The organism is Runella sp. SP2 (genome assembly GCF_003711225.1).
Taxonomy (GTDB): Bacteria; Bacteroidota; Bacteroidia; order Cytophagales; family Spirosomataceae; genus Runella.
In genome coordinates, this window is record NZ_CP031030.1 from 2,417,826 (window position 1) to 2,475,496 (window position 57,671).

The 57,671-nt window shown below is 43.7% G+C and carries 51 protein-coding genes and 2 tRNA genes (1 of these 53 only partly in view); 21 read left to right on the top strand and 32 right to left on the bottom strand.

The window, feature by feature from the left end:
* Together DTQ70_RS10225 and DTQ70_RS10230 are read left to right on the top strand one after the other, a co-directional pair.
* Positions 1–667, top strand: partial view of a RimK family alpha-L-glutamate ligase gene (locus DTQ70_RS10225; protein WP_122930714.1) — the 3' portion only. 332 nt of this gene lie to the left of the window's left edge; the window shows 667 of its 999 coding nt (coding positions 333–999); its start codon lies beyond the left edge, outside the window; it ends in the stop codon at positions 665–667.
* A gap of 21 nt (positions 668–688) precedes the next feature.
* A complete protein-coding gene (locus DTQ70_RS10230; RefSeq protein ID WP_122930715.1) occupies positions 689–988 on the top strand; it encodes a hypothetical protein in 300 nt (99 codons plus the stop codon).
* A 125-nt stretch (positions 989–1,113) separates the two neighbouring features.
* On the opposite strand, the gene DTQ70_RS10235 is transcribed toward DTQ70_RS10230, so the two are convergent.
* Positions 1,114–1,187 (bottom strand) — tRNA-Asp (locus DTQ70_RS10235).
* Between the two features lie 32 nt (positions 1,188–1,219).
* Positions 1,220–1,296 (bottom strand) — tRNA-Asp (locus DTQ70_RS10240).
* A gap of 173 nt (positions 1,297–1,469) precedes the next feature.
* Here DTQ70_RS10240 and DTQ70_RS10245 point away from each other — a divergent pair.
* From DTQ70_RS10245 to DTQ70_RS10255, 3 genes are all read left to right on the top strand, one after another.
* Positions 1,470–2,570 (top strand): Nif3-like dinuclear metal center hexameric protein, encoded by a 1,101-nt coding sequence (locus DTQ70_RS10245; protein WP_122930716.1) that lies wholly within the window; start codon positions 1,470–1,472, stop codon positions 2,568–2,570.
* Between the two features lie 68 nt (positions 2,571–2,638).
* Positions 2,639–3,370, top strand: coding sequence for a zinc ribbon domain-containing protein (locus DTQ70_RS10250; protein WP_122930717.1), 732 nt, complete (start codon positions 2,639–2,641; stop codon positions 3,368–3,370).
* A 378-nt stretch (positions 3,371–3,748) separates the two neighbouring features.
* The gene (locus DTQ70_RS10255) at positions 3,749–5,587 is read left to right on the top strand and encodes an alkaline phosphatase (RefSeq protein ID WP_164489960.1); all 1,839 of its coding nucleotides are present in this window, start codon (positions 3,749–3,751) and stop codon (positions 5,585–5,587) included.
* Here the strand turns inward: DTQ70_RS10255 and DTQ70_RS10260 are convergent.
* Entirely contained in the window at positions 5,567–6,697 is a 1,131-nt protein-coding gene (locus tag DTQ70_RS10260) for a glycerate kinase (RefSeq protein ID WP_122930719.1), read from the bottom strand. The two genes, DTQ70_RS10255 and DTQ70_RS10260, sit on opposite strands and share 21 nt — an antisense overlap.
* Positions 6,698–6,703: 6 nt before the next feature.
* Positions 6,704–9,028 carry a penicillin-binding protein 1A gene (locus DTQ70_RS10265; protein ID WP_122930720.1) on the bottom strand — a complete coding sequence of 775 codons (2,325 nt, stop codon included), beginning with the start codon at positions 9,026–9,028 and terminating at the stop codon, positions 6,704–6,706.
* 184 nt (positions 9,029–9,212) lie between these two features.
* Here DTQ70_RS10265 and DTQ70_RS10270 point away from each other — a divergent pair, with 184 nt between their 5' ends.
* On the top strand, positions 9,213–9,848 hold the full coding sequence (locus tag DTQ70_RS10270; protein WP_122930721.1) for a TetR family transcriptional regulator C-terminal domain-containing protein: 636 nt from the start codon (positions 9,213–9,215) through the stop codon (positions 9,846–9,848).
* Positions 9,845–11,176, top strand: coding sequence for an AarF/ABC1/UbiB kinase family protein (locus DTQ70_RS10275; protein ID WP_122930722.1), 1,332 nt, complete (start codon positions 9,845–9,847; stop codon positions 11,174–11,176). Before DTQ70_RS10270 ends, DTQ70_RS10275 begins: the two co-directional genes overlap by 4 nt.
* A 34-nt stretch (positions 11,177–11,210) precedes the next feature.
* On the opposite strand, the gene DTQ70_RS10280 is transcribed toward DTQ70_RS10275, so the two are convergent.
* On the bottom strand, positions 11,211–12,737 hold the full coding sequence (locus DTQ70_RS10280; protein WP_122930723.1) for a hypothetical protein: 1,527 nt from the start codon (positions 12,735–12,737) through the stop codon (positions 11,211–11,213).
* A gap of 216 nt (positions 12,738–12,953) precedes the next feature.
* Between DTQ70_RS10280 and DTQ70_RS30665 the strand changes: the two genes are divergently transcribed.
* Positions 12,954–13,112: a hypothetical protein gene (locus tag DTQ70_RS30665; RefSeq protein WP_164489961.1), complete on the top strand. Its 159-nt coding sequence runs from the start codon at positions 12,954–12,956 to the stop codon at positions 13,110–13,112.
* Between the two features lie 94 nt (positions 13,113–13,206).
* Here DTQ70_RS30665 and pepT read toward each other — a convergent pair whose 3' ends face one another.
* The 3 genes from pepT to DTQ70_RS10295 form a co-directional block, all read right to left on the bottom strand.
* On the bottom strand, positions 13,207–14,445 hold the full coding sequence (pepT, locus tag DTQ70_RS10285) for a peptidase T (RefSeq protein WP_122930724.1): 1,239 nt from the start codon (positions 14,443–14,445) through the stop codon (positions 13,207–13,209).
* A gap of 79 nt (positions 14,446–14,524) precedes the next feature.
* On the bottom strand, positions 14,525–15,049 hold the full coding sequence (locus DTQ70_RS10290; RefSeq protein ID WP_122930725.1) for a hypothetical protein: 525 nt from the start codon (positions 15,047–15,049) through the stop codon (positions 14,525–14,527).
* Between the two features lie 65 nt (positions 15,050–15,114).
* Positions 15,115–15,786, bottom strand: a complete 672-nt coding sequence (locus tag DTQ70_RS10295) for an NUDIX hydrolase (protein WP_122930726.1) — start codon at positions 15,784–15,786, stop codon at positions 15,115–15,117.
* 71 nt (positions 15,787–15,857) lie between these two features.
* Here DTQ70_RS10295 and DTQ70_RS10300 point away from each other — a divergent pair, with 71 nt between their 5' ends.
* From DTQ70_RS10300 to DTQ70_RS10345, 10 genes are all read left to right on the top strand, one after another.
* Positions 15,858–16,295 (top strand): DUF2721 domain-containing protein, encoded by a 438-nt coding sequence (locus DTQ70_RS10300; protein WP_122930727.1) that lies wholly within the window; start codon positions 15,858–15,860, stop codon positions 16,293–16,295.
* Between the two features lie 81 nt (positions 16,296–16,376).
* Positions 16,377–17,156: a pentapeptide repeat-containing protein gene (locus tag DTQ70_RS10305; RefSeq protein WP_122930728.1), complete on the top strand. Its 780-nt coding sequence runs from the start codon at positions 16,377–16,379 to the stop codon at positions 17,154–17,156.
* 120 nt (positions 17,157–17,276) lie between these two features.
* Positions 17,277–19,760, top strand: a complete 2,484-nt coding sequence (locus tag DTQ70_RS10310; protein WP_122930729.1) for a prolyl oligopeptidase family serine peptidase — start codon at positions 17,277–17,279, stop codon at positions 19,758–19,760.
* A gap of 100 nt (positions 19,761–19,860) precedes the next feature.
* Positions 19,861–20,649 (top strand): hypothetical protein, encoded by a 789-nt coding sequence (locus DTQ70_RS10315; protein WP_122930730.1) that lies wholly within the window; start codon positions 19,861–19,863, stop codon positions 20,647–20,649.
* A gap of 92 nt (positions 20,650–20,741) precedes the next feature.
* On the top strand, positions 20,742–21,602 hold the full coding sequence (locus DTQ70_RS10320; RefSeq protein ID WP_122930731.1) for an Rpn family recombination-promoting nuclease/putative transposase: 861 nt from the start codon (positions 20,742–20,744) through the stop codon (positions 21,600–21,602).
* A gap of 7 nt (positions 21,603–21,609) precedes the next feature.
* Positions 21,610–22,008 carry a ketosteroid isomerase-related protein gene (locus tag DTQ70_RS10325; protein WP_122930732.1) on the top strand — a complete coding sequence of 133 codons (399 nt, stop codon included), beginning with the start codon at positions 21,610–21,612 and terminating at the stop codon, positions 22,006–22,008.
* Between the two features lie 179 nt (positions 22,009–22,187).
* Positions 22,188–22,781, top strand: a complete 594-nt coding sequence (locus DTQ70_RS10330) for a GNAT family N-acetyltransferase (RefSeq protein WP_122930733.1) — start codon at positions 22,188–22,190, stop codon at positions 22,779–22,781.
* Between the two features lie 16 nt (positions 22,782–22,797).
* A complete protein-coding gene (locus DTQ70_RS10335) occupies positions 22,798–23,697 on the top strand; it encodes a carbon-nitrogen hydrolase family protein (RefSeq protein ID WP_122930734.1) in 900 nt (299 codons plus the stop codon).
* Between the two features lie 44 nt (positions 23,698–23,741).
* Positions 23,742–24,791, top strand: coding sequence for a winged helix DNA-binding domain-containing protein (locus DTQ70_RS10340; RefSeq protein ID WP_122930735.1), 1,050 nt, complete (start codon positions 23,742–23,744; stop codon positions 24,789–24,791).
* Between the two features lie 227 nt (positions 24,792–25,018).
* On the top strand, positions 25,019–26,245 hold the full coding sequence (locus DTQ70_RS10345; RefSeq protein ID WP_122930736.1) for an MFS transporter: 1,227 nt from the start codon (positions 25,019–25,021) through the stop codon (positions 26,243–26,245).
* Positions 26,246–26,306: 61 nt separating this feature from the next.
* On the opposite strand, the gene DTQ70_RS10350 is transcribed toward DTQ70_RS10345, so the two are convergent.
* The 20 genes from DTQ70_RS10350 to mgrA all read right to left on the bottom strand — a co-directional run bounded on the left by DTQ70_RS10350 (position 26,307) and on the right by mgrA (position 51,709).
* Complete coding sequence (locus tag DTQ70_RS10350) at positions 26,307–26,762, bottom strand: hypothetical protein (RefSeq protein ID WP_122930737.1); 456 nt, start codon at positions 26,760–26,762, stop codon at positions 26,307–26,309.
* Between the two features lie 138 nt (positions 26,763–26,900).
* A complete protein-coding gene (locus DTQ70_RS10355; RefSeq protein WP_122930738.1) occupies positions 26,901–27,827 on the bottom strand; it encodes a nucleoside hydrolase in 927 nt (308 codons plus the stop codon).
* Between the two features lie 73 nt (positions 27,828–27,900).
* Entirely contained in the window at positions 27,901–29,652 is a 1,752-nt protein-coding gene (locus DTQ70_RS10360) for an ABC transporter ATP-binding protein (protein ID WP_122930739.1), read from the bottom strand.
* A 96-nt stretch (positions 29,653–29,748) separates the two neighbouring features.
* Positions 29,749–30,138 carry a Dabb family protein gene (locus DTQ70_RS10365; protein ID WP_164489962.1) on the bottom strand — a complete coding sequence of 130 codons (390 nt, stop codon included), beginning with the start codon at positions 30,136–30,138 and terminating at the stop codon, positions 29,749–29,751.
* Positions 30,139–30,174: 36 nt separating this feature from the next.
* Complete coding sequence (locus DTQ70_RS10370; RefSeq protein ID WP_122934347.1) at positions 30,175–32,421, bottom strand: TonB-dependent receptor; 2,247 nt, start codon at positions 32,419–32,421, stop codon at positions 30,175–30,177.
* A 59-nt stretch (positions 32,422–32,480) separates the two neighbouring features.
* Positions 32,481–33,683 carry a HupE/UreJ family protein gene (locus tag DTQ70_RS10375; RefSeq protein WP_122930741.1) on the bottom strand — a complete coding sequence of 401 codons (1,203 nt, stop codon included), beginning with the start codon at positions 33,681–33,683 and terminating at the stop codon, positions 32,481–32,483.
* Positions 33,684–33,732: 49 nt separating this feature from the next.
* On the bottom strand, positions 33,733–35,127 hold the full coding sequence (locus DTQ70_RS10380) for a DUF3500 domain-containing protein (protein WP_229600108.1): 1,395 nt from the start codon (positions 35,125–35,127) through the stop codon (positions 33,733–33,735).
* A 118-nt stretch (positions 35,128–35,245) separates the two neighbouring features.
* Positions 35,246–36,001 carry a LytTR family DNA-binding domain-containing protein gene (locus DTQ70_RS10385; protein WP_122930743.1) on the bottom strand — a complete coding sequence of 252 codons (756 nt, stop codon included), beginning with the start codon at positions 35,999–36,001 and terminating at the stop codon, positions 35,246–35,248.
* Positions 35,998–36,972 (bottom strand): sensor histidine kinase, encoded by a 975-nt coding sequence (locus tag DTQ70_RS10390; protein ID WP_229600109.1) that lies wholly within the window; start codon positions 36,970–36,972, stop codon positions 35,998–36,000. Before DTQ70_RS10390 ends, DTQ70_RS10385 begins: the two co-directional genes overlap by 4 nt.
* Positions 36,973–37,213: 241 nt before the next feature.
* Positions 37,214–39,511 carry a glycoside hydrolase family 3 N-terminal domain-containing protein gene (locus tag DTQ70_RS10395; protein WP_122930744.1) on the bottom strand — a complete coding sequence of 766 codons (2,298 nt, stop codon included), beginning with the start codon at positions 39,509–39,511 and terminating at the stop codon, positions 37,214–37,216.
* A gap of 469 nt (positions 39,512–39,980) precedes the next feature.
* Complete coding sequence (locus DTQ70_RS10400; RefSeq protein WP_122930745.1) at positions 39,981–40,976, bottom strand: zinc-binding dehydrogenase; 996 nt, start codon at positions 40,974–40,976, stop codon at positions 39,981–39,983.
* Entirely contained in the window at positions 40,976–42,271 is a 1,296-nt protein-coding gene (locus DTQ70_RS10405) for an MFS transporter (RefSeq protein WP_122930746.1), read from the bottom strand. The genes DTQ70_RS10400 and DTQ70_RS10405 overlap by 1 nt, the downstream gene beginning before the upstream one ends.
* A 143-nt stretch (positions 42,272–42,414) precedes the next feature.
* On the bottom strand, positions 42,415–43,554 hold the full coding sequence (locus tag DTQ70_RS10410; protein WP_229600110.1) for an alpha/beta hydrolase: 1,140 nt from the start codon (positions 43,552–43,554) through the stop codon (positions 42,415–42,417).
* Positions 43,555–43,576: 22 nt separating this feature from the next.
* Positions 43,577–44,440 carry an amidohydrolase family protein gene (locus DTQ70_RS10415; RefSeq protein ID WP_206019678.1) on the bottom strand — a complete coding sequence of 288 codons (864 nt, stop codon included), beginning with the start codon at positions 44,438–44,440 and terminating at the stop codon, positions 43,577–43,579.
* 88 nt (positions 44,441–44,528) lie between these two features.
* On the bottom strand, positions 44,529–45,635 hold the full coding sequence (locus DTQ70_RS10420) for a 5-methyltetrahydropteroyltriglutamate--homocysteine S-methyltransferase (protein WP_122934351.1): 1,107 nt from the start codon (positions 45,633–45,635) through the stop codon (positions 44,529–44,531).
* Positions 45,636–45,710: 75 nt separating this feature from the next.
* A complete protein-coding gene (locus DTQ70_RS10425) occupies positions 45,711–46,478 on the bottom strand; it encodes a 3-hydroxyacyl-CoA dehydrogenase (protein ID WP_122930747.1) in 768 nt (255 codons plus the stop codon).
* A 40-nt stretch (positions 46,479–46,518) separates the two neighbouring features.
* Positions 46,519–48,369 carry a feruloyl-CoA synthase gene (locus DTQ70_RS10430; protein WP_122930748.1) on the bottom strand — a complete coding sequence of 617 codons (1,851 nt, stop codon included), beginning with the start codon at positions 48,367–48,369 and terminating at the stop codon, positions 46,519–46,521.
* A gap of 54 nt (positions 48,370–48,423) precedes the next feature.
* Complete coding sequence (locus DTQ70_RS10435) at positions 48,424–49,209, bottom strand: crotonase/enoyl-CoA hydratase family protein (RefSeq protein WP_122930749.1); 786 nt, start codon at positions 49,207–49,209, stop codon at positions 48,424–48,426.
* Positions 49,210–49,404: 195 nt separating this feature from the next.
* On the bottom strand, positions 49,405–50,595 hold the full coding sequence (locus tag DTQ70_RS10440) for a PQQ-dependent sugar dehydrogenase (RefSeq protein WP_122934352.1): 1,191 nt from the start codon (positions 50,593–50,595) through the stop codon (positions 49,405–49,407).
* Between the two features lie 118 nt (positions 50,596–50,713).
* Positions 50,714–51,709 (bottom strand): L-glyceraldehyde 3-phosphate reductase, encoded by a 996-nt coding sequence (mgrA, locus tag DTQ70_RS10445; RefSeq protein WP_122930750.1) that lies wholly within the window; start codon positions 51,707–51,709, stop codon positions 50,714–50,716.
* Positions 51,710–51,802: 93 nt separating this feature from the next.
* Here mgrA and DTQ70_RS10450 point away from each other — a divergent pair, with 93 nt between their 5' ends.
* Positions 51,803–52,387, top strand: coding sequence for a Crp/Fnr family transcriptional regulator (locus DTQ70_RS10450; RefSeq protein ID WP_122930751.1), 585 nt, complete (start codon positions 51,803–51,805; stop codon positions 52,385–52,387).
* 2 nt (positions 52,388–52,389) lie between these two features.
* On the opposite strand, the gene DTQ70_RS10455 is transcribed toward DTQ70_RS10450, so the two are convergent.
* From DTQ70_RS10455 to DTQ70_RS10465, 3 genes are all read right to left on the bottom strand, one after another.
* Entirely contained in the window at positions 52,390–53,523 is a 1,134-nt protein-coding gene (locus DTQ70_RS10455) for an ATP-binding protein (protein ID WP_122930752.1), read from the bottom strand.
* Positions 53,524–53,645: 122 nt separating this feature from the next.
* Positions 53,646–54,161, bottom strand: a complete 516-nt coding sequence (locus DTQ70_RS10460) for a nuclear transport factor 2 family protein (RefSeq protein ID WP_122930753.1) — start codon at positions 54,159–54,161, stop codon at positions 53,646–53,648.
* Positions 54,162–54,215: 54 nt separating this feature from the next.
* Positions 54,216–55,526 (bottom strand): amidohydrolase, encoded by a 1,311-nt coding sequence (locus tag DTQ70_RS10465; RefSeq protein WP_122930754.1) that lies wholly within the window; start codon positions 55,524–55,526, stop codon positions 54,216–54,218.
* On the opposite strand from DTQ70_RS10465, the gene DTQ70_RS10470 reads away from it, so the two are divergent.
* Together DTQ70_RS10470 and DTQ70_RS10475 are read left to right on the top strand one after the other, a co-directional pair.
* On the top strand, positions 55,504–55,941 hold the full coding sequence (locus DTQ70_RS10470) for a nucleotidyltransferase family protein (RefSeq protein ID WP_229600111.1): 438 nt from the start codon (positions 55,504–55,506) through the stop codon (positions 55,939–55,941). The genes DTQ70_RS10465 and DTQ70_RS10470 overlap by 23 nt on opposite strands.
* Entirely contained in the window at positions 55,934–56,263 is a 330-nt protein-coding gene (locus DTQ70_RS10475) for a DUF86 domain-containing protein (protein WP_122930755.1), read from the top strand. The genes DTQ70_RS10470 and DTQ70_RS10475 overlap by 8 nt, the downstream gene beginning before the upstream one ends.
* A 3-nt stretch (positions 56,264–56,266) precedes the next feature.
* Here the strand turns inward: DTQ70_RS10475 and DTQ70_RS10480 are convergent, their stop codons facing one another.
* Complete coding sequence (locus DTQ70_RS10480; RefSeq protein ID WP_122930756.1) at positions 56,267–57,589, bottom strand: DUF418 domain-containing protein; 1,323 nt, start codon at positions 57,587–57,589, stop codon at positions 56,267–56,269.
* Positions 57,590–57,671 lie beyond the last annotated feature (82 nt).

Genomic DNA, 57,671 nt, shown 5'->3' on the forward strand with positions numbered 1-57,671 from the left:
AAACAAGCTCAAAACAACGCAACGATTGAGCGCACGAGGTTTGCGCGTTCCCCTCACTACCTACGCATCGAATCCCGTACATATCGACTTTTTGATTAAAAAGGTAGGAGGTTTACCCGCTATTGGTAAGCTAATCAATGGGAGTCAAGGGATAGGGGTATTCATTCTTGAGACTCCACAAGCCACCAACACGACCCTTGAGAGCTTGTACCGTCTGAATGCTAATGTTAAGCTTCAAAAGTTTATTAAAGCGGGCTCCAAAGACATCCGAGCCATTGTAATAGGCGATAAAGTAAGCGTAGCAATGGAACGAGCAGGCAAAAAGGATTTTCGAGCCAACATTTCGCAGGGAGGCAGCGGGCGAAAAGTCGAATTGTCAGATGCAGACATTGAAATTTGTATCAAAGCGGCCAAAGCTGTGAACCTCGAATTTGCGGGGGTGGATATACTCAAAGATGAAGAGGGTAAAACCTATGTAATAGAGGTCAATGGGAATCCTGGTACTAAGATTATCGACATCACTGGACACAACTATTTTAATGACTTGATTGGGTTCATCGAAGACAAAGTTAATAAAGACGAAAAGCCCGATGATAACAACAATCAAGCTCAAAAAGAAGCTTCAGCAGGTATGAAAAGTTGGATGAAAGCACCTTGGAATCGCTAACCCCTATTAAATTTCACAAAGATGGCACGACCTAAAAAAAAGCCCACGACTCAAGAAAAAAAAGTATTAAAGGATGCTTTAGATAGGCTACTTGAAAGAGCAGAATTAAGGGAAAGTGTGGATATTTCAGTACTTCCACCCTTGAAGGAGCTTGAGAATACAATGGTTCAATTGATTGTTAAATACGTCAAAGCCTACAATCACGCGGCTGACAGTTGTAACATACCTGAATTAGATATTTGCTACGGGGAGATGTTGGATGACAGCGCAAGAAAAATGCTTAAATCAATGCTTTCCCACTTATCTATGATTTATCCGTAGAGTCTGATTGTGAAGATAAGAGAGGGTTAAACAATAAATCTTTGAAAGCAATCTTTCAATTAAAAGACAGCAAAAGAGAAAGCAAAAAGCCCCCAAAACAATCAAGTTTTGAGGGCTTTTTCTAGCGGTCTGGACGGGACTCGAACCCGCGACCCCATGCGTGACAGGCATGTATTCTAACCAACTGAACTACCAGACCAATATTTTACTTAAAGAACACTTACTTTGTGTTGGCGGTCCGGACGGGACTCGAACCCGCGACCCCATGCGTGACAGGCATGTATTCTAACCAACTGAACTACCGGACCAAATTGTATTTTTTTACTTTTTTGCGTTTTGGTGTCGCTGAAAGTGGTGCAAAAGTACTATTTTTAACTTTCAATGCAATACTTTTGCCAACAAAAAAGCTGACTTTTTTTTGAATTATTTTCAATTTTTAAGGCATAATTCTGATTTTTAAATAGTTACACGCTCAAAAAAAATGACAAAAATTAAAGACATTACGCACTTTTTAGAAACCATAGCACCATTATCCTACCAAGAATCATACGACAACGCAGGTCTCATTGTTGGTGAACCAACCGCCTCCGTTACCAATGTACTCGTTTCGCTTGACTGCACAGAGGCCGTCGTCGATGAAGCCATTGCCAAAAATTGCAATTTGATTGTTGCCCACCACCCCATTGTATTTAGAGGGTTGAAAAAATTTAATGGGCGAAACTACGTCGAACGTACGGTAATCAAAGCCATTAAAAACGACGTTGCCATTTATGCCACGCATACCAACCTCGACCACGTGGTCGGTGGCGTCAATTTTATGATTGCAGATCGCTTGGGCTTGCAAAACGTTCGCGTGTTAGCCCCAAAAAAGGATTTATTAATGAAACTTGTCTTTTTTGCTCCCGTCGAAAACGCGCAATCGGTCGTCGATGCGTTGCATAACGTCGGTGTTGGCCAAATCGGGAATTATGACCATTGTAGCTTTAGCGTGAATGGAACTGGTACTTTTCGCCCCAATGAAGCAGCTACGCCCTTTATCGGAAATGCAAATGAAATCGAGCATGTAAATGAAAGCCGAGTTGAGATCATTTTTCCCGCTTATTTGGAAGCAACGGTGATGCGAACACTAAACGAGACCCATCCGTATGAAGAAGTGGCGCACTATCTTACGCTTTTGCAAAATACCAATCAAGAAGTAGGTGCAGGGGCAATTGGTCTTTTGTCAGAAGGCATTGCAGCTGCCGATTTTTTGACCTATTTGAAACAAAAGATGCAATTAAATGTCATTCGACATACCGCCATTTGTTCCCCAACCATTCAGAAAGTAGCCGTTTGTGGGGGTGCAGGAGGATTTTTGCTGAACGACGCGGTTCGCCAACAAGCCGATGTTTTCATCACTGCCGATTATAAATACCATGAGTTTTTTGATGCCGATGACCGCATCCTTATTTGTGATATTGGGCACTATGAAAGTGAAGTTTTTACAAAAGAATTATTGCAACGATATTTGTCGAAAAAATTCATTAATTTTGCGACAATTTTGTCGGAAACTATTACCAATCCAGTAAATTACTACGTGTAAGGTGTCGGTTATCGGACGTAAGAAATGAAATTCTAAACGGAATTAACCACACTTCAAACCCAACAAATATGGAACTGACCGTCGCGCAGAAATTAGACTTATTGCTCAAATTGCAGCAAATTGACTCACAGTTAGATGACATCAAGAAAATCCGCGGCGACTTGCCCGAAGAAGTTCGTGATTTAGAAGATGACATTGCGGGGTTTGAAACCCGTATCGGAAAGTTCAACAACGAAATCAGTGTTCTTGACGAAGAAATTAGCCGCCACAAAGCGACAAAAAAAGACGCTGAGAAGTTGATTGCTCGTTACAAAGAACAACAGATGAACGTTCGTAACAACCGTGAATACGACGCCATCACGAAAGAAATGGAGCTTCAGACGCTTGAAATCGAACTCGCAGAAAAGAAAATGCGGGAGGCAGAATACAAAATCAAAGCTAAGAAGGAAGAAATCGCAGGAACCGATGGTCTGTTGAAAGAGCGTCGCGAGGATTTGAAAGCAAAAAAACAAGAGCTTGATACCATCACTTCTGAAAGCCACGAAGACGAGAAACGCTTGTTGGAGCAGCGCGAAGCCCAAGCCCAAAAAGTAGAAGACCGTTTGTACAAATCGTACACGAAAATTCGTAACAATTCCGAAAACGGATTGGGTGTAGTGAAAGTAAAACGTGGTGCTTGTGGAGGCTGTTTTAACGTAGTTCCCCCTCAGCGTCAGGCAGATATTCGTGAAAAGAAAAAAATTATTGTTTGTGAACACTGTGGACGTATCTTCGCAGATGTTGATACTGAATACAAATAGTCTATTGTACTTTTCTAACACAAAAACGCTTTGGATTTCGACCCAAAGCGTTTTTGTGTTTATTAACGGTTATTTTCAAAAATCATATTAAGATTACAGCTTCTTCATAGTTAGTTCACACCTGAGACGTTACTTTGTAAAAAAGACCATGGCAACATCTCAAAAATCACCTTTTATCTCCGTTCCACATTGGCGTCTCAAATGGGGATGGCGAAAAAAAAACATTACTACATTAAACTCCAATCGCTTTGATGAGGCAAAAGACGCTAAAGCTTCATTACACTCACCTGGCACCGAACCAATATTTTTCTGACTTATTGGTATAGTCAGAATGAGCTGAATATTGGTAATATGGTTGGCGCTACACTAAATTTTATTATGAAAACTTCGATTTTTAGTCTTTCTTTATTGATGGCAGGATTTGTTCATACCAACCTTCGTGCACAAATCAATTACACCAATGCCAACATCCACTCCCACAATGATTATCAGCAAGTAAGCCCATTTTGGGGTGCGCATACGCTTCAGTGTGGCTCTATCGAAGCTGACCTTTATTTGCATAATGGAGAGCTCGTCGTGGCACATTTGCCCTCGGAAGTAAAACCCGACCAAACACTCACAAAGATGTATTTACAGCCTTTGGAGCAACAGCAAAAGGCAGGCAAGAATTATCCTTTTCAGTTTCTGATTGACCTTAAAACACCTGCCTCTCCTACCCTCGATTCGCTGGTAAGTCAGCTGAGTCGCTACCCCGAACTTTTTGGCGAAGGGAAAAACGCGCGTGTGGTCATTAGTGGCAGTATGCCAACTCCCGCACAATTTGCCAATTATCCTTCTTGGATTTCATTTGATGGACGTTTTGAGCAAACCTACGATGCCGCCGCCCTCAAACGTGTTGCACTCATTAGTGCGCCGTTTACACTCGTATCTCGTTGGGATGGCAAAGGGCTTTTCCCCAAAGAAGACCGCGAAAAAACAGTTGAGTACGTCACGCGGGCGCACCAACAAGGAAAAAAAGTTCGTTTTTGGGGTGCTCCCGACAACGAGGCCATTTGGAAAGAACTCACGGCCCTTGGTGTTGACTGGATTGGAACCGACCGCCCACAGGTATTAGCCGACTATTTTAAAAATAACAAACCAGCTGATAATCAATACACATATCCATCATCTCCTTATACCGTTTACCAACCTACATACCGTAGCGATGGTGCTCTCAAAACACCTAAAAATATTATCTTTTTAATCGGGGACGGTATGGGACTTGCCCACATGCAAACGGGGTTAGTCGCTAATCATGGTCAACTTCACTTGGCTTTGTTCAAACGCCTGGGCTTGATGCAAACCCAACCTGCGGAAGGCTATATCACCGATTCGGCGGCAGCTGGGACGGCTTTGGCTACGGGTCATAAAACCAAAAACGGCACCATAGGAATGGACGCAACCTTGGTAGCGCGGCCTTCGTTGGCAGTTGTTGCACGGCGCAATGGCAAAAAAACGGCGGTAATTTCTTCAGGCCCCATAACGGATGCCACCCCTGCCGTTTTTTACGCCCATCAACCCAAGCGAAGTATGCAAGAAGAAATTGCGGCAGATTTTCTAAAAGAGCCTACTGATGTATTGGCAGGTGGGGGCAGCAAATACTTCTTTGAGCGCAAAGACAAAGCCAATTTGGGGGATTCGTTAGTGGCGCGTAATTACTCCGTTATTCGTCGGTATGCCGATATTACTTCTGAAACCAAAAAAGACAAGTTTGTCGTTCTTGACGACCAAGCGGGCCTTTCGATGGAAAAAGGGCGGGGCAATTTTCTACCTTTAACAGTGGGAGAAACGGTCAAACATTTTAAGAAAAATGCCCCAAAAGGCTTCTTTATGATGGCCGAAGGTGCGCAAATTGACTACGCTGGACACGCCAACAATGTTTCTTATGTGATGAATGAAGTTCTTGATTTTGACCAAGCTGTGGCAGAAGCACTCCGTTTTGCCGACCAAGATGGCCAAACGCTTGTTATCGTAACGGCAGACCACGAAACTGGTGCCATGGCCCTGACGGGTGGTAGCGACAAAGATGGAATGTTAAAAGCTAATTTTGGTTCAAAAGGCCACTCTGGCATCATGGTTCCTGTGTATGCCTATGGCCCTCAATCGCAATTATTCGGAGGAATTTATCAGAATACTGAGCTTTCAGATAAAATAAAGTCATTGTTGGAGAAGCGTTAATAACGACACCAACGAATGTGAGGTTTCCTTCACTCCCTGATAGGCGTAATCAATCGCCTCAGGGAGTGTCATTGGACGGGGCAAAATTGACCTTGCATACGAAAGCCCCAACGAATGTATGTCGTGGGTAGTCAACAGGAGTGTTCCACACAAGGCTATCACAGGAATATTTCTTGCCTTGGCTGCTTTGGCAATCCCTGCAATCAACTTCCCTTGCAGGGTTTGTTCATCCATTTTTCCCTCGCCGGTAAAAACTAAATCGACACCTGCTAATTGTTCTTCAAAATGCGTTTGTTCCATCACAATTTTGACGCCTTCTTTGAGGTTGGCCTTGAGAAAAAATAAAAGTCCAAACCCTAGCCCACCTGCTGCACCAGTTCCAGGTTGGTGTGCCAAGTCTATCCCAAAATCGCGGTGAATAACCGCTGCTACGTGTTGTAATCCAGCATCTAAGGTTTTTACCGCTGCCTCATCCGCTCCTTTTTGTGGGGCATAAACGTAAGCTGCCCCTGAAGGCCCAAAAAGCGGTGCAGTTACATCACAAGCTACGTCAATGGTAACGTCAATTAATGGACTTTCAGGCGGGATAATTTGTTCAATTTGAAGTAAATTTTCGCCGACGGGCGCTAGTTCATGGCCTGTTTTATCGCAAAAGCGCCACCCAAGTGCGGCAGCCATTCCAATGCCTGCATCGGTAGTGGCACTGCCCCCAATCCCCAAAATAATGTGTTTGGCTCCCGCTTCAAACGCCTTTACTATTAGCTCTCCAGTTCCGTAAGTGCTTGTTTTTAAAGGATTTCGCTCTTCTGAACTGAGTAATTTGAGACCCGAAGCGCTGGCCATTTCGAGAAAAGCCGTTTGGCGATTGGGAGTCATCCCAAAATTGGCCCTAATAGGACGCCACAGCGGATCCATCACCTCCGTTTCTACAAAAAAGCCATCCGCATCTTGGGTTAAAATTTCTGCCGTGCCCTCTCCCCCATCTGCCATTGGAATCGCAATCACTTCCGCCGTTGGGTTGGCGGCCAAAATACCATCACGCATGGCGTTACAGACGTCGAGCGCGGTCAACGAACCTCTAAATTTATCAGGGGCTAAGAGGATTTTCATCAGGACTTAAAACAGAATACTTTCATCGTCGGTTACCCTTGGCCGCATGTAGGTATTGAGGGTGTCCAATTTAGGGCCACCGCAACCCAAATTCGTTTCCATACCGTCGGGTTTATAAAAACGCTCGCGTCGATACGGCGAACGCTCGTTGCCTGCCAAATCAGGGTCTGCATATATTTTTTGCATATAAAGTCCCCAGGCAGGCATCGCAATCCGCGCCCCTTGTCCCAGCGCCATCGTCGTGAAGTGCACGTGATTATCTTCACCACCTACCCAAACACCCGTTACCAAATTAGGAGTCATCCCCATAAACCAACCATCGGTATAGTCTGAGGTCGTACCAGTTTTGGCCGCAATGTCATTATTTTCAGAAAGTCCATATTGAGTACGAAGGCGCTGTGCTGTTCCCCACGGATCTTCAACAGCACCACGCATGATAAACAACATTTGATACGCCATGCTTGGGCTAATCACCTCTTTTTCATCGACAGGAAACTCTGCCAACACTTGTCCTTCTTTATTTTCGATACGGGTTACAAAACGTGGTTGAACGTGTTTTCCTCCGTTGGCAAAAGTTGAATAAGCATTGACCATTTCAAAAACCGATACGTTGGGTGTTCCCAAACAAATGGTTACTTCGGCAGGAATCGGGCTTTTTATCCCTAGTTTATGCGCGTATTCGACCACTTTTTTAGGCCCTACCATGCTCATCAACCGCGCACTAATGGAGTTGACCGATTTGGCCAGCGCTTGACGAAGCGTCAGCTCTTGCCCTGAAAATGAGCCTGTTGAGTTTTTGGGACACCAGTCGCCAATACAAACCTGTGCATCGCGAATGGTCGTACAGGGTGTGACAAAGCTTTCATTGATGGCCGAGCAATACACAAACGGCTTGAAGGTAGAACCTGGTTGACGCTTCCCTTGATATACTTGGTCGTACTTGAAGTGTTTAAAGTTAATTCCTCCTACCCACGCTTTTACGTCACCGTTTCGCGGATCCATTGACACCATCCCGATGCGCAAAAACTTATTGTAATACTTAATCGAGTCCAACGGACTCATAATCGTGTCACGGTCGCCTTGCCACGAGAAAACCTTCATTTTAATAGGTTTGCGCAATTCTTGCCAAATCTTCACCTCATCCTCCCCATATACTTTCTTTAATTCGCGGTAACGCCAACTTCTGCGTACAGCCCGTTTTTCAAAGTAAGGATCGGGCGCATAACCACCATTCGTTCCTTTCACAACCCAAGGGTTCATTTTGAGCTCTTTGAAGTGATTAAAAAACTTGGTTTGTTGGTCGCGCATGTGTTGGTCGGCTGCCTGTTCGGCATAATTCTGCATTCTTGAATCAATCGTCGTATAAATACGAAGTCCGTCACGGTACAAGTCATAATCAGTGCCGTTTTCTTGGTTATATTGTGTCAACCAAGATTTCATCCAGTCACGAAGTACTTCACGGAAATAAGGCGCAGGCCCAGTATTGTGGTTTTCAATGTAAAAATTAAGAGCAAGCGGCTTTAACTTATTTTGGGCATATTCTTCAACTGTTAAGAAGCCATATTTCATCATTTGCCCCAACACCACATTACGGCGTTCTAAAGCCCGCTCTTTAAACAAACGAGGGTTAAAACGAGAAGGATTTTGTAACATTCCCACGAGCAAAGCGGCTTCGGGAAGGTCGAGGTTCCAAGGTTCTTTTTTGAAGTATGTCTTTGCGGCGGTTTTAATCCCATCGGCATTGTTACCAAACGACACGGTGTTTAGGTACATCGTCATGATTTCTTGTTTGGTATAATTCCGCTCCAACCGCACCGACAAAATCCATTCTTTGGTTTTGGCAATAACGGTTTTTATAATCGGTAAATCGCCCAACGAACCTTTATATTTATCGCTGCGGGTTTGAAACAAGTTTTTGGCCAACTGTTGGGTGATTGTACTACCACCACCAGTTGTCGCTTGCTCACTTGACACAAGCCCTTTGAATACCCGAAACATGGAACGGGGGTCAATACCTGAGTGTTTCACAAAACGCGCATCTTCAGTAGCGATAAGCGCCTTCACAAGATTTGGGGAAAGTTGATCAAACTCAACAGGCGTCCGATTTTCAATAAAATATTTTGAGAGCGTTTGCCCATCCGCCGAAATGATTTCCGAAGCTACTTGACTTTCAGGATTTTCGATGGCTTTTAATTCAGGCATTCCACCAAAAAGCCAAAAGAAATTAAAATAGACTGCTACCAAGTACAAAACAGCGCTTCCAATAATAACGGCAGCCAATTGCCAAAATCGAATGATAGGTTTACGGTACTTTCCGTTCAAAAATGCCATAGTAGATGCTTAAATAATACGCCTCAGAACGCAATTATACGGTTTTTAACTGTATTTTTTTTATAATCATGCAAAAAACGTGCAAAACTCGGCATGTTGTTTTGCAAAACTAAATACCCGCTTTTACCAAACCTTTTTAGGACACAGTTCGTTGTTTATTGTGTATTTAGATTGACTACATATCATGGAAAAAGCCGAAAAAATCCGTAAGTCGTATATTGATTATGTCCTTGAAAACGGGCAAACCCCTGCTTCATTTTATGCTTTTGCCAAAAAATTAAAAATGGCAGAGGCTGAACTCTACGAATTTTACACCTCGTTTGAGTCTATTGAAATGGATGTATGGAAGTCTTTTTTTGACCAAGCCATTAAAACTGCCGAAACTGACCCTACCTATCAAGGGTATAGCGTTCGCGAAAAGCTTTTGGCATTTTATTATACATGGGTAGAAGTGCTCAAAGCCAATCGGAGCTTTGTTTCATATAATTACCGCAAACTTCCTCAGCCCGTCGCGGCCAAAAATCCCCAAGAGCTTCGTCTTTTCAAAGAAGCCTTTTTGACGTTTGCGCACGATTTGATGTACGAAGGGCGCGAAAGTAAAGAAGTGATTGCTCGTCCTTACATTGCCAATAAATATCCCGAAGCTGTTTGGCTCAACACGCTTTATATTTTAGACTTTTGGATAAAAGATACCAGTCGAAACTTTGAATTAACGGATACCGCCATCGAAAAAACGGTGAATACTGGTTTCGATTTAATGGGTCGTTCGATTGTCGATACCGTGGTTGACTTAGCAAAATTTATGTATCAGAACCGATGAAAACACAAGATAGCATCCCCACCTCCAAAGTGGCACGGGCCACTCAGTTCTTAAAAACAGGGGCAAAAATTGGCGGGAATTACCTGAAATACAACGTCAAAAAAATCATTGACCCCACCACGACTCGGGAAGAGTTGCACCAAGACAATGCCACTGACGTTTATGAATCGTTGAGTGAATTGAAAGGTTCTGCCTTAAAAGTAGCCCAAATGCTCAGCATGGATCGCAGTGTTTTGCCCCGCGCCTATGTCGATAAGTTTCAAATGTCGCAATACTCAGCACCGCCGTTGTCGGGACCACTTGTCGTGAAGACATTTCGGAATTTCTTTGGCAAAGCTCCGCACGAACTCTTCGACCAGTTTGACATCAATGCCGCCAATGCAGCCTCTATTGGACAAGTGCATCAAGCGTTTAAAAATGGGAAAAAATTGGCCGTCAAGGTACAATACCCTGGCGTGGCCGATAGCATTAGCTCGGATTTGAAAATGGTCAAGCCCATGGCAGTGACTTTGTTTGGTCTCAATGAAAAAGACGTAGAACGATATACCGAAGAGGTAGAAACCAAACTTTTGGAAGAAACCGACTATGACCTTGAATTGCGTCGTTCGGTGGAAATATCGGAAGCGTGTAAACACATTGATGGGCTTATTTTCCCAAAATACTACCCCAACCTTTCGGCCAAACGAGTTTTGACAATGGACTGGCTGGACGGGTTTCACCTCAAAGATTTTCTTCAAACAAATCCGTCTCAGGAGGTTCGCAATCGGATTGGGCAGTTGCTTTGGGATTTTTATGACCACCAAGTACATACGCTTCGCCAAGTTCATGCCGACCCGCACCCTGGCAATTTCTTGATGCGCGCCGATGGCACCATGGGCGTCATTGATTTTGGTTGCGTAAAAGTTATTCCAGACTACTTTTACGACAATTATTTTACGCTTATCAATCCCGACACGCTGGACAATGATCCGTTGATTGAAAAAATCTTCTATAACCTCGAATTTTTGGTCAAAGAAGACAAACCCAGTGAAAAAGCTTTGTTCAAAGATTTGTTTAAACAAATGATTGTGATGTTGGGCAAACCTTTCGCCGTCGATGAATTTGACTTCGGTGACCATACGTATTTTGATTCAGTCTATGCCTTTGCCGACGAACTAGCCAAAGTGGAAGAAATCAGAAATTCAAAAGTGGCGCGTGGTTCTAAGGATGGCTTATACATCAACCGCACCTATTTTGGTCTTTATTCGATGCTCAACGAACTGGGCGCAAAAATCAAAACTACCCGCCCCGATTGGCTACGGAGTAAGAAAGAAATAGCTTTTGCTTAATAACCGTAATCTTTGTTGGTAGCTCGTCGGAAAGTTAGTCCGACGAGCTATTTTTTTTAGGAAACGCCCCAAATGCAGGGTACGGTTTTCCCTCCAAAGACAGAATCCCCAGTTCGCCTACCGTACGTAAAAGCGTTACAGAAGCCACCCTGCTTACCGATAGACTCTGCAAAACTTCTGATACCCAATCCTTTGCAAAATCTGTTGATTGGCGTGGATCTATTTGCTTTGAAAGGGGAATTTGAACATCGGCAGGGGAAGAAGCGTACGGATTGGCGCGGGCTCGCAAAGAAATAAAGTTGATGTGAACGGGTTTGTTATACAAATGTTCGGCACTTTCTGTTTGGTATTGCAGCGTTTCGGCATTTTCTAGAATCGTAAGATTGTCGAAAGCATGTACCTGCGGATGGTAGGAAAACGTGACAAAATCGGCTTCTTTGGCCTCAAAACGGTTGCGGTTTAGTTCCGTAAAATTGTAATTGGTACCTACCCCAAATTTGACGTTCGGAAGTTGATTTTTTAAAGTTGGAATTAAGTCAATGATTCGTTGCGGCGTAGTTACCTCATTTGTCGAAAACAACAAAACACTACTGATATTCAAGCGATTTTGTTGACAGATAAACACAAATTCTTCCAAGTTTTTTTCTTCCTCCTCTCCTATCGTAAGGGCTACTTCCAAAGGCAAACCAAGGTCAAAGGCATTTTCACAATGATTGGAAAATTCAGTAATCCACGTAGCAGAAGGCAGTTCGAGGTCGATGCGATAATGCGTTAACTGTAGCTTTTTCAACTGGTCGATGGCTTCCTTAGTCAATGCTGCCGATTCAACCGACGCCCCAATTCCCAGTTGAAAGGCAGTCGCTTTCGAGGCTAAAACGGCTTCTTCTGGCTTAATTTCCAAAAATGGATTTTCAATGGGCGGCTGAAGCGTAATTCGTTGAAAAACAGTGTTTCCTTTTTTATGCAAAACAGGAAATGGCTTGGATAAGGGTGTACAAAACGTTTTAAAAGAAGCATCTCCCCAATTGCGCTGGTCTTCGGTCTCAAACGTATCTCCCTCAAAATCCATTTGATACGTCGCTCCTTCCGTCACTTGCCATTTCATTGAACGAATCATCAAAAAAGGGTCTTCTGGCAAAATATATTTGGGAAAACGTGATGTTGAAAAAGAACCATCTTCGTGTTCTATCAAAACGGGCTGATTCGCGATTCCTTTGATAGGATGTAACACGCAAAACCCAGCTCTATTGCTCCACACGTCCATCAATGCTTTTCCCGAAATCTCAAAATTTATCTTTCCATTTTCGGCTCCACTGATAGCTACCTCCCACTCAAAAATCGGCGTTGAAGCTTCATTTACGTGGGTACATTTGTAAGAAATCCGAAAGCTAGTTCCTTCATTTTGAACAACTTCGTCAAAAATTACTTTATCAAACGTGCCCCAATTATGGTCACGTAAGGCAAAATAAATCATCCGAACTACTTCTTTTCCCTCATGTTTTAACTGACGAATGCTCCCTAGTTCGTATAAAAACGCATATTTTCCTGCCTGTAAAATCATTTACAATTTGTTTTGAATTAACATTTAAAACCCAAAAAAGGCCACTTTTTATATCAAAATAGCCTATCATTTTATCAAGAACTTACTGCACTCATAGAGCAACTTTGGGTGGTTTCTGGGATTTGCCTACCACCAAATTGTACTATTCCAATTCGTCATTTGGGGTTTGTTTGTATTATTCCGACCTTTGTGGTACATTCATCAAACAGCAATACCATGATCGCAATTAATTTTGAACACATTAAAGCCTATTTTGAGCTTGCTCAATCTAAGAACTTGTTCAAACGCTTTTTAACTTGGTTTCTACGTCATCAATCGGCCTTTGAAACCATCGCCCGTACTGGACAACCTTTTGGAGGAAACGTCTTTAAATAACCCATAAAAAGCAAAACACCGCGCCCAAACTAAAAACCAAAACTTCGTTCGCATTTACTCCTTCGTGCGCGGTGTTGCTTTATATCAAGTAGAATTAGTGCTTTTCTTCCCAAATTTGACAAAGGTTCACAATTACCTCGACTGCTTTTTGCATGTCTTGAACCGAAACCCATTCCAATTTTGAGTGAAAAGCATGACCACCCGTGAAGATATTCGGACATGGCAAGCCCATGAAGGAAAGTCGGGAGCCATCGGTTCCACCTCGGATGCTTCTTTTTAACGGAGTCAACCCTGAGCGGTGGATTGCTTCCCATACGTATTCCGAGACATGCGGGTGGTTATCAAGCACTTCTTTCATGTTTCGGTATTGTTCAATGACCTCAAAATCGGCCGTTGAATGAGGATATTGTTGTAAAACTTGGTCAAGAATCCCTTTGAGGTAGGTTTCTTTTTCGTGAAGGCCAGCCACCGTAAAATCACGAATGATAAAACCAAGGGTCACTTTTTCTTGGATTCCTTCGATGTTAGTCGGGTGAATAAATCCTTGTTTTTCTTCGGTCGTTTCGGGAGAAAGGGCGTCTTTTGGCAAAGCGGCTATTACGTCCGCCGCAATTTTAAGGGCATTTTCGAGTTTCCCTTTGGCAAAACCTGGATGCGCACTGATGCCACGAATGGTAATTTTTACGGCGTCGGCACTGAAGGTTTCGTCTTCAAACGACCCAAGGCTTTCACCGTCGATGGTATAGCCAAAATCGGCACCTAACTTGGCGAGGTCCACTTTATTCGTTCCTCGACCAATTTCTTCGTCGGGGGTAAACAAAATTTTTATCGTACCGTGCTTGATTTCAGGATGTTCTAACAAGTAGCGTACGGCGTCCATGATTTCGGAAACACCTGCTTTGTTATCTGCCCCCAACAAAGTAGTGCCGCTGGCGGTCACAATGTCATTGCCAATTTGCGCGTCTAAATCTGGGTGTTCCGAGCGACGAATCACCTGCGTGGGGTCGTCGGGTAATACTATATCCGAACCGTCCCACGCCTTGTGCACAATCGGTTTGACACCCGCACCTGTGCAGTCGGGAGAGGTGTCCACGTGTGAACAAAAGCAAATGACAGGAACGTTTAATTTGTCTGTATTGGCGTGAAGCGTTACATATACGTAGCCGTGTTCGTCGAGGTGGGCATCCACAACCCCCATTTCAAACAGTTCATTGACCAAAATTCGACTGAGATTTTTTTGTTTTTCAGTAGAAGGTTGCGAAGAAGAATTTGGGTCTGATTGGGTATCAATTTGAACGTATCTTAGAAACCGTTCGAGTACTGTTGATGACATAAAAAGTTAAATTGGGTTTAAATTTATTGAGACTTTCCAAGTTTCTTGTTCTTGTTAACGCGAACTTGGAAAGTCTTGGTTATTCTACCGCAGGTTTGAGGTCATCGACGGTAATGGTACCTCCTGCGTGAGTAAATTTCAGTTTTTTTCCAGTTCCATCTTGCGATTGCTGTACCCCCCAAAGGGTTAAGCCTTCAGTAGAGTAACGAGATACAGTGCCATCTTCTTCCAACTGCAACACATTTTGAGGGGCATAATAGGCATATTTTGTTCCGTTTTGACTACCACTGAACGTCGCAGGAATGGTTTTGATGGGAGCAGCCACTGTGGCATCTTTCTTTTCTCTTTCCTCAGGTTGCGTAGCCTGATGCTCACGCACAAAAGACGCAAGTTCGGCACACAAAGCGGCTACTTTGGCCTTGAGTCCATCGTTAAACATGTCGCCAATCATCACCATTCCTGATTGCCACTGCCCCATTCCTCCCAATTCGGCACTGTTAAATTGCACTTGAAAACCACTAGTGGTTTGTAATCCTTCCAATAACGTCCGTACAGTCGCTTCGGTTATCTGGTATTTGGCGGCGATATCGTGAATTTTTGACATGGCAGTAGCTGATTTTTGGTTAATTGTATAGTATCCATTCTACTAAAAAACCATACCAAACCTATTTATAACTGCTTCAGCAATTCCCAATCTCCTATTGCCTTTAGGTACAGGAAATCAAGTAAAATACCATTGACGTTATTGATGAGTCGGTGGCCTTCCAAAAATGGCAAAACACAAGTCACAATCCGCTCATGTTCAGAGGCTTCTCCCATAAATCGCTGGTCGTACGACATGATTTTTTCTTTGGGAAGCTCAATCTCACAATAGAAATAGTACATCGCTTCATCACTTGTGCCCGTTGAAGGATACGCAGGTGCTTCCATGAGCCTAACCAACTGACTTTGTGCCACTTCAATCCCCGTCTCTTCCCATACCTCTTTGGCGGCTACTTTGTAGGCATCCGATTCGCTGTCGAGCATTCCTGCGGGGTGTTCGTACGTGAGCGACCCGTCACAGATACGCCGCTGACGTACCAAAAGCAAATATTTTTCCTTCGTTAGTTCATCAATCAAACATACCAATACGCAAAGCACCTCTCCTTTTAAAAAACAAATAGGGGGAATTTTATCACCCTCAGGCGTAGTGGCATTGAGCATGAGTAGTGAAAACAATGCCTCACCTTTATGGTTGTGGCGGGTAAATTTTTCATCAATTTGATGAATATTGAGGCCATTTTTCAACAATCGACCTTTCCAAAGATTAAATTTGTGGGAGTCAAATACGTTTTCTTTCATCCGAAGCAAAATTTAGCCACAAAGTACGACAATATCACTCATTCTCACATAGTCTCATTTGTTCATTTTACATGGAACTTTCTATCTCGACTCCAGCTATTTTATTTTCAACGGTCTCGTTGATGATGATTGCTTTTACGAATCGTTATTTGGCCATTGCGAGCTTAATTCGTGAACTTCACGATAAATTTCGACAAAATCCCGACAAAAATTACGTGGACCAAATCAAGCACCTCCACCGTCGGGTTCATATCATCCGCAATATTCAGTTTATCATTGTTACTAGCCTGTTGCTAAGTGCGGTTTCGATGTTGGCCATTTATTTACATTACCAGCCCTTTGCCCAAGGTCTCTTTTTTGTCGCCCTTTTATTTCAAATTCTCGCCCTTACCCTTTCCATTTGGGAAATTACCATTTCGATACACGCCCTTAAAATTGAATTGAGTGATATGGAAGCCCAACTCGGAAAGCGGTTCGATTTATTTGGTCGCTCGCGAGCTAAGGAATAATTTTTCAGCTTTCGTGCAACCAAGCTGTGCTTTTTGGCATCTTATAACAAAAGCCATTTTAACACTAAAAAGCACACAACCATGAAACGCCTTTCCATTTTTGTTTTCGCCATCTGTGTATCTCTTGTCAGTTTTGCACAAAAAGAAGTTTCCGCCAAAAGCATTTTTGAGGCTATTGACAAGAAACAACAAATCCAATACGATGGCGTTGTTGTCGTAGGTACACTGGATTTAACGGAGTTATCCAACAAAAAACGCAAGAACAACAAAGCGTCTTGGGACGAATACAAAAGTACGGTCGAAGTACCTGTTGTATTCAGAAATTGTACTTTCAAAGGAGATGTCATTGCGTACAAAAACCTCTCAAAAGACGGTAAGCGTAAAAGTATCGCAGGTTTCAACATTGAGTTAGGCGAGTCAAGCACAACTTACTCGACTGATTTTACTGAAAATGTGGTATTTGAAAACTGTACTTTTGAAGGTGATTCGGAATTTAAGTATTCAAAATTTTCGCGCGTAGCCAACTTTTCGGGAACGAAATTTAGTCAGCAGGCCAATTTCAAATACGCACATTTCAAAGGTGAGGCGTCATTTACTGGCAATCAGTTTAGCGAATATGCCAACTTTAAGTACGCGGATTTTGACGACCAAGTGTATTTCAAAAACGCTCATTTCCGCGACTACGCTGACTTCAAATACGCTCATTTCCACGACGGCGTATCCTTCAAAAGCGGCCGTTTCCAGCGTCATGCCGATTTCAAATACACCAGCTTCTCGAACGACACCGACTTCCAAAGTACCGATTTTGAAGGCTCTACCGATTTTAAATATTCCAACGGCAAACGCTACGTAAGCCGTTAGGAGACGAACACAAAGCGACAAAAAAGGGAGGTTCGACGCCTCCTTTTTTGTTTTGGTAGGTTTTAGACCCAAGGCAGGGCGATTTGATTTAACTTGCGACAAATCAAACAACTAAAACCCATGAAAAAAGCGCTATTCTTTGTCGGGTGCTTGGTCGGTTTTTCGGCCTTTGCCCAAGACAATGCGGGGTACCAGCTACCGCCCAAAGCCCTTGCCGATTTGGTCACGGCTCCTCCTACTCCTTCGGTCAGTGTCGATAGTAAAGGCCAATGGATGTTGGTATCGGAACGAAATACCTCCACAACTACCATCGCCGAACTTTCTCAACCCGAACTTCGATTGGCAGGTTTGCGCATCAACCCTGCTACCAGCGGCCCTAGTCGCGCCGTGTTTATCAACAACCTCAAGCTCCGCCGCGTAGCTGCCAATGCCACCGACGTACAGGTGACAGGTTTACCCACCAACCCACAGTTGTCAAACGTTCAGTGGTCGCCCGACGAAACCAAGGTGGCTTTTACCAACACGACCGACGCTAAAATTGAGTTATACGTTTTAGACATCAATACTGCTGCTGCGCGCAAAGTAAGCGACGTTGCTCTCAACGCCGTTTTAGGAGTTCCTTACCAATGGTTGTCCGACAGCCAATCGTTTATCATTCGTGGGATTCCTGCCAGTCGTGGTGCCGCTCCAGAAATCAGCCGCGTACCGACGGGGCCTACCGTTCAAGAAAACCTTGGAACCAAAGCCCAAGCGGCAACTTTCCAAGATTTGCTCAAAAACCCATCGGACGAAAAGCAATTTGAGTATTACGCAACTTCACAAGCCATGAAGCTGGGACTCGACGGAAGCCTGCAACCAATAGGAAACGTTGGGATAATCGCTACTTCTACTCCTTCACCCGACGGAAAGTATGTTTTGCTCGAAACTATTCATCGACCGTTTTCTTATTTAGTGACCGTCAATCGCTTTCCATCGAAAGTCGATATTTACGAAGCAAATGGGACGTTTGTAAAAACACAAATCGACATTCCACTCCTCGAAAACGTTCCTTGGGGCCCTGATGCCGCACCTTCGGGACAGCGTGGACACAATTGGCGCAACGACGCCCCTGCTACCCTCTACTGGGTAGAAGCACGCGACGGTGGTGACCCTAAAAAGAAGGTGGCCATTCGTGACGTAGTTTTGACATCAGATGCACCATTTACGGGCGAACCTAAAGAAATTTACGCGGCTGCTTTCCGCTTTGGCGGTGTGACGTGGGGAAATGCCCAAACGGCGCTTTTCTCAGAACGCTGGTATGCCACTCGTAAAACCATTACCAAATTGGTCAATCCAAGCAGTCCTGCCAACCCAGTTGTTTTGTTCGACCGTTCGTCAGAAGATCGCTATAACAACCCAGGTACGCCCGAATTGAAGAAAAACCAATACGGCGAAAGAGTTTTGGACATTACTCCTACCAACGACATTTACCTCACAGGCCAAGGTTCTTCGCCCGAAGGTGACCGTCCTTTTGTGGATGTATTTAACTTAGCTACCAAGCAAACCAAACGTCTTTGGCGTTCGGAAGCTCCTTATTTTGAGCGCCCTATCAGTATTTTGAACGCCGAAAAAGGGTTGATTCTCACTTCACGTGAATCACAAGAGGAACAACCAAACTATTTCATCCGTAACCTAAATCCAGCACCTAAAAAGGGCAAAAAGCCCGCCGAACCCGCGCTTACGCAAGTAACGTTTTTCCCGCATCCTTATCCGCAATGGAAAGGTATTCAGAAACAACAACTTCGCTACAAACGCTCCGATGGTGTGGATTTGACCGCTACGTTGCTTTTGCCTCCAGGCTATAAAAAAGAAGATGGACCGCTTCCTTCGTTCCTTTGGGCTTATCCTGCCGAGTTTAAAAGCGCCGCTGCTGCGGGTCAAGTAAGTGGCTCACCGCACCAATTTAACCGCATTAGTTACTGGACTGGCGCAGCTTTTGCGACGATGGGCTATGCCGTTCTCGAAAATGCTTCCATTCCAATCGTAGGTGAAGGCGACAAAGAGCCAAACGACACCTACGTAGAACAACTTGTGGCAAGTGCTAAAGCCGCCATCGACGAAGGCGTGCGTCTGGGCGTCGTTGATGCCAACCGTGTTGGCGTGGGCGGGCACTCCTACGGCGCTTTTATGACAGCCAACCTACTCTCTCACAGCAACTTATTTAAAGCAGGCATTGCGCGTTCTGGCGCTTACAACCGTACATTAACGCCGTTTGGTTTCCAAAACGAACAGCGTACTTACTGGCAAGCTCCCGATGTGTACAACAAAATGTCACCGTTTATGAATGCCGACAAAATGAAAACGCCATTGTTGCTCATTCACGGAGAAGCCGACAACAACACGGGGACATTCCCCATTCAATCGGAACGTTACTACAATGCGTTGAAAGGAATGGGCGCAACCGCCAAATTGGTCTTTTTACCCTACGAAAGCCACGGTTATACCGCCAAAGAATCCCTTTTGCACATGTTGCATGAAATGGGCGGGTGGCTAGATAAATACGTAAAAAATGCTTCTGCCATAAATACAGGTTCAAAAACGGGTAAAATGTCAGGAGAAAAATAGACCATTATTATCGTTTTTTTTACAAGTTAACCCTAGTTCGCAAGGACTAGGGTTTTTCTTTGGTACATTTACCACCGAAATCATAAACTCACATACTTTAATGAAAACGTTACTTACTTACACGCTTGTTTTGGTTGGTTTACTACTTACCACCACTGAATTTACCCTTGCGCAACGATGGGAACAAGTAGGCAAAAAAGGGGATTGGGAAAATACCCTTGATGTCGTTTCGATGAATGGTTATTTGTACAGCATTGAAAAAAATGGTACACTTTTCCGAACCGATAAAAACGGAAATTATGAACAAATCGGGGCAAAAGGTGAATTTGACAATGCTAATTTCTTGGTTGCCATGGACGGCGAAATTTGGACTGTTGAAGACGGAGACTTATACCGTACCAATCCACGCGCAGGTACATGGCAAAGGGTTGGGAAACAAGGTGATTGGAAAGAAACAGCTGGCATGGTTTCTCTCAACGGAAAGCTCTACAGCATTGAAACAAATGGAACGCTTTACGAAACCAACAAAGATGGTTCTTGGACACAAATCGGGGCCAATGGCGAGTTTGGCGAAGCAGAAATGTTGGAGTCAATGGACAATCACTTGTGGACCATCGAGAAAGGGACACTCTATAAAACCAATATACGATTGCTAAGATGGCAACAAGTAGGTAAAGTCGGAGACTGGGCCAATACCGTTGCGATGGTGGCTGATGGAGGTTATTTGTGGAGTGTAGAAAAGGATGGAACACTTTTCAGAACTGATAAAAACGGAGCTTATCAACAAATTGGCGAAAAAGGTTTACTTAGCGAAGTCAACCTTATTGTTGCCATGGATGGAATGCTGTATGTAGTAGAAAACGGAACCCTGTACCGCACCAAGGGCTAATTAAAACCAAAAGCCTCAGCATAGGTTGCTGGGGCTTTTGGTTTGGCAATCGCTATTGTTTTGAATAAATTTGCCTAATATACTTTGTGCTTATGTCCATCATTGCCGAAAAATACATAAATCCTTTTACAGATTTTGGGTTCAAAAAACTTTTTGGCGAAGAACCCAATAAGGACTTACTTCTCGATTTTCTGAATGAGCTTTTAAAAGAGCAAGAAGGTAAAATCAAAAATCTTACCTATCTAAAAAATGAACATCTTGGACTAGGTGAGAGTGATCGTAAAGCTATTTTCGATTTATATTGCGAAAACGAACGTGGCGAAAAATTTATAGTTGAGCTTCAAAAGTCCAAACAAAATTTCTTCAAAGACCGAACGCTTTATTACTCTACCTTCCCAATTCGTGAGCAAGCAAAACAATCAGATTGGAATTATGAATTGAAAGCAGTTTATACTATTGCCATTTTAGACTTTGTATTTGATGAGGACAAAACCGATAAAAACAAATATCGTTATGATGTTAAATTAACTGATATTCACACCTGTAGAGTATTTTATAACAAGCTTACCTTCATTTACTTAGAAATGCCCAAATTTCAAAAAAGTTTGGAGGAGTTGGATACTAGATTTGAGAAATGGCTTTATGTCTTGCGAAACCTTAATCGTCTGGAAAAAATCCCTGAAAAATTACAAGAGAAGATTTTTGAACGCCTTTTTGACGTAGCTGAAATCGCCAAATTTAGTAAAGAAGAAATTCTGTCCTACGAAGATAGCTTAAAGTACTATCGTGATCTTAAAAACTCTTTGGATTTAGCCAAAGAAGAGGGAAAATTGGAAAAAGCCAGAGAAATTATTCTCAATGGTCAACAAGAAGGTTTATCCATTTCAATACTTTCAAAAATCGTTGGATTAGCCGAAGAAGAAGTAATAAGCATTATTAATGAATCAAAATAGCATCTAAATGACTGCACTAGAAATCGTTCAACAGTATTACGCCCACTTTAACCAGAAAAATTGGCAAGGAATGTTAGACTTGCTCCATCCCGAAGTTCGGCACGAGCCTAACCAAGGAGAAGTCCGCATCGGAAATGAAAAATTCACTGAGTTTATGCAGAAAATGGACGATGCTTACGACGAAACTTTGTCTGACATGGTCTTCTTTTCATCGTCGGACGACACCCGTATTGCCGCCGAATTTGTCGTAAATGGCACCTACAAACAAGCAGAAGAAGGTCTCCCACCCGCCCACGGACAAAAATACGTATTACCCGCTGGTGCATTTTTAGAAGTAAAAGAGGGAAAAATCACCCGCGTTACTACCTATTATAACTTACCTCTTTGGATTAAATTAGTGTCTTAATACACGGTCTGACTATCGTCTGACCTTTACAATAAAATACACGGTCTGACCTTCGTCTGACCTGGGTATTCAATAGGTCAGACGATAGTCAGACCGTAAACTCTAGTCGAAGATTAGAAATCACATTCGGTCTGACTATCGTCTGTCCGAATACACTACCTTCTGACCTTTACAATAAAATGCAAACAACACTTTCTTTTGAGACCAAACGCGGCGCTGAAATTGCGTCGGTATTTGAGGGGCTTGGCAAATTACGCATCGCCGTTTTTCGCGATTTTCCTTATCTCTATGAAGGCACGCTCGAACACGAAAAAGAATACCTTCAAACGTACGTAAATTCAGAACGTTCGTTTTTGTTTTCCGTGTACGACGGCGCCGAAATGGTAGGTGCTACCACCTGCATTCCTTTGGCCGACGAAACCCCCGAGGTACGACTTCCCTTTGAAGAAGCAGGATTTGACATTCATTCCATTTTTTATTTTGGTGAAAGTATTCTCTTACCTGCTTACCGTGGATTGGGCTTAGGACATCGTTTTTTTGACGAACGTGAAGCCCACGCGCGTAGTTTTGGCACATTTACAACCACTTGTTTTTGCGCCGTAGTTCGTGACAACCACCCCGCCCAACCAGAGAACTATCGTCCAAACGACGCATTTTGGCTAAAACGAGGCTACGAAAAAGAACCATCGTTGCAAAGTTCCTTTGAATGGCTCGACCTCGGAGACACTGCCCCTACCGTAAAGCCAATGATTTATTGGATACATCGCTTATAAAATTGCTTTTTCATCAATGCCCCTCACCCTTGCCACCGCCCAATACCCCATTACCGAACATAAAAATTGGGACGAATGGGTGATTCATACCGAGAAATGGGTAGCCCAGGCCGCCCAACAAAAAGCCCAATTGCTTCTTTTCCCTGAATACGGTTCGATGGAAATAGTAAGCATTCTTTCGCCCGAAATCCGCCAGGACATTCGCCAACAAGTAATTGAATTAAGTACCTTGCAGGGGGATTTCTGTCAAGTTTTTGAGAATTTAGCCCGTAAATACCAAGTTTGTATTGTTGCGCCCAGCCTCCCAGTTGTCGAAGATGGCAAGCCTTACAATCGCGCTTTTGTTTTTTCACCAAAAGGACTGATTGGCTACCAAGACAAGTTTTTTATGACGCGTTTTGAGGACGAAGAATGGGGCATTCAATCTGCCCCAAAGGTACTTACACTTTTTGAGGGAGATTGGGGAAGTTTTGGCGTTCAAATTTGTTACGATGTCGAATTTGGCATTGGTTCACAGTTACTTTGTTCTGCGGGTGCATCTCTTATCCTCGCACCAAGTTGTACCGAAACTATCCGTGGCGCTACCCGCGTTCATGTAGGCGCACGTGCGAGGGCCTTAGAAAATCAAGCGTATATTGCCGTTTCACAAACCATCGGAAATGCCGAGTGGTCGCCAGCGGTGGACATTAATTTTGGCTACACAGCCATGTACTGCCCTCCCGATAAAAACCTGCCCGAGGAAGGTATCGTTACTCAAACACCTCCACAACAAGCTGGCTGGTTAGTAGAAACGCTCGATTTTTCGCTCATCGAAGCCGTCCGCACAGATGGACAAGTCTTTAATCACAAAGACCACCAACGCCTTCATACTCAGCTTATCAGCGATGAAATAAAGCTCATTAAGCGGTTGATTTAAGTTTTTTCTTGCAAAAAATAGGGTTAACACCTAACAACTAAGCCATGATAAACATTGCCCATCAACGATTAATCAATCAAAAAATCATTGACAAGGGTTTCCAACAACCCCAAGATGCGGTAGAATTTTTGGGCGCCATTCAAGCCCAAGACTATCCCATGTCCAAATGGGCAGTGGGGATTCGTACCAAAAACGCTACTGACAAAACAATAGAGCAAGCACTTGACAAAGGTTTAATTTTACGAACCCATATTCTTCGCCCCACTTGGCACCTTGTTTCGCCCAAAGATATTCGCTGGATGCTCGCCCTGACTGCCCCGCATATCCATCAAATTTCGGCGCATTATAACCGAAAAATGGAATTGAGCAGTGATTTATTGAATCTCACAGATGAGTTATTAGCCAAAGCCGTTGAAGGTGATAAGCACCTTACCAAAGCCGAATTAATGGTACATTTAGAATTAGCTGGAATAAATACTTCAGCGGGACGTAGTTCGCTCATTTTGATTCACGCCGAACTTAATGGAGTTCTTTGCAGCGGTAAACAAAACGGTAAGAACAACACCTATGCCTTGCTCGAAGAACGAGTAGCCCCTGCACCTAGCTATACCCGAGAAGAATCTTTAGGGCTTTTGGCTCGTCGTTATTTCCGTAGTCACGGCCCCGCCACTCTCCAAGATTTTGGATGGTGGTCGGGCTTAAAAATCAGCGATGCTAAGTTGGGTCTGGAGTCCGTCAAAAGTGAGTTCGTATCCGAAACCATTGAAGGGCAAACGTATTGGTTTTTACCTAACAGCCAAACAGCATTACAACCCTCCACTTTTTTGCTTCCTGCTTTCGACGAATTTATGGTAAGCTACAAAAACCGAGCCGCCTCCCTCGATTCATCAAACGTTTCGACGGCCATTACCGCCAATGGTATCTTCAAACCCATTATTGTCGTCAATGGACAAGTCAAAGGGCTTTGGAGTAGAACTTTCCAAAAAGAAAAAGTAAACATTCAAACTCACTTTTTTTCTGATACAATAACCGACCCTCCGCTGGCCAAAGCCGTCAAGGAATTTGCGTCCTTTTTAGGAAAAGAATTGACGTAAGTACGTTGTTTATTAAGTTTCTTTATAATTTACCCGCAGATTTACGCTGATTCTAAAACCGCAGATAACCGCAGATTTTGGGTGATTAATTCGGCTAATGAGCTTATCTGCGCCAATCCGCGTTGAATTTTAATCTGCGTTTATCTGCGGGATAAAAAATATCGTACTACTTTTCAAACAAGGTAGTAAGCCTATTTATCCTTTTAATTTCCTCTCATTCATCACACATGCAAGCACCCCAAACAACAACTTTTACATCTTACCAAAAAATTGTTATTACCCTCCTAGCACTCACTCAATTTACGGTAGTTTTAGATTTCATGGTCATGTCTCCCTTGGGAGATTCATTGATGAAATCTATGAAAATCTCTCCAACCCAATTCGGTTTTGTCGTTTCGAGTTATGCCTTTAGTGCGGGAATTTCTGGCTTATTGACGGCAGGTTTTGCTGACAAATTTGACCGTAAAAAGCTACTTTTATTTTTCTATACGGGTTTTATCATCGGGACACTTTTTTGTGGGTTGGCACCCACTTACGAAACCATCGTCGCCGCTCGCATCATTACGGGTTTATTCGGTGGCGTTATTGGCTCAATTAGCATGGCTATTATCACCGATTTATTCTCGCTCCAACAACGCGGGCGCGTCATGGGTTTTGTCCAAATGGGATTCGGGACAAGTCAGGTTTTGGGTATCCCCATCAGTTTATATTTGGCCAATGGCTGGGGCTGGCAAGCGCCATTTATTATGATAGTCGGTCTGAGCATTATATTGGCCGTTGTCATTTTGAAAATACTACAACCTATCACCGCTCACTTGGCCATTCAATCGGAGCGAAATGCCCTGTCTCACTTGTGGCATACCATCGCAAAACGTGATTATCGAATTGGTTTTTTGGCCACCTCATTATTGGCCATTGGCGGTTATATGATGATGCCTTTTGGTAGTGTTTATGCTGTCAATAACTTAAAAGTAAGCCAACAGCAATTGCCCATTATTTTTATGGTAGCAGGCATTAGTACCTTGATTACGATGCCCATGATTGGGCGCTTGAGCGACCGAATAAACAAGTTTAATTTATTCACAATTGCCTCCGTTTGGATGGTTATTATGGTGCTTATTTATACGCGCTTACCCGTTATACCGCTCTGGGCTATTATTATTTTTAACGTTTCAATGATGGCTGGGATTATGAGTAGAATGGTACCCGCTACGACCATGACATCGGCGATTCCCAATCCGCAAGACCGAGGAGCATTTATGAGTGTGAATTCATCTTTACAACAAATAGCGGGTGGAATAGCCTCTTTTATTGCGGGTTTAATTGTGGTTCAGCCAACAAATTTTAGTCCACTTGAACACTATGATACCCTCGGAATTGTCACTTCAACCATTACACTACTTTGTATCGGAATGATGTATCGGGTCAAATTAATGCTGGATACAAATAAATAAAAAGTAAAAGCCACCGATTGGGTGGCTTTTACTTTTTAAACAAAGAAATGAGATAAAGAGATTAATCTTCGTCTCCGTCATCGCCTTTTTTGGTGCGAGGTTTCTCGTCAACAAGCTTTGCAAAAAAGCCCGTTCCGATTCCGTCCAAATCTATTTTTTTAATTGTGAAATGGAATTCAGTTGTTCTGTAAGCCAATCCCAATTTGATAAAAATACCTTTCAACAACAATGAAAAACCGCGGCCGATTTTAACAAGCTCGAAGGCAGTTGGATCACTTTCGTCTGAAGGAATAAGATAAAGGCCTACAAAACCTTTCTTGTTTTGATCTACACCTACTTTAAAACGAGCTGTCAAAGTAGATTCAACGCCCAAAAATTCGAGGGTAGGTAAAGGTAAGCTCAATTTACCATTTGAAGTAATATGTGCTTCAGGAACAAAAACTTCCTCTTTAACTACTCTTGTCTTTTCGACAAAATTATCCTCTTGTGTGAAGAATTTAATTTCTTTCTTTTTCATTGTTATTTTTTAATATATGTTAAAATTACTTTAACCACAAAGGTAAAAAAATAACATTTCAAAGCAATTTTTCTTTAAATTAAAATGAAAAGCCATTTTTTTGACTTTCCATTTTAAGCTATTTGTCAGAAAGCAATGTTAATCAAACGAGCCATATAATTGGGCTAAAAATTTCTCTCTCGATGCTTCTAAAACAACTTCCATGTTTGGTTTTAGCTTGAGAATATTTGTATGATCTACAATGGTTTGTCCACGGGTAAGCCCTTCTCCCAAAACAACTTCAACGTACAGTTTTTTGATGTCAGTTGCGACTGTTCTGTCAAGCGCAACAGCGACGGTTATTGGGTCTGGTAAATCAAAGCCAATTGCCCCTGTTATTTCCGAAGTAAAACGTGCTTTTGCGCCTTGAATATCCACCACAAAATCGGCCAAAGGCTTTTGAATATCCCTTAATTCTTGCGTTGCTTTTTGGTCAAACGCCGCATATTTTATTGAAATATCCCAGCCTACCATTGTCATATTCATTCCCGATTGAAACACCATTTGAGCAGCTTCTGGATCCACCCAAATATTGTATTCGGATACAGGCGTGATATTCCCATACCCCAAACCAACACCTCCCATAATAACACACGATTTTATTTTAGAGGCAATTTCTGGTGCTTTTGCCAAAGCCAATGCCATGTTTGTCAACGGCCCTAACGTAATGATTTCAATCTCATTAGGAAACTTATTTACGGTATCAATGATGGCATCTACGGCGTGTCCTTCCAACGGTTTACGTCCTTTTAAATCCAACCCAATGTCGCCCATTCCATCGTCTCCGTGAACAAACTGAGCAGTAAATAAAGGCCGAATTAATGGCTTTTCTGCACCCAAATATACCTTCGTTTCATACTGGCATAAATCGACCATATAAAGCGCATTTTGTAAGGCTTTATCGGCTGGAACATTTCCCGCCACAATCGTTATTACTTCTACCTTTACATCAGGCGATTTCATCGCCATCAGCAACGCAACGGCATCGTCCGAACCTGTGTCTGTATCAATCAACAAATGTCTCATTGGCTATTTCATTAATGTACACTAATCTGATTTTTGTTTGTTTTCATTTTCAAGTAAACGAATGTCGAAATCGTCACCCAATCGTTTCGCTTTCTCCAACTTGCTGGCGCCACATGGCGTAATAGAGTCCTTTTTGAGCCAACAAATCTTCATGATTTCCCGCTTCTACCATCTTTCCTTTTTCAAGAACAAAAATTCGGTCAGCGTGCATAATTGTACTCAAACGGTGGGCAATAAGAACGGTAATATGCTGCTCATTATTCGATAAATCACGAATTGTTTGCGTGATTTCTTCTTCGGTTAATGAATCTAACGCTGACGTAGCTTCATCAAAAATCAACAAATTGGGGTTTCTTAACAACGCCCTTGCAATAGACAAACGCTGCTTTTCTCCACCCGAAACTTTCATTCCTCCTTCCCCAATCACGGTATCTAGGCCATTATCAGCACGATTTAAAAGCGAATAAGCCGCTGCTTTTTTCAAGACATCTAAGCAATCGGCATCGGTAGCAGATGGCTTTACAAACTGAAGATTTTCGCGGATGGTACCTGAAAACAACTGGGCATCTTGTGCCACAAAGCCTATTTGCTCACGCAACTCATCTTTGTCAATTTCTCGGCTATCTATTCCGTTGTATTTAATGTGTCCTTGCTCGGGATCATACAAGCCTACCAACAGTTTTATGAGCGTTGTTTTACCACTTCCCGAAGGCCCCGCAAAAGCAATTGTTTCTCCTTTTTTAACCTCAAAACTAACATCTTGTAACGCCGTTCTCGAAGCGGTCAAATGTTTAAATGAAACACCCCGAAAATCAATTTTTCCAATTTTTGTCAGCGTGGCGGGCTTGGCAGGTTTAGCTTCAATGGGGCGGCTCAAAATTTCACGAAAATTATTCAAAGACACCTCTGCTTCTCGGTACAATTGTATCACATTTCCCAGCTCTTGAAGTGGGCCAAATATAAAAAATGAATACAATAAAAGTGAAAAATATTGCCCAATCGTTAGCACCTCTTTAAAGATAAGCCAAAGCATCAGCGCAACAATACAACTTCGCAGAAAATTAATGGTTGTACCTTGAACAAACCCAAGCGTCCGTACAAATTTTACTTTACGGAGTTCTAATGCCAGAATTTTTTCAGTATTTCCATTCAAACGCTTTACTTCTTGGTCGGTAAGTCCCAAACTTTTCACCAACTCAATATTTCGTAACGATTCCGTCGTACTTCCCGCCAAAGCGGTTGTTTCGGCCACAATTTTGGTTTGAATTTTCTTGATTCGTTTACTCAGCACTGAGCTCAACCACGCAATGATGGGGATGGTCAAAAAGTAAACAGGCGCAATAGGCCAATACACGCTCAAGGCGTAAAAAATCACAAACGTAATACCAATCACCGATTGAAAAACGACGTTCACAACCGACGTAATCATGCGTTCGGTATCGGTTTTGACTTTTTGTAAAACGCCCAACGTTTGCCCACTTCTTTGATCTTCAAACACTTGATAAGGCAAAGCCAACGAGTGTTTAATCCCATCGGTATAAATCTGCGTACCGACGCGCTGGGTAATTACACTAATAAAATAATCTTGAAAATTTTTGGCAATTCGTGAAACCATTGCGGCTCCAATTGCCATCCCAACATATTTTAAAACGCCCCATATATAATCGCTTTCGTTGAAATCCTTGATGTGCGACGCATAACGATCAATAACCAAGCGGTAAATGTAGGGATCGAGCAGGGAGAAGATTTGGTTAATAGCAGCCAATGTCAAGGCCACAAAAATAAGTTTCCAATAAGGTCGGAGGTAGCGGTAAAGTATATCCATGGGAGCAAAACACCAACCTAGCCGATTATGTTCCTAAAACAAAAAGAGCGGCTATTCAAATAAATGAACTAGCCGCTCTTTATTTAAAAGATGCGTTTACTGCTGAAAATACTGCACCGCACTTACTGCTTCAATGTACTCAGCACCTACTTTCATATGCGCTTGGTGTTCGGGAGAAGCACCGTAGAGCGGCAGGTCGTTCTTATCTCCAAACGTAAAAACATAGACATGCTTTACGTGGTCGGGGTCTTTGGCGTCATCTACTACACCCCATTCGTACGACCGAACCATTTTTAATTTAGCTAATCCTTTAAAAGACTTATCAACCACGCCGATTTGCGTGTCAGACGTTCCTGATTTGAACGTCACCGTTACTGCATGTTTGTACAGTTTTTCGGATTGCTGGTAAGAGGCAAATCCGTACAGGCCGAGCAGCAGTGCTAAGCTTAAAGCAAAAGCAACCACTTGAAAACGAGACGGTTTCATTAGGGTAGAGTAAAACATGGGTTAGAACAAAAAAACTCAAAACTGCCAACTAATGCTCAACTTGGCATTAAATGGCGTTCCTGGGGTAAAATGGATTTCTTCCACAGGCTCCGTTTCGTTCTGAAGGCGGCTTTCGGTCGCAAATTGGGTTTCTTTCCATTGGGTATTGAACATATTTTGCACCGATAAACCTACTGAAAAACGATTTTTGGAATAATTCACCAAGGCATCCGTCACAAAGTAGCCCTTGGCCACAATGCTATTGTCCTCATTTGCAGGTCGGTTGCCTATATAACGATAACGTAAACTGCCACTAAAACCTTGTTCTGTTTTTAAAGTTAATCCACCTACGCTCGTGAAATTAACGGCCAAAGGCAGATAATTCTGTCCTTCGGCTTCACCTACGGCGCGTGGTTTGGCCCAGTTGGCATCCAAATCAAAGAACAATTTTTTCGATAATTGATAACGCATCGACACGTCCACACCTTTGCGCACTGACTTGCCCGAAGGCTCCACTACCCCCGCATCACCCACATAGACAAACTCTTGGTTAAGCCATAAATACCAATACGAGGCGTTAAGGAGCATTCGCGGGAATGGCTTCCAAATTGCCCCTAAATCAGAACCGTAAGCGGCTGGCAAAACTTCTAAGCCGTTTTGAGCCACCACTGCGCGGGTGTCGTTGGAATGAAAACCTTTGCCGAGGTTGACGTACAACTGCACATTGGGGTTGTAGGTATAATATACGTTCAATTTGGGCGAAACGATGGCTGCATTGGCTTTAAATTTCGTATTATTTTGGAGTTTGTCGAGGTATTGGTTGTTAAAATAATCAAAACGCACCCCCGCCGTTGCCGACAGGCGTGGGCTTAATTGGATGGTTTCGTCCACATACACGCCTACATTGGCTTCGTTGACATCGCCCAATTTGATGGCTTCCAACAATTGCGTGCGGTCTTTTGTCCGCGACAATTCAGAACCGTTGGTAAGGTCGTGGCGATAGTTAAGCCCCGCATTTAAGGTGGCTTGTCTATCGCCAATGACGTGGCCTATTGAATAATTGGAGTTATAGCCCCACAAATTTCTGCCTTCCTTTTGGCGAATTTGGTCACCGTTCACAGGGTCAACCAAGAAAAAAGTAAAGTTTGAATACAGTTCAAAATTATAATTGGAATAAAATAACTGATTCTTCCATACGTGATTGCGCTTCGTCAATGTCACCAATTCCGCGTTGACATTGGTGCGGCTAGTTTCTCCTCCTTCGTTAGGGTCAATTGCTCCAAAAAAACCAATCGAGCCATCGGCCACTGAGCGGTCAGGGATTTGACCCGAGGCATTCCACTTGCTCCAAAAAGTCGAAGCCGTCAGCGTCAGGTTGGTATTTTGGGTTAAATGCCCGTGGTATTTTCCCAACAAATTGATTCGGTTAAAATTTTGAGGCGCTTCAAAATACGCATCCGAGTAGCTGTATTCACCCGCAAGATAGGCATTGTGTTGGTTGGTTTTCAGTACATTAACCCCCGACACCAACCGATAGGTGTTAAACTGCCCTACTTCGGCTTTGGCAAAACTGCGTTCCAAGGTTGTTTTGGTACGAAAATTGGCCCAACCTGCCGTGGCAAAATTTCCTTTGTCAGCGTCGTATAGCCCCTTTTTGAAATCCACCCCTTCAATCAATTCTGGAATGATAAAGTGCGCATCGGCATACCCTTGGCCGTGTGCGTGCGACACCATGTTGATGGGTACGCCGTCCACCGTCAGACGAATATCCGTTCCGTGGTCGATGTCAAATCCGCGCAAGAAGATTTGTTCAGCTTTGCCTCCACCTGCGTGTTGACCAATGACCAGCCCTGGCACAATGCGCAGCACTTCTTGAGAATTGTTGATGGGACGTGTTTTTATGTCAAGGCTTGATATTACTTGTTGGTGCTGCGGGTTCGAGGCCGATACTTTCACTTCACTCAACTGGATTTGTGATTCGGTCAGTCCAAACTCCAGGTTTACAGTTTGGTCCTCCTTCACTGTTACTAATTGACTAAGTGCCGAATACCCTACAAATGAGACTTCAATTCGGTACGCATTGGGTTCTAAATTGTTGATTTGAAAAAAGCCTGTCGCGTCCGTCGTTGCTCCTTTTTTAGAATCCGCCACCACGATGGTAGCTCCTACAATCGGTTGTTTGGTCGATTTATCAATGACCCTCCCGACGACACTGCCTAGGTGAGCGAATGCAACATAAATACTTAAATGAAGAACAAGTAGTGTGGCAATAAATCTTTTCATGAATTTAAAATAATGTTTGAAAATAAGTTCGGCAAAGTTAGTGACCGAAGATGTTACTTTCACCAACTAGCCAACCATTCAGTCACAAAATTGGGACTTTCCTGTACTCGTTCCACCATCCAAGCAAATGCTAAAATCATCATCATCACTGCTCCTACAGTACGTATAGGGCCGTAAAAGGAGGTTTTTGCCAATAAAAACAACAGGGGAAATGCCACAGCGATGAGCGCCAATTGCATTAGCTCAATACCCACATTAAACCCTAAAATACTCAGTACCATTTGGGTAGTCGATAACTCAAGATTGGTGAGGGTTTCGGCAAAGGCAAGGCCATGAACCAATCCAAACAATCCCGCAATGAGTACTTCTCGTTTGGGGTAAATGGGTTTCAACGCATGAAATGCCGCCACCAAAATCGTGATAGTGATAAGCACTTCAATGGGCTTCGCAGGAAAATGCAACCATTGAAGCGCCCCAATGAGTAAAGTCAGTGAATGCCCAACGGTAAACGCCGTGATAATTTTCAGAAGATTCAACAAACTGGCTTTCAGCGCTAAACGTTTACGCCAACGTCCATCTGAAGCAACCAGCATCGCTGGAAAAAGAAGCGTAAGAACAAACAATAGATGATCAGTACCTTCGGCGATATGGTCGATGCCCAAATGCACCATGTTGATAAATCCTTTCCAGCGGCTTCCTTGTTGTAAACTCACCAAAAACGGATTCAATTTATTATTTACAGCATCCCATTCAATGACCCCAATCTGTTGGGTCAGGGTATCTTCTCGCACCAATCCCTGCGCCCAGTCTTGCTTGACATGAATCAAGGCTTTGTGGCTTGCCACTTGGTGCAAGATGACATCATAATCAAAGAAAAAATTGCGCAAGTCGTAGCCAGACGGAGGGGTCATTTCAAACTCAACGGCCAACTCTTTGTACGTACCTACGATGGGGTTGTTACTCTCTAATAGCTGCATCTCCCCCACCGTAACTTTCCACACTACCCCTTCAAAACTCTTAGGACGTATGTGTTTCATCAGATACTCACGAAGCGCCCCGCCTAGCCGCTCAACCAATCGCTCAGAATGGTCGTTGACACTCATTCCAACCGCAGATTGAAGCTCACTTAAAGGCAACAAAACCTCACCCGAAATATGCTTTTCGTGGATGTTTAACACTACCATTGAATTGGGCATGGGGTGGGCAGAGAGAGAGCCCCCTGGCCCCCATTGGGGGAACAAAAATACCAATACCAATATCATTCGTATTCCGTTCCCCAATGAGGAGGAGAAAACGAGGGGAGTGAAGGGCCTAGTTTCCACCATAATCTGATTTTCTATCTCTCCAGACTGAGTGAGGGTGAACACCATTTCTGATAATAATTCCGCCTTGCATCGACCATTCAATCCATACACTTGGGCCATCAATCAACAAATAATCACCTTGGGCTGCCATGGTTGTACCTCCGTAATAAGAAACGTAGGTTTCGTCTAGCTCGGATTTGTATTTGGCCAATACTGCTGCGGCTGCTTTGTCATCCAAATCATCGACATAAGTTTTAATCGCGGCCAACAATAAATCTTTCTGAGCCGTCGTCAAGTTTCCAGCTTTTACTCCCGTTTTAGTGGCTGGGAAACTGCCGTCTTTTTGAGGACCAACAATCAAATCATTTTGCGCCGCCGAACGCTTTGCCGTAGCTAGTTCGGCGGTACTTAGGCTTTTCATAAAATTAGCCAATGCCGCTGTTTCTTGCACCAAAGGTTGTACCGTTTTTCCTGTGTTCGTCGATGTCCAAGTTGGATACGGCTCTGTTGAGCGGAACGACGGTGTGCCACCTGTCATTTTACCCCCATTGTAGGTATGAATAATAGTTCCGTGGTGACCACCAATTTGCAAACACCACAAACCCGTTGTACTTGGCGTTCCTAGAATCCCAATGTAGTAATTACCTGAGCCATAGCCGCTGTCACCGCCGTTTGCTCTCAGATAGTCATCCGCATCAATAATCCCTGCATATTCTTCACTTCCTTCGTTAGCTCCTGTTCCCGTAGCTACTTTCACTAAGTTATAGAAAGCCGTCCATTGCGCGGTAGAGAACGTACTTGAAGCTAATCCTACACGTCCTTTGTACAATGATTGGGGCAAATTGCTCCAGAGTTTGGCTTGGGCAACGGTATAAGTATATTGTGCTGAGGTCAACTGAGAGGATGTTAATGTAGTTTTAAACGCCTCGGCAGCTGCCACAATAGCCGCAATGTCGGTATCCATTGCCCAAGCCGTGCCTGTGCCCGACGACGAACCTGCGGCTGAGACCGAAAGCGACAACGTGCACGATTGACCACCCAATGAAATAGCAAATGAAGCTGTTCCACTAGCTGAGGGAGTACCTGTGATGGCATAGGTCACTGAACCTGCTCCCGACGCCAAAGTTCCTGATGCTAACGTGGCGGTCAAGCCTGTAACCCCCGTGGAGGCAATCCCCGAACCCGCCGAATAAGCCACACCATTGCCTCCCGTGTAGGGCACGGTGGCTGTTCCCGTGAAAGCGGCACTTGCTTGAGGTATGCCTGAGAAAGTAACTGAAACGCAGCTAAGAGCAGTTACCGTCGCTGTTGAAGTTGTTGGAGTAGGATCGTCTGTTGACTTACTACAAGCAATCAACAAAACAAAAGTGCTTACACAAACACTGGCGAGAAAATGATTCATTTTCATACTAATCAATTGAATTTGGTTTCAATTGATTAGACGCACCTTTTTAATTCGGTGTTGAGTTAAAGGAAGTATTTGAAAGTGAAAAGGAAAAAACGACAAGTGAATCGTCGATTTAGGTCGTTTCAAGCCACTTTTTGAAAGGCGTTACTTTTTCTTTGCTAATAATGATAGGAAACCCTGCTACGGGTTGCACTTTTACGTTGACACGACTGTTGAAATGCGATTCTATTTCTACGACACTTTCCCGCGAAAGAATATATTGCCGATTGGCACGGATAAATTCGGCGGGGTCGAGTTGGCCTTCTAAGTCTTCCAATTTAAAATCAATCACTAGCTTTCGACCATCGCATAACTGCCCATACACCAAGCCATTGTCTATAAAAAAGTAGGCAAATTCTTCGGTTTTGATGGGAAGTAATTTATCTCTAAATTTTACTAAAAAGCTTTTGCGATACGCTTTAGGCATAAAAACCTGCTGCTGAATCAATTCATTCAAACGTTCTTGTTGCATCAGCTGCTGGTTTTGAAATTTCTCAATCGAAAAACGCAACGAATCTTCATCGATGGGTTTCAACAAATAATCAACGCTGTTGTGTTTAAATGCCCGAATGGCGTATTCGTCAAAAGCCGTTGTAAAAATGATGGGAGTTTTGAGATGCACTTGTTCGTAGATGTCGAATGAAATTCCATCGGCTAGTTGAATATCCGAAAAAATCAAGTCGGGACTGGGATGAGACGTAAACCATTTTATACCTTCTTCTACGCTTTCAATGACCGTTTCGACGGGGTCTTCCACGCCTATTTCTCGCAACAAAAATTTCAATTGACTTGCCGCCGCTGGCTCATCTTCCACAATGACTATCTTCATGGTATTAATGGTAAAACAACACAAAATTCCTCCCCTTGTTTGATTTCAATTTCACAGTGAGTCAACAATTTAAAACGTTGGTTGAGGTTGGCCAATCCAATTCCCGTCCCCTCCGAATTCGGCCTCAGATTTAAAGAATTTCGAACCAACATTTGTTGACTATCTGTCTGGTATTCAACAAAGATACTCAACGGGTTTGCTGAGGAGATGACGTTATGTTTGATGGCATTTTCAATCAACAGTTGAATCGAAAGAGGTGGTATTTTGACGGGAGCCTGCGCATCTACGTTTTTATAAATTTTGAGGTTATTCCCAAAGCGCATTTGTAAAAGAAAAATATAGCTATCCACCAAATCCATTTCTTCTTTGAGCATTACCAGCGACTGTTCTTGCATTGTCAACGAATACCTAAGTACTTGCGATAATTTTTGGAGATACCGCTGACTTTTGGCTTTGTCTTCGTTGATAAGCCAGCTAAGGGTATTGAGAGAATTAAACAAAAAATGCGGGTTGAGTTGGTTTTTAAGGGAGTTAAGTTGAACCAATACATTTTCATGTTTTAGCTGCTCATTTTCCAGCAAAACCTCATTTTTCTTCTCCGCTTCGGTCATAAAACGGCTAAAAAAGTAAGCAATAATTGCCATCAATACGCCGCGAACCACGACCGTTCCTCCCGTTTTGAGGGGCAAACCAATGATAAAATAGTTCGCCAATGTCAAACCAACACTATACGCCGATAGTATAATCCCAGCTCCTACCCACTGCTTAGTTGCCACTTCGTTTTTCTTTGTGGCTTCATAAATCCATTGAATAAATCCCATTGCAAAGGCAACACTGAACGCTACTTGCAAAAAAATATCCAATTGAACGATGGGACGGTTCAATCGAGGGAGGTTGATAAATACGATGGGGAAATTGACAAACGATGCCACAAAGAGGGCGATTCCCCACACAAATCTTTTCTTCGTCATTCTGAAATATCAAGCTTTACGCTAATAACTGAAATCCGTTATTTCTTATTCAAACCACGAAGGTAAATATACGTGAAAAGGAAAAAATGGCCAGTGAATCTAAATAGGTAAAAAGCGTTCAGTTGAATACATTTCAAACTGAACGCTTTTTGTAAAATCGTTTGCTTTTTTGTATCGGGCGGGTTGTGAGCAACCCTTTACACACTTTGGGCGAGTTGTGAGCAACCCTTGGCACGAAGGGTTATTTTCTAAACTTCGTCACGCGTGCATCTTTAATCACCCCTTTCCAGTTGAGCCCGAATCCAAAATTATAAACGTTTCCATCGGTGTCTTTGTGGCAGGTCAAATCGTAAGGAACGTCTTCTGCCTGTTTTTCGACGGTTGTCATGTCCAACGGCATTTGCATTGGCAACAAAGCCGATGGCTCTGATTTACCCGCAATGGTTTCAATGATGGCTTGGTCTTGCACTCCAAAACTCAACAAAATCGCGGACGCCGCAGGCTCTATTTCCGAAAACACCATCGGATTGGTGGTATTGACCGATACAATCACAGGTTTCCCTTTCATCTTGGCTTTGGTATCTTGTACCAATTTCATATCAGTGTTGTTGGGCGTTTTTACCATTTTTCCCTTGTACGAACGATTCGTAAAGTTTTCTAGCGCATCGCCCCCCGCAATACTCACTTCGCGGGCGTCGGTGGCCGTATAGTCATTGTACTGCAAACTGATTGGGATGTAGCCATTGCCTCCTTTGGTTACATCTTCTTTATCATACCCAATGTTTGCTTTAGGGTTTTCGATAAAAACAAGGGCAAAATCGGCCTCGTCGGCATTGTCAGTAACGTTAAAATATTTTTTGACTATCTCCATATTTACAGGATAATCCTCCGACGCGGGCGTTTCCATTCCTAAGAAATTGCGGCTCGCGGCCACAAAACGTTTGGGTACGTACGCTGTCTTTTTGGAGGCAATCGGCAATGCTTGTCCGTGATTTTTCAACAAAACTATCGACTTCAACTGTGCTTCGTAGCCTGCTTTCATAAATTCAGGCTTTCCAACTGTGGCATTTGTTTGTTCAGGATTGAGGTAAGGATTTTCAAACACTCCTACTTGGAAAATATTTCTCAACAAACGAACCGCCGATTGCTCCATCCGTGCCCTGATTTTGGCCTCACCGTATTCTTTTATGCCCAATTGATACGCGTCCAAAATAGGTTTCATATCATTGACCCCGCCGTATTGATCAACGCCCGCCATCAAAGCTTTGTAGTGTAGTTCGGCCAACGTTAGGTTTTCAACACCCCACGATTTCCCGTCCATAAACGAGTCCATCGACGTGTGAAGTTTGGTTACGTTCCAGTCGGTACACACCACGCCGTCGTAGCCGTATTTGGTACGAAGCAAGTCCGTAATGAGGTATTTATTGTAGTTGTTGGCCACGTTTTCGTGGTTTTTCTTATCCTGATTCCACGAAATGGTGTAGTAAGGCATGACCGCCGACGCCATTTTTGTTTTTCCTTTTAACTTAAACGCGCCCTCGGTAAACGGTATCAAATGAGCGTCGAAATTATTACCAGGATACACCGCAAACTTTCCGTTGGCGTAGTGGGCATCTCTACCCGCTTCTCCAGAACCTCCTCCTGGCCAGTGCTTTACCATGGCATTGACACTCATCAAGCCCCAATCAGCCGACTGAAAACCTTCGCAGTATGCTTGTCCCAAAGCAGCAGAAAGTAGCGGACTTTCGCCAAAAGTACCATTGAAACGCGACCAGCGAGGCTCGGTTGCAATGTCAACTTGGGGCGAAAGTGCCGTGGTAATGCCCAAAGCACGGTATTCAGCCGCTGCGATTTTACCAAATTTTTCTACCAATATCGGATCAAACGTAGCTGCCATTCCTAACGAACTTGGCCACATCGAAATCTCTCCTCCCGATGCGGCGTCGTACTCTGCGCGCGAACGTGTACCGTGGCGTGGGTCAGAACTGTTGTTGGCAGGAATCCCCAGTCCAACACTTTCGCAAAACGCCTGCATTTTGTTGTTCCATTTAGCAGCAATTTCGGGGCTCTGGACGGTCGTAATCAACACGTGTCGGAGGTTATCGTCGGCCAAAAATTTCTTTTGCTGATCGGTCAGGTCAGTGGGATCAGTTTCACCCGCTTTAAACGGCTTTCCGTTGTAAGTCCCTGAAAAATAACCACCAGCACGGGCAGGAATCGACTGATGCGACGAGTAAAGCATCAAACCCGCAATTTGCTCTACGGTCAATTTTGAGGCTAAATCTTTCGCGCGCTCATTGTCTGACAAACGCCAATCTTCGTACTTATCAAGCTTCCCGTTTTTGTTTAAATCCTTGAAAGCAAAGCCATCAATCGTCAAAAGTTTTACTCCCGACGCAGGCGCATAGCCCAGTGCTTTACCTCCCTGATTTTGGACAAGAGTAAACCCTGCTTGGGAAGTTTCTGACCATTTTTGTTGGGCCAAAGTGGTGGTAATGATGCCTAAAAATAAGCAACCTGAAAGGGTAATTTTATTCATTGGTGTTTGGTCAATTTGAATGTATCATTTCGATACAATGATAATTTATATTCTCCAAAAAGCACAATTTTGTAATTGGTAAATCCATGATTTGGGTGGAAGAATCGGCAGATGGGGCAATTGGCTCGACTAACCTCTTTCACGTAAAAATCGGGTTTTGAGCAACCCTCAGCACAGAGAGTCGGGTTGTGAGCAACCCTTTGCACGGTAAAATCGGGTTTTGAGAAACCCTCAGCACAGTCAGCACGGTCACCACAATCTAAAAAATAGATAAATGTATAACTGTACCGCGAACTTTTCAAGAAATGTGCCTTTAGGCACTACCTCTTTGTAGTTATAGGGGCCTATTTTCTTATTTTAGTGTGCCGTAGGTACACAAGATTGGGTAACCCCTCATTATTCTACAAATGTTAAGCCTCTATGAGGCACAAAACCAAGTACTTATCTTGAAAAGTTCGCGTTAATTACACTACATCGTCACAACTATTTTGCTCTCCCCTCCTTTGGACGCTGTCTCTAACGCAGTTTGCAGTGCGCCAAATGGAGCAAAACTTGAGATAATTTTACTTGGAGAAACTACTTTTCGTTGTATCAATTGAATGGTTCGTTTGAAATCAGTTGGGTGATGATAAATAATGGAAGGCACAATGGTTATTCCTTCTCTTGCAATTTTTAGAGGAACAAACTCCGCAGGCTTTTCAGAAAGTCCTACCAAAACGATTTCCGCTCCTCTCGGTGCCGCTGAAGCAACCAAAGTCGCCGTCGCGGCCAAACCCGCACATTCAAACACAGCGACAACCTCCTGAGCCGTCCATATTGAAAGCAAAGTTTCGGCATCTCCATTGGCCGCAATTGCCCCTTCTTGAACAGCTTTTTGCAATTTGTTTTGGTTAATTTCAGTCACCAAAACCTGATACCCTAAACGCAGCGCAAGGTGGTTCAAAAGCAGGCCAATTGCTCCTAAACCCACAATTGCAATGGTATCTCCTGGCTTGGCAGAGGACGAAAAGAGGGCGTGAACACCCACTGCCATAGGTTCGATACAAACGGCGTCCTCATCCGAAATTTCGTCTGGAACAGACCACGCAAAATCTGATGGGAGGCAGACGTATTCGGCAAAACAACCGTTTTCGAGCAGACCCACTACGCGTTTATTGGAGCAAATATACCCGCGTCCACTTTGGCAAAATTTACAACGTTGGCAGGGAATATTGGGCTCAACGGCTACTCTTTCCCCTACTTTTCGACCTATAACCCCTTCTCCAACTTTATCAACCATACCCAGCCCTTCATGCCCAATGATGGTCGGTTTAGATAGGCTGCGATGACCCAAAAACAAATGTACATCGGAGCCACAAATCCCCACTTTGGAAAGCTTAATTCGTACCTCCCCAGCTTTAGGCTCGGGAGTATCAATTGTGCGTTGAACAATTTTTTTGGGTCCTTCTAAAAATGCTGCTTTCATTATTTTAATTTATCAGACTTTATGGCCCAAATACAAGCTCCCATGACTAACAATGGAATAGAAAACGCCACAAACAAGGCATTAATACCCATGCCCGCGTCGGAAAAATAGCCAAAAAGAAGTGGCCCTAAAATTGCCCCTACTCGGCCTATTCCAACGGTATATCCAACGCCCGTAGCGCGGAGGTGGGTGTCGTACAGTCGAGATAGCGTTGGCCAAATTCCATTAAAACCTCCTTGCACAAAAAAGCCAATCAGGAGTACTAAGCCAAAAATTAACCCAGTCGTCAGGGTTGAAAACGCATAGACCTGCATCACCCCAAAGGCGATTAACATAAACATCAGAATGGTTTGACGAAGCCCCAAACGGCTACCAATTCCACCCACGGAGGCTGAGCCAAAAGCAGCCCCAATGTTGAGCATAATCCCCACCCAAGTTGCCAATTCAAACGGCAAACCCGAGTCTTTGGCAATGGTTGGCACCCAGCTCATCAGGGTATAAAGTGTTAGGAAACCAAAGAATGCCGCCACCCATACTTTGATGGTACTGTCCTTATAATGAGGCAAGAACAACGCTTTTACTCCCACATTTTCTTGATTTTTGACTACAACGGGCAGCGCTTCTAAGTTTGGAAGCCCCATTCGTTTCAGCAGTCGATTAACAGAAAGTAACGTATCCGTAGTTGAATTTTGGAGCATGTAGTCAATCGAATCGGTCATGTAAAAATACACCAATAACCACATCAGCAATGAAATGCCTCCTGCCACCAAAAAGGCTGTATGCCAGCCGTACACTGGAATGTATTTTGCACAAAAAAGCCCCGTCAAGATTGCCCCAATCGGCCAGCCTGCCTGCACCAATCCTACGTTAAAATCGCGGTATTTTTTATTGGAAAACTCAGCAGCCGTAGCCGCCATGGTAGGCAAAATCCCCCCAATGCCAAGTCCTGTTATGAAACGAAACAGGAGCATCAGGCTATATTGATGCCCAAAACCAACCCCAAACATACCAATCGTAATCATCCCTACTGAAATGAGGAAAATTCGTCGGCGTCCGTGTTTATCAGCCAAGGGAGCAATCAAAAAACAACCTAAAGTCATCCCTGCCAAGCCCGCGCTAAAGATATAGCCCATTTCAACCTTGGAAAGTCCCCATTCTTTGATGATTTCAGTACTGGAAAAAGAGACAATGAGTACATCGATGCCGTCATTGAAGTTTAAAATAAAACAAATCGCCACCATCAGCCACTGAAAACGTGACATGGAGCGAGAAGCAAGTTCCTGATTTGGATTCATATCATTCTTTTATTGAGGCTGGAAGCCTCTTAATAGTCGTCACTCGGCAGAGCCAAGCGACTGCTATTTCGTCATAAGGTAAGCAACTGTCTAGCCTCAACTACGAATCACCACGATTAACAATTAACGGATAACAAATAACGCTACTCCACGAAGCCAGCCTTCGCTTTTTGCCCTGATTTCACCCAAGCTCTTAACTCGTCAAATGCTTGTCCCGTTTGCTTGTCGGTAAAATTGCAATGGCCTTGCCCATTGGTATATTTTACGGTAAAATAAGCCTGTTTACCTTGTTTCTGAAGTAAGTTTTCGTAGCTCACAATGGCCAAATCGGCAGGAATCAACTGGTCGTACATCGTATGCAAAGCCAACGCAGGTTTGTTTATATTGCCCGTACGGTCGTATTTATCAAACAAAGTATTCTGACTTACGGTAGCGGCTAATCGTTCGGCTTTTTGATTGACTTCTAACGCATTAGGAAAACGGCCATAGACGGTATTGGTATTGTCGTACGGATTTCCGCCTGCTTTTTGGGCAATGTCTCGCAGTACGCCCTCACCAAACGCCAAGGCAAAAGCAAGGTCATCGGGCTTCATGTCAAAATGTTTGGCAAATTCCACTGCAAGTAATGAATCTTTGGCGAAAATGGCTTTTTTCATGGTAGCTGCTTTCCGAAATGCCGCAAACATGGGCATGGGTTCTTTTGGTTTTGACACGTCAAAAATCTCGTGCAATGAGGTCGCAATGCCAGGAAAAAGTCCATTGAAAGTAGCAAACATGTCAAATTCTTTGCGGGTTTGGAGGTATATTCTTCCCGCCAACGGGCACATGGGGAGTCCCCCTTGGTAGTTTTGGCCAAAATTTTCGAGGGTAGCCAACGTAATTCCGCCTCCCATCGAATGGCCTGCCATAAAGGTAGAATCGGGCTGACCGTAAGTTTTGACAAAATATTGACGCAAAGCCTCCGTATCGTCCACTCCTTGCACCAAGGCCAACCCCTGAATTTTGTAATCAGAAGCGGCTACGGCATAGCCACGTTCCAAAAATGGAGTCATTCGCTTGAGCCAAGCAGGGTCTTGACTTTGGCGCGGCTTTGAACCCATAAATTCGTAGCCGTGGGCGTACATGACGAGTTTTCCTTTCCAATTTTCAGGAAGAAGAATGCGATACCGCGCCCCGTCGATGGCACCTGAGTCGATTTTAGAAATGTTTTGCGCCCCCAAACCCCCACCCCCAATGGGGGCTTGCAGTGCAAAAAGTGCAATGGCAAAAAATAACTTTTTCATTTGGTAAGTAGTTTTTGGGGAATTATAACCCCAACATTTTAATCGCATTTTCTTTCAAAATCAACGGCTTTACTTCTTCTTTAAAACCCGCATCTGCAAAGTCTTTCATCCAACGTTCGGGCGTAATCAACGGAAAATCTGTTCCGAATAACATTCTGTCTTTCAACAAGGTGTTGGCGTATTGAATAAGTTGTTTGGGGAAATATTTGGGTGACCAACCGCTCAAGTCGATATACACATTGGGCTTGTGCATGGCTACCGACAATGCCTCGTCTTGCCAAGGCCAACTCGGGTGCGCAATGATGATAGGACAATCGGGGAAGTCGATGGCCACATCGTCGAGGTGCATGGGGTTAGAATACTCCAATCGCAAACCGCCCCCACCTCTTACCCCACTTCCAAACCCCGAATGGCCGCTGTGAAAAAGCATGGGGAGTTTGTATTCGGCAATTACTTCGTACAAATGATACGCCATTTTGTCTTGCGGATAAAAGCCTTGCACCGTTGGGTGAAATTTGAAGCCCTTAACCCCGTAATTTTCAATTAAAACGCGGGCTTCGCGAGCCCCCATGCGTCCTTTATGCGGGTCGATGCTCGCAAAGGCAATCATCACGTCATCGTTTTTGAGCGCCGCTTCTGCTACCTCAACATTGGGAATCCGACGTTTTCCTACATTGTGTTCGGAATCAACCGTAAACATCACAAACGCTAGATTATTATCCCGATAAAAATCAGCCGTTTCCTGAATGGTGGGACGTTTATCGGACTTAAAGTACTTGGCAAACGCTTCGTCCAATTCTGGTCGATAATCGTCGTGCGGCTGACAACACGACACTTCCGCGTGCGTGTGTACGTCGATGGCTATTACTTTTTCGATGTCTATCATATTGCCTCGCAGCGGCGAACCGCCCTTTCCCCCAATGGGGGTATAAAGTTGAATTTATTTAGAATTCCCCCATCGGGGGTTAGGGGGCTTACGCCGTACCCCACACTTTGATGGCAGTGTTTACGACCAGTTCCATTTTACGCCATTGGTCGTCGTGGGTCATGTCGTTGCCGTGGTGGGTCGATGAAAAACCACATTGCGGACTCACGCACATTTGTTCAAGTGGCATGTATTGCGCTGCCTCGTCAATACGTTTGGCTAGGTCATCAATGCTTTCCAAGGCTTTAACTTTGGAAGAAATGATACCGAGTACCACCATTTTATCTTTTGGTACAAATCGCAACGGGGCAAAATCGCCCGAACGCTCGTCGTCGTACTCCAAGAAATAGGCATCCACGTTGATACTATTGAATAAAATATCGGCCACGGGCTCATAGCCTCCTTCAGCAAACCACGTACTGCGATAATTTCCACGACAAAGGTGAATCCCAACGGTAAGGTCTTTGGGGCGTCCATCAATCACCGAATTAATCAAAGAGGCATACGTACGTGGTAGTTCGTTCGGGTCTTCGCCACGTTCGACGGCCGCCGCTCGCATTTTAGGGTCGCAGAGGTAGGCCAAATTGGTATCGTCCAACTGCAAATACCGCAAACCTGCCTTGTACAAATGGTCTATTTCTTCGCGATAGGCTGCCGATAAATCATGAAAAAATTCGTCCATATCTGGATACGAATTGATGTCTATCGATTTGCGTCCACCGCGAAAATGCACCATCGTTGGTGAAGGGATGGATACTTTTGGCGTCTGACTTACGACCGATTTCAAGTAATTAAAATCTGCAACTTGAATGTCTTTTACGTGCTTTAACTTGCCCGTTACACTCAATTTTGGCGGGGTAAAGCCATCTTCAGCAGCTTTGGCGTTTGGATTGGCTTCAATTCCACCCGTCACGGTGACACCGTCCAGTTCTTTCAGAAAATCTAGGTGAAAATAATCACGACGAAACTCGCCGTCGGTGATGGCTTTCATCCCCGTAGCTTCCAATTTTTTTACGGTTTCAGCAATTCCAGCATCTTCAATAGCCCGAAGTTCTTCAGCCGAGATTTCGCCTTTTTTCCACTTTAAGCGGTTTTCTTTTACTGCTGGCGTACGCAACAAACTACCGACGTGGTCGGCTCTAAAAGGAGGGTTCATAGGAGTACAGTCCCCCCACCCCCAGTGGGGGAGTTTTTTGTTAAAAATAGCCCCCATTGGGGGGAGGGGGGCTTGTTATTTCGCAGCCATGCGGATGGCGCCATCAAGACGAATGACTTCTCCGTTAAGCATTTGATTTTCAATAATATGTTTTACTAAAGCAGCGTATTCGCGCGGCTGTCCCAACCGCGACGGGAACGGTACTTGTTGCCCTAAAGAGGCTTTTACATCGTCGGGCATTCCCATCAAAAGCGGCGTTTCAAAAATTCCTGGCGCGATGGTCATCACCCGAATGCCCATTTTGGCAAATTCCCTTGCAATCGGTAAGGTCATCCCAACAATACCACCTTTGGAGGCCGAATAAGCTGCCTGACCGATTTGCCCGTCGAAAGCAGCGACAGAAGCCGTGTTGATAATGACCCCACGTTCGCCGCTTTCGCCAGGTTCGTTTTGCTGCATCGCTGCCGCTGCCAATCGAATGACATTAAATGTCCCGATTAAGTTGATTTGAATAACTTTTGAAAATAAATCAAGTGTATGTGGTCCGTTTTTTCCTACGACCCGCTGGGCTGGACCAATCCCCGCGCAGTTCGCTACACCATTAATAGTTCCGAACGTTGTGATAGCCAATTCAATGGCCGCTTGTACGTGTTCTTCGTTGCTGACGTCCGTTTTCACAAAGCGAACACTCGCACCTAGTTGAGCTTCTGCTTTTTGCCCTGCTTCTTCGTTTACATCGAGTAATACGGCATTTCCACCATTTTCGACAATCATTTTGGCCGTTGCCAGTCCAAGCCCCGAAGCGCCACCTGTTACGAGAAAAGTTTTTTGTTGTATGTTCATAGCTCCCTGCCCCAGTGGGGGAATTTAAAGTTAAAAGCCCCTAAAGGCCGTACAATTTTTCCACCAAGTTAGCTCTATATTTCAAAACTGCACGCTGATTCAGCGAGCCTTTATCCGTAATTTCTCCCAAATCAATGGAAGGGGGTTCTAATGCAACGATGTATTTTACTACTCGACTAGCACTGCCAGTCGCCTGATTTTCAAGCCATACCAACATTTCATCCAAATAATTTGTCACTTTTGGATGTGTAAATACCTCTTCGTGGCTTGTTTCTAATTCTAAACCTGCATGAACTCGGCAAGCTTCGACGTTTAAGAACAAAATTGCCCCTACGTATTCTCTGTCCAAACCAGTCAACACTACATCCTGAACAATGGGGGAGCCAGCTGTCAATACTTTTGCTTTTAAAACGCCCACATTCACCCACGTCCCCGTCGAGAGTTTGAAATCTTCTGCAATACGACCATCAAATACAAGTCCTTTGTCGGGGTCATTTTCATCCACAAATTTGACGGCATCGCCCGTTTTATAAAACCCTTCTTCGTCAAATGCTTTTGCCGTCACTTCGGGTTCTCGCCAATACCCTGGTGTCACGTTGGGAGCTTTGTAGCGAGCCTCTAGTTTATCGCCGTCGGGGACTAGTTTCACCTTCATTCCCGCCACAGGCACGCCCAACAAGCCCGAAAAGCTTCCTCCCCAGCTGGCAAACATCGCCGAAGGCCCCGATTCGGTACAGCCCAAACCCGTAATGATGGGTACTTTTTCCCCCGTAGTTTCTGTAGCCAACTCCTCCCAACGGTTCCAAACTGGCTGCGCCAACGAAGCCCCTGCATAAAACAGGATTTGCAACTTCTTAAAAAAAGTTTCGCGAAGCTGAGGTTCACGGTCGAAGTAAGGAATCAGCATTTCAAACCCCTTAGGCACGTTGAAATAAGCCGTTGGAGAAATTTCACGGAGGTTTTGAACCGTCGTTTCGATGCCTTGGCGGGTTGGCTTTCCTTCGTCGATATACAGTGTCCCTCCATTATAAAGAGCCAATCCAAAATTATGATTTCCGCCGAAGGTATGATTCCACGGCAACCAATCGATAAACACGGGTGGCTCGGTTTTCATAAAAGGGAAAACCTGCGTTATCTGCTGCAAGTTAGCACACCACATTCGTTGGGTGTTAATCACCCCTTTGGGCAAGCCCGTTGAGCCCGACGTAAAGAGAACTTTAGCAACGGTGTCGGCATTGACTTTCTCAAACGCCTGCTGTACCTGCACAGTTGGTTCAAAGGAAAGTATCTGTGCAAAATCAACTCCTTCACTCCCATCGACAGTTACAAAAGTAGCATCAGGAAAAAGAGCCTTTGCCAACTCCAAGGCTTTGGCGTACATTCGTCCATTTTGAGCAAAAATCAACCCTGGGGTCATTAATTCGAGCGTATGGCGGAGTTTTCCAAAATCATCCGACACCAACGAATAAGGGGGAGAAATTGGCGAATAAGGGATTCCCACGTGTACGGCGGCCAATGCTAAGAGTGCATGTTCAAGACTATTCTCGGACAAAATCACCAAGGTTTTTTCTTCCGACAGTTCTAAATTCAGTAGATACTGCGCAATTCGCTCTACTTTTTGGAGGGTTTCGGCATACGTTAACTTTACCCATTCGCCGTTTTCATTTCGCCTTGCAATGAAGACAGCTTCTGGTTTTTGTATTGCCCAAAAGCGCAATTTCTCCGTTAGTTTTTCAGGATATTCTTCCAAAGGAGCCAAAAGTTCAAACTCCATAATACCGTCTGAGCGACGCTTTTTTTGAGTTTGGGTAGGGCCAAAATGAACGTTTTTGAAAAGCCCCGCGCGGCGTACCGTCCCAGCCCCCAACGGGGGAGTTATTTTAAAATTCATATTTTTCAAAATTAAAATTTAAAAATACCCCATTGGGACGGTACGCCGCGCGGGTTAGGGGGCAACTTTTTTAGCTCGTCCTTCCAAAAAATCACGCAATCTTTCTTTGGCTTCGGGGGCACTTTGGGCAATGGCGGCCATCAATGATTCCATCAACAGCCCCTGTTCTTGCGAAGCATCTACAATTCTTGGCAGCACCTGTACCAATGCAAAATTGGTCATTCCAGCGTTGGAGGCTACTTTTTGCGCCAGTTCAAGGGCTTTTTCTTGGCTTTTTCCTGTTTCTACTAAATATTGCGCAAGTCCAATTCGTTCCCCTTCTTCCGCAGAATACACGCGCCCTGTAAGCATCATGTCGGTCATACGTGCCAATCCAATGAGCTTGGGTACGCGCACCGAAGCCCCACCACCGACAAATATCCCTCGCTGTCCCTCAGGCAAGGCATACATGGTTGTAACATCCGCAACTCTAATATGACAGGCACTCGCAAGTTCCAAACCTCCGCCTACGACCGCCCCGTGCAAGGCCGCAATCACAGGCACTCGCCCAAACTGCACCTTGTCGAGTACCCGATGCCACATGCGGGAATGGTACACCCCTTCGGAGGCATTTCGTTCCTTGAGTTCGGATAAATCAAGTCCTGCGGAGAAATGTTTCCCTTCGCCATAAATAACCATGCACCGAACGGACGCGGGAATGGCATCCATTACTTTTTCTAAGTCTAGAAGCAGCGCATCGTTGAAAGCATTTCGTTTTTCGGGTCGGTTGAGTCCTACCAAGAGCGTGCTTTCTACGGCGCTTATTTTTAGAAGGTCTGAGGGAAAATGGAAGTCAACCATTATTCAACTATGAATTGATTTATTTCAACACAAAATTGAACAATAAAAAGAAGTTAAAATAGGAAAAATGTGGGCATTAGTACGCAATATCAATCATTTTTTAATTTTACAACCATATAAGACATATAAGGGATTATTAGAAAACAACTTATATGCTCTTATATGTCTTATATGGTTGCACAAAAAGGCAAGAAATTATTTCTTAAAAATACGATACAAACGACCTTGGTCAGTCACGGCGTAAATTGCCCCATCTTTGCCTTGAATGACGTCGCGGAAACGTTGGTATTCTTGCGAAAGCAGGCGCTCCTCCCCTACCACTTTGTTGTTTTCAATCACCAAACGCGCAATGTGCATCCCGCTCAAACAACCTACAAATAGATTATTTTTCCACTCTGGCATCATGTCGCCACTATAAAACGTCATCCCACTTGGCGATACCGATGGATCCCAATAATACACGGGTTGCTCCATACCTTCTTTTTGCTGAATCACATCCCCAATCTGTTTGCCACTGTATTCGATTCCGTAAGTAATCACAGGCCAACCGTAGTTTTTACCCGACTGCACACGGTTAATTTCGTCGCCACCTCTTGGGCCAAACTCATTCGACCACAAATCGCCCGAAACAGGGTTAAATGTAAGCCCTTGCACGTTACGGTGTCCGTACGAATACAATTCTGGCTTCGCCCCTGCTGTGCTCGCAAATGGGCCATTGGCAACAGGTTTACCGTCGGTAGTAATGTGGACAATTTTCCCTAAGCTTGAGTTCAATTGTTGCGCTTGAGGGCGGGTTACCATGTCGGAGCGCTCGCCTGTACTCACAAACAAATCGCCTTTTTTATCAAACAAAATACGGCCTCCGTAGTGGAGATTTCCCTTGTGGGCTGGCGTGGCACGATAAATGACCGTCGCACCTTCAATTTTTGTCTCATCGGCAGAAAGTTTCCCTTTCGCTACCGAAGTAAGCGTTCCACCGTCAAAATTCTCGGCAAACGTCCAATATATCATTCGGTTTTTGTCAAAATTAGGGTCGATGGTAATCCCCAAAAGTCCACCTTGGCCACTGGTATTCACAGCAGGAAGTCCCGTAATAGGCTTGCTCAATTCGCCGTTGGTTTTGGCAATGCGAAGATTTCCCGCTTTTTCAGTGATAATTAAGCGCCCATCAGGCAAGCTTTTTACGCCCCAAGGAAACGTCAAGCCTTCCGAAAGAACCTTAAAATCGTACGGAGTTTGGGTTTTTACTCCACCAATTCGGGTTTGTCCAGCAAAAGCTGATTTGTAATCTGAGTTAGGTTTTTTAGTTTCAACGGGTTCGGTCTGGCCCCAAGAAGCGTACGCCAACGTGCCCAAAACCATTGAAAAAAGTGCTGTTTTTTTCATTTGTAAGTTGTTTTTCCTTTGTTTATCCATTTAAAATTAGATCACTGATTTAACGGATTGAACGGATAACTACTGATAAAAATCCGTTTTATCCGTTCAATCTTTGTTCCATTAAATATTAACCCAAAATTTGATTAATCTTCTGCAACTCCTCCGCCGAAAACTCCTTATTATCAAGGCATTTTAGCGAATCTGTAAGCTGCTCGGGTTTACTAACGCCCAAAATCACCGAAGTAATGCGCGGGTCTTTCAGTATCCACGACAACGCCATTTGGGCTAAATTTTGGCCTCTTTGTTCGGCAATTTCATTCAATTGTAGCACTTGGTTAAGTTTCTCTTCAGTGATTCGGCCACTTTCCAATGCGCCATTTCCTCGCCCCGAAGCTGCTCTTGAATCAGCAGGAATTCCTTTTAGGTACTTGTCCGACAATAGCCCTTGCGCCAAAGGTGAAAATGCTACGCAACCCGCGCCATTTTGTTCCAAGACATCGAGCAATCCACCTTCCACCCAACGTTCAAACATCGAGTACTTCGCCTGATGTACCAAGCAAGGTGTGCCCATTTCACGTAACAACTTTACAGCCTTTTCGGTTTCGGCGGCGTTGTAATTTGAGATACCCACATAAAGCGCTTTCCCCTGACGAACAATCAAATCCAAAGCGGCCATGGTTTCTTCGAGAGGCGTTTCGGGATCTGGACGGTGGTGGTAAAAAATATCCACGTAGTCTAAACCCATACGCTTGAGACTTTGGTCGAGACTCGACACTAGGTATTTTTTAGAACCCCATTCGCCGTATGGCCCTTGCCACATATAATAGCCTGCTTTGGTGGTAATAATCATTTCGTCGCGGTAAGGCAGCAGGTCTTTTTTCAAAACGCGGCCAAAAGTTTCCTCGGCCGATCCCGCGGGCGGACCATAATTATTAGCCAAGTCAAAATGAGTAATGCCTTTATCAAACGCCAGTGTAATCATGTTTCTGGCATTTTCAAAATGGTCAATTCCCCCAAAATTGTGCCATAAGCCCAACGAAAGGGCGGGTAGTTTGATGCCACTTTTACCGCATCGACGGTATTCCATGGAATCGTAACGTTGCGGAGAAGATAAAAAAGCCATAGTGTGTTATTTTTGCAATGGTTTTAAAAACGATGCGCAAAAGTCGGGGTTCTAAGCCAAATAAAAATTGAACTGGAACAAGAAATTTATTCTATGCACTCACAACTTCATCAATATATTTCTCGCTATGTTCTGCTTACCGAAGAAGAGTCCCAAATCGTCGCCGACTGTTTGAAATGGAAAACTTTTCCCAAAAAAACGGTTCTTCTCCAAGCGGGGGATGTCTGCCATTTTGAAGCCTACGTCATTAAAGGTTGCATTCGGGAGTATTTTACTGACAAAGACGGCACTGAACTCACCCTAGAGTTTGCCGTTGAAGATTGGTGGGTGAGCGACATTAGCAGTTTTGAGCACCAAACCCCCAGCAAGATGACGATTGAGACAATCGAAGATTGTGAATTATTGGTACTTTCTCGGGAGTCAAAAGACGAATTGTTGCGCCGCGTACCCAAGCTCGAACGTATGTTTCGCCTGATGATTCAACGCCACTTGGCCGTTATTCAAGCCCGCTTACTCCGCACGGTGTCTTATTCGGCCATGAAGCAATTAGAGGAATTTTTGAAACGCTACCCGACCCTTCCCAACCGCGTGCCACAGCAGTACATTGCGTCGTATTTAGGAATTACGCCCGAGTTTTTGAGCAAGTTGCGAAAGCGACAAATGACGGGTAAAAATTAGATTTACCCTGTAATAAACGGCAAGTAATTCTCTTGGTTAATCACCGAAAAAGTAGCTTCGGGATAAGTAGTAGCAAAGGCTCTTGGCACTTTAGTTTTGGCTTCGTTCCACTTAAATTCATACGCCCGCAATCGACCATTTTCAAGTTCAAGCCAATCAATTTCTTGCTGGTCATAAGTGCGCCAAAAATAGGTTTCGGCCAAGTTTCTATTGTATTTCAAAAATTTAAGCCTTTCTGAAATCAAGTAATTCTCCCAAAGCTCACCTTTGTCGGTTCGTAACGTAAGTGGTCTAAAATCATTAACCAAAGCATTACGTATGCCCAAATCCCAAAAATACCAACGCGAACTTTTGGTAATTTCTTTTCGCAAGTTGCCACTAAATGCCTCTAACTTCTTTATAATAAACACTTTACTACACAAATCCAGGTATTTTTCAACCGTATTCCTGCTTAGTTGAAGCTGTTTACCAAGTTCATCCATTGACACTTCTTTCCCAATTTGAAAGGCAATCAATCGAAGCAAGTCCCTGATTTTAGAGCTATTTCTAATTCCCTCAAAAGCTATAATATCTTTCAACAAATAGGTATTCAATAGCTCTTTAAGATATTCCGCTTTTGTCACCGAAAAGGGCAAATTCCAGAGTTCAGGATAACTGCCATAAATCAATCTATCTTCCAGATTTTGAAGTGTTTGCAGCGCATTTTCCTGCTCCATCAGTTCTTGTTGAGAAATAGGATATAACTCATGGAAATACGCCCTACCAGTAAGTGGCTCCCCCGATAGATTGGCCAAATCGAATGCTGACGAACCTGTCACAATCACCCTTATGCCTTCAATGTTATCAACGATTAGCTTCAAAATCTTACCGATTTCGGGTATAGCTTGGGCTTCATCAATAACCAGAAGCTCGATATGGTGTAGGAGTCTTTGGTAATTGGCTACGCTTCGTTGTGCCAAAATCTGCTGTACATCACTGTCTTCGCCTTGCAACATTAAAGTCTTGAAAGATTGATTTGCAATGAGTTTTTTCAGTAAGAAAGTTTTACCTACCCGTCTTGTTCCAAAAATAAGATTGACTTTATTGGGGATGAGACGTTCAATCAGCGTTTTTTCAATGGCTCTATTAATGCTCATGAAGGGATTAAATTTTCAAGTTGAACGGAATTTTAACGTTAATTTCTTCAACACAATGATAAAATTAACGTTAAAATCTTCAATACAATGAAAATATAACAAGAATTTTCAGTTTTACCTCATCACTTCAACGCCTCCCACTCTTCCTTGGAAGCTTTGGCTTTTTGGTATTCCATCAAACATAGCCACTTGCCATCACGCTTTACCAGTAAGGCTTCCAAATGCGTATATCCCTCCGAAATGAGCTTACCCGTGCTATCATGGGAAGTGAAATAAAAAATGCCCGTTTCGTGCGCGGTGGTTGCGTCACCTATTCGTTGGGAAAAGCGAAACTGCACATTATCCAGCTGCTTTCCTTGTTTGGTATTAAGAAAACCCTGTTTCCAACCAGCCAATGCCTTGGTCATGGGATAAGATTGCTTAATTTTACCCGAGGTCGTTACCAAGACGGCATTTTCGTGACAAGTGGCTTTGTAGCCTTCAAAATCACCTTCTTTGACCGTTCGAGATATTTCTGTCCAATAGCTCTTGTCTATTTCTGATATGCGAAGCTGGTCTGCTGCCGATTGCGCAATTGATTTGGTGACTGTTAGAAAAGTAAAAAGTAAGGTTGACAGAAAAAGGAAGTTCTTGTTCATTGTTGGGGTTGGTTTTTAGATTAAAGATAGCAAAAATATCATGGGAGCATTTTACTATTTCTTACTCACCTCCGCATAATCAAACACCAAATTGCAAAAAGTAATCACGCCTAATTTAAAGGCAGTATCATCAATCATAAACTGGGGTGTATGATGAGGCCCCGCCGTTTTGGGGTCTTTGCCTTTGGGCATACCACCTAAGCGAAAGAATAAGCCAGGCACTTTTTGGGCATAAAACGAAAAATCCTCTGAGCCCGTAACCGATGGAATCAAAAGTACATTTTCTACTCCTGCCGATTTTTGTAAGGAAGCTAACATAGATTTTGTCAGTGCTACATCGTTAAAGGTAACAGGATAACGAATCGTATAAGGTAGTTCCACCACTGCCGTTGCACCTGCTGCTTCGGCAGTTTTCTCGGCTACTTGCCTAACACGGTTAAAAATCAATTCCTCGTCTTCATTGCTTAAAGTTCTAACTGTACCCAACATCTCTACTTGCTCTGGAATAATATTTCCCCTATTTCCCCCATTGATAGCACCAATTGTGACTACTGCGGCATTGTCGGTAAGTTTTATGTTTCGACTGACAATCTGTTGAAGACTGACCACGATTTGAGAAGCTACCAAAACGGGGTCAACAGAAAGCCATGGATAAGCTCCATGACTGGGTTTGCCTTTTACCGTAATTTTAAAATCAGAAGCTCCTGCCATAAATCCAGCAGGACGATAAGAAAGACTACCGACTTCCAATTGGGAGTTTATATGCAAGCCAAAAATTGCCTCTACTTTTGGGTTTTCCAGCACACCTTCTTTCACCATCAAGTAGGCCCCGCCTTCTTCACCGTTTGGTGCACCTTCTTCTGCTGGCTGAAAAATGAATTTGACTGTGCCTTTTAAGTCCTTTTTCATGCTGGCCAATACTTCGGCAACACCCATCAATATGGCTACGTGGGCATCATGTCCGCAGGCGTGCATCACGCTGGTTTCTTTTCCGTTATACATGGTTTTTACTTTGGAGGCAAAGGGCAACCCGTTTTTTTCTTCTACGGGTAAGGCATCCATGTCCGCTCTCAATGCAATCACAGGGCCTGGTTTATCGCCTTTTAAAAGACCAACCACGCCCGTAACACCCACTTTTGTTTTTACTTCTATGCCCAACGACTGTAAATGCTTGGCAATGAGTTCGGCAGTACGAACCTCTCGATTTCCCAATTCGGGATTTTGGGGAATGTCGTGTCGCCAAGCAATGACTTTTTGCCCAACTTTGTCGGCACTTTTGGCAATAAGTTCGCTATAATTGCTTGACTGTGCTGACGCAAAAAAGGCATTGAACAATGCAGTGATGATGAAGGTTAATTTTTTCATTTTAAAAGTTGATAGTTTGGTTGAAAAATTGAAGAAAGAGAGGGAACTCCCTAGAGAAACGTATAGTTTTTGGGTTTGGGATAAATTGAATAGTTTTGTATTAAATAAAAAAATTAAACCGGGTATGATTGAATCTCAAAAAATAAAAGAGCTTTTGTTCGCTATCAAGCCTGAGCTATTCAAACGCTACCCAATTAGTCGTTTGGCTATTTTTGGGTCGGTAGCTCGCAACGAAACAACGCCATTAAGTGATGTTGATATTTTAGTTGAGTTTAACAAACCCATTGGCTTTCAGTTTTTTAATTTGGCAAAAGAACTTGAAAATTATCTCCAAATGCCCGTTGATTTGGTTTCTCGTAATGGCATAAAACCTTCTTATTTTGCCGAGATTGAACCCGACTTGATGTATGTCTAAGCGTAACCCCAAATTACTGATAGCCGATATGCTTTTGGCTATCTCTAAAATCAAAACTTACACCAACGGCTTAGATTTTGACAGTTTTATGGCAGATAGCCGTACCATAGATGCCGTTGAACGAAATTTTGAAATCATTGGTGAGGCTGCCAATCAATTACCCCAAGCCTTCCAAAATGAACATCCTGCTATTGCTTGGCATGGTGTTATTAGTTTTCGTAATAGACTGATCCACGGGTATTTTGGGGTTGATTATGAGATTCTTTGGTATATCATACAAAATGATTTGCAAGAATTAGAAGAACAACTTTCAACCTTTTGATATTCACCGCTTCAGCGGCTGGACCTTCCAATACGTCAGACTCCGCCACAGCCATTCGAGTGGGCCAAAAAGAAAGTATTTTAGCCAAATTGGACTGATAATCAACTGAAAAGCCCAAATAGCAAGTACCACGATGTAAATTTGATAAAACGCCAATTCAGCGTAGTAATTCAGGCCGTATCCAAAAAAGAAAAGTGTACAAATCACCGAATGCGAAATGTAATTGGTAAATGCCATACGCCCTACCGCCACCAAACGGCTCATCAAGCCTTGTATCACACCCGATTTGTAGAGCAAAATTAGCGCTGCGGCATGAGCCATCACCAGCAAAATCCGCTGAAAAGGGTAAATCAAATTAACCCAGTTGATGGGTACTTCTTCCATACGAGCAAGATTGGCTTCAAGCGTAGAGAAATGATGAAACGCATAATAATTGCTATAAATCACCAAGGGTAACCCAAACCCGTAGCCAATTTTGGCAACTGTCCAATATTCTTTGTTTGACCACGCTCCCGTCAGAAAACCCCATTTGAAAAGTGCTAAACCCAACAGCATTAATGCCAGCGAATCCCAAATTTCAAAAGGCAAGTACTTGGTCTGAATATCCAGCGCAATGGGCCGCAAATAACCCGCAACGGTACTGTAATCTGACTTCATCTTTTTGGTGTTGGCTTTCGCATCTTCGCGATTAGGAATCATCGTTTTCTCAATCTCACGCCATTCGGTCAGCGCTTTTGTTTGAGTAGCGGTCAGGGTTTTGTTCTCACTTTTGGCTTTGGTGGCTTCGGAGTAGGCGATGCGTTTTTCACGAATGTCTTGGTACTGAATGGTACCCGCCACAAAACTAGCCACTGCCACAATGGGCACTGCCCACACCAAGTATCGGGGTGGCACGTTGCGAAACAAATACAAAATCATTCCACAAACGGCGTAGAGGTACAAAATCTCGCCAATCCATAATATGAGGTGTGAATGAATTAGGCCAAAAATCAACAACCAAAACATGCGACGGTAATACAGCCAATGCACTGACGTACCTTTACCGCTTTTGTTAGCAACAAAAAGCAAGACACCCGCTCCAAAAACCATCCCAAACATGGCGCGCATCTTGCCTTCAAAGAACACTCCAATGAATTGATAAAGCCAGAAATTGAAACTATCAGGGTCATTTTTGAATGCCTCAAAAGAATAATCCGCCATCGAAAAGCCTGGAATATTCATCATTAAAATACCCAACAACGCAAAGCCTCGTAACATATCAATGAGGGAAATACGGCTGGTTTCTGGCACAGGTGCAGCAACGCTAGAAGGCGTGAGTCTTTCCATGGTTTATGAACGTTTGATGAGAAATAGAGTTTAGGTTATGAAAAAGTACGTAATTTTTTGCTCATCAAAAAATTAAAAAAAA

Coding starts and splice junctions, on each gene's coding strand:
- DTQ70_RS10230 (WP_122930715.1), top strand. CDS start 689: ATGGCACGACCTAAAAAAAAGCCCACGACTCAAGAAAAAAAAGTATTA.
- DTQ70_RS10245 (WP_122930716.1), top strand. CDS start 1,470: ATGACAAAAATTAAAGACATTACGCACTTTTTAGAAACCATAGCACCA.
- DTQ70_RS10250 (WP_122930717.1), top strand. CDS start 2,639: ATGGAACTGACCGTCGCGCAGAAATTAGACTTATTGCTCAAATTGCAG.
- DTQ70_RS10255 (WP_164489960.1), top strand. CDS start 3,749: ATGAAAACTTCGATTTTTAGTCTTTCTTTATTGATGGCAGGATTTGTT.
- DTQ70_RS10260 (WP_122930719.1), bottom strand. CDS start 6,697: ATGAAAATCCTCTTAGCCCCTGATAAATTTAGAGGTTCGTTGACCGCG.
- DTQ70_RS10265 (WP_122930720.1), bottom strand. CDS start 9,028: ATGGCATTTTTGAACGGAAAGTACCGTAAACCTATCATTCGATTTTGG.
- DTQ70_RS10270 (WP_122930721.1), top strand. CDS start 9,213: ATGGAAAAAGCCGAAAAAATCCGTAAGTCGTATATTGATTATGTCCTT.
- DTQ70_RS10275 (WP_122930722.1), top strand. CDS start 9,845: ATGAAAACACAAGATAGCATCCCCACCTCCAAAGTGGCACGGGCCACT.
- DTQ70_RS10280 (WP_122930723.1), bottom strand. CDS start 12,737: ATGATTTTACAGGCAGGAAAATATGCGTTTTTATACGAACTAGGGAGC.
- DTQ70_RS30665 (WP_164489961.1), top strand. CDS start 12,954: ATGATCGCAATTAATTTTGAACACATTAAAGCCTATTTTGAGCTTGCT.
- pepT (WP_122930724.1), bottom strand. CDS start 14,445: ATGTCATCAACAGTACTCGAACGGTTTCTAAGATACGTTCAAATTGAT.
- DTQ70_RS10290 (WP_122930725.1), bottom strand. CDS start 15,049: ATGTCAAAAATTCACGATATCGCCGCCAAATACCAGATAACCGAAGCG.
- DTQ70_RS10295 (WP_122930726.1), bottom strand. CDS start 15,786: ATGAAAGAAAACGTATTTGACTCCCACAAATTTAATCTTTGGAAAGGT.
- DTQ70_RS10300 (WP_122930727.1), top strand. CDS start 15,858: ATGGAACTTTCTATCTCGACTCCAGCTATTTTATTTTCAACGGTCTCG.
- DTQ70_RS10305 (WP_122930728.1), top strand. CDS start 16,377: ATGAAACGCCTTTCCATTTTTGTTTTCGCCATCTGTGTATCTCTTGTC.
- DTQ70_RS10310 (WP_122930729.1), top strand. CDS start 17,277: ATGAAAAAAGCGCTATTCTTTGTCGGGTGCTTGGTCGGTTTTTCGGCC.
- DTQ70_RS10315 (WP_122930730.1), top strand. CDS start 19,861: ATGAAAACGTTACTTACTTACACGCTTGTTTTGGTTGGTTTACTACTT.
- DTQ70_RS10320 (WP_122930731.1), top strand. CDS start 20,742: ATGTCCATCATTGCCGAAAAATACATAAATCCTTTTACAGATTTTGGG.
- DTQ70_RS10325 (WP_122930732.1), top strand. CDS start 21,610: ATGACTGCACTAGAAATCGTTCAACAGTATTACGCCCACTTTAACCAG.
- DTQ70_RS10330 (WP_122930733.1), top strand. CDS start 22,188: ATGCAAACAACACTTTCTTTTGAGACCAAACGCGGCGCTGAAATTGCG.
- DTQ70_RS10335 (WP_122930734.1), top strand. CDS start 22,798: ATGCCCCTCACCCTTGCCACCGCCCAATACCCCATTACCGAACATAAA.
- DTQ70_RS10340 (WP_122930735.1), top strand. CDS start 23,742: ATGATAAACATTGCCCATCAACGATTAATCAATCAAAAAATCATTGAC.
- DTQ70_RS10345 (WP_122930736.1), top strand. CDS start 25,019: ATGCAAGCACCCCAAACAACAACTTTTACATCTTACCAAAAAATTGTT.
- DTQ70_RS10350 (WP_122930737.1), bottom strand. CDS start 26,762: ATGAAAAAGAAAGAAATTAAATTCTTCACACAAGAGGATAATTTTGTC.
- DTQ70_RS10355 (WP_122930738.1), bottom strand. CDS start 27,827: ATGAGACATTTGTTGATTGATACAGACACAGGTTCGGACGATGCCGTT.
- DTQ70_RS10360 (WP_122930739.1), bottom strand. CDS start 29,652: ATGGATATACTTTACCGCTACCTCCGACCTTATTGGAAACTTATTTTT.
- DTQ70_RS10365 (WP_164489962.1), bottom strand. CDS start 30,138: ATGAAACCGTCTCGTTTTCAAGTGGTTGCTTTTGCTTTAAGCTTAGCA.
- DTQ70_RS10370 (WP_122934347.1), bottom strand. CDS start 32,421: ATGAAAAGATTTATTGCCACACTACTTGTTCTTCATTTAAGTATTTAT.
- DTQ70_RS10375 (WP_122930741.1), bottom strand. CDS start 33,683: ATGATATTGGTATTGGTATTTTTGTTCCCCCAATGGGGGCCAGGGGGC.
- DTQ70_RS10380 (WP_229600108.1), bottom strand. CDS start 35,127: ATGAATCATTTTCTCGCCAGTGTTTGTGTAAGCACTTTTGTTTTGTTG.
- DTQ70_RS10385 (WP_122930743.1), bottom strand. CDS start 36,001: ATGAAGATAGTCATTGTGGAAGATGAGCCAGCGGCGGCAAGTCAATTG.
- DTQ70_RS10390 (WP_229600109.1), bottom strand. CDS start 36,972: ATGACGAAGAAAAGATTTGTGTGGGGAATCGCCCTCTTTGTGGCATCG.
- DTQ70_RS10395 (WP_122930744.1), bottom strand. CDS start 39,511: ATGAATAAAATTACCCTTTCAGGTTGCTTATTTTTAGGCATCATTACC.
- DTQ70_RS10400 (WP_122930745.1), bottom strand. CDS start 40,976: ATGAAAGCAGCATTTTTAGAAGGACCCAAAAAAATTGTTCAACGCACA.
- DTQ70_RS10405 (WP_122930746.1), bottom strand. CDS start 42,271: ATGAATCCAAATCAGGAACTTGCTTCTCGCTCCATGTCACGTTTTCAG.
- DTQ70_RS10410 (WP_229600110.1), bottom strand. CDS start 43,554: ATGAAAAAGTTATTTTTTGCCATTGCACTTTTTGCACTGCAAGCCCCC.
- DTQ70_RS10415 (WP_206019678.1), bottom strand. CDS start 44,440: ATGATAGACATCGAAAAAGTAATAGCCATCGACGTACACACGCACGCG.
- DTQ70_RS10420 (WP_122934351.1), bottom strand. CDS start 45,635: ATGAACCCTCCTTTTAGAGCCGACCACGTCGGTAGTTTGTTGCGTACG.
- DTQ70_RS10425 (WP_122930747.1), bottom strand. CDS start 46,478: ATGAACATACAACAAAAAACTTTTCTCGTAACAGGTGGCGCTTCGGGG.
- DTQ70_RS10430 (WP_122930748.1), bottom strand. CDS start 48,369: ATGAATTTTAAAATAACTCCCCCGTTGGGGGCTGGGACGGTACGCCGC.
- DTQ70_RS10435 (WP_122930749.1), bottom strand. CDS start 49,209: ATGGTTGACTTCCATTTTCCCTCAGACCTTCTAAAAATAAGCGCCGTA.
- DTQ70_RS10440 (WP_122934352.1), bottom strand. CDS start 50,595: ATGAAAAAAACAGCACTTTTTTCAATGGTTTTGGGCACGTTGGCGTAC.
- mgrA (WP_122930750.1), bottom strand. CDS start 51,709: ATGGCTTTTTTATCTTCTCCGCAACGTTACGATTCCATGGAATACCGT.
- DTQ70_RS10450 (WP_122930751.1), top strand. CDS start 51,803: ATGCACTCACAACTTCATCAATATATTTCTCGCTATGTTCTGCTTACC.
- DTQ70_RS10455 (WP_122930752.1), bottom strand. CDS start 53,523: ATGAGCATTAATAGAGCCATTGAAAAAACGCTGATTGAACGTCTCATC.
- DTQ70_RS10460 (WP_122930753.1), bottom strand. CDS start 54,161: ATGAACAAGAACTTCCTTTTTCTGTCAACCTTACTTTTTACTTTTCTA.
- DTQ70_RS10470 (WP_229600111.1), top strand. CDS start 55,504: ATGATGAAGGTTAATTTTTTCATTTTAAAAGTTGATAGTTTGGTTGAA.
- DTQ70_RS10465 (WP_122930754.1), bottom strand. CDS start 55,526: ATGAAAAAATTAACCTTCATCATCACTGCATTGTTCAATGCCTTTTTT.
- DTQ70_RS10475 (WP_122930755.1), top strand. CDS start 55,934: ATGTCTAAGCGTAACCCCAAATTACTGATAGCCGATATGCTTTTGGCT.
- DTQ70_RS10480 (WP_122930756.1), bottom strand. CDS start 57,589: ATGGAAAGACTCACGCCTTCTAGCGTTGCTGCACCTGTGCCAGAAACC.